The 50,042-nt window shown below is 67.4% G+C and carries 49 protein-coding genes and 2 tRNA genes (1 of these 51 only partly in view); 8 read left to right on the forward strand and 43 right to left on the reverse strand.

Translation table 11 applies throughout. The features are described from left to right. The 25 genes from nusA to rlmE form a co-directional block, all read right to left on the reverse strand. Positions 1 to 730, reverse strand: the 5' portion of a protein-coding gene (gene nusA / locus CKO33_RS04705; protein WP_200179809.1) for a transcription termination factor NusA. The gene continues 776 nt to the left of window position 1, outside the view; only the first 730 of its 1,506 coding nucleotides appear in the window; the start codon lies at positions 728 to 730; its stop codon lies off the left edge, out of view. Positions 731 to 821: 91 nt separating this feature from the next. Then, positions 822 to 1,268 carry a ribosome maturation factor RimP gene (gene rimP, locus CKO33_RS04710; protein WP_200179919.1) on the reverse strand — a complete coding sequence of 149 codons (447 nt, stop codon included), beginning with the start codon at positions 1,266 to 1,268 and terminating at the stop codon, positions 822 to 824. A 168-nt stretch (positions 1,269 to 1,436) separates the two neighbouring features. Next, positions 1,437 to 1,513, reverse strand: a tRNA-Met gene (locus tag CKO33_RS04715). Between the two features lie 38 nt (positions 1,514 to 1,551). Continuing rightward, positions 1,552 to 1,899, reverse strand: a complete 348-nt coding sequence (locus tag CKO33_RS04720; protein WP_200179811.1) for a DUF2818 family protein — start codon at positions 1,897 to 1,899, stop codon at positions 1,552 to 1,554. Between the two features lie 7 nt (positions 1,900 to 1,906). After that, positions 1,907 to 3,349, reverse strand: coding sequence for an NADH-quinone oxidoreductase subunit NuoN (nuoN, locus tag CKO33_RS04725; RefSeq protein WP_200179813.1), 1,443 nt, complete (start codon positions 3,347 to 3,349; stop codon positions 1,907 to 1,909). 18 nt (positions 3,350 to 3,367) lie between these two features. Further along, positions 3,368 to 4,882, reverse strand: a complete 1,515-nt coding sequence (locus tag CKO33_RS04730; protein ID WP_200179815.1) for an NADH-quinone oxidoreductase subunit M — start codon at positions 4,880 to 4,882, stop codon at positions 3,368 to 3,370. A gap of 54 nt (positions 4,883 to 4,936) precedes the next feature. Next, entirely contained in the window at positions 4,937 to 6,937 is a 2,001-nt protein-coding gene (gene nuoL / locus CKO33_RS04735) for an NADH-quinone oxidoreductase subunit L (RefSeq protein WP_200179817.1), read from the reverse strand. A 4-nt stretch (positions 6,938 to 6,941) separates the two neighbouring features. Next, on the reverse strand, positions 6,942 to 7,247 hold the full coding sequence (gene nuoK / locus CKO33_RS04740; protein ID WP_090483814.1) for an NADH-quinone oxidoreductase subunit NuoK: 306 nt from the start codon (positions 7,245 to 7,247) through the stop codon (positions 6,942 to 6,944). A gap of 150 nt (positions 7,248 to 7,397) precedes the next feature. Then, positions 7,398 to 7,991 (reverse strand): NADH-quinone oxidoreductase subunit J, encoded by a 594-nt coding sequence (locus CKO33_RS04745; protein WP_200179819.1) that lies wholly within the window; start codon positions 7,989 to 7,991, stop codon positions 7,398 to 7,400. Between the two features lie 16 nt (positions 7,992 to 8,007). Continuing rightward, positions 8,008 to 8,499 carry an NADH-quinone oxidoreductase subunit NuoI gene (gene nuoI / locus CKO33_RS04750; RefSeq protein ID WP_200179821.1) on the reverse strand — a complete coding sequence of 164 codons (492 nt, stop codon included), beginning with the start codon at positions 8,497 to 8,499 and terminating at the stop codon, positions 8,008 to 8,010. A gap of 14 nt (positions 8,500 to 8,513) precedes the next feature. Continuing rightward, positions 8,514 to 9,575 carry an NADH-quinone oxidoreductase subunit NuoH gene (gene nuoH / locus CKO33_RS04755; protein ID WP_200179823.1) on the reverse strand — a complete coding sequence of 354 codons (1,062 nt, stop codon included), beginning with the start codon at positions 9,573 to 9,575 and terminating at the stop codon, positions 8,514 to 8,516. A 15-nt stretch (positions 9,576 to 9,590) separates the two neighbouring features. Continuing rightward, on the reverse strand, positions 9,591 to 11,975 hold the full coding sequence (nuoG, locus tag CKO33_RS04760; protein ID WP_200179825.1) for an NADH-quinone oxidoreductase subunit NuoG: 2,385 nt from the start codon (positions 11,973 to 11,975) through the stop codon (positions 9,591 to 9,593). 32 nt (positions 11,976 to 12,007) lie between these two features. Then, a complete protein-coding gene (gene nuoF, locus CKO33_RS04765; protein ID WP_200179827.1) occupies positions 12,008 to 13,288 on the reverse strand; it encodes an NADH-quinone oxidoreductase subunit NuoF in 1,281 nt (426 codons plus the stop codon). Positions 13,289 to 13,292: 4 nt separating this feature from the next. Beyond that, on the reverse strand, positions 13,293 to 13,799 hold the full coding sequence (locus CKO33_RS04770; RefSeq protein WP_200179829.1) for an NADH-quinone oxidoreductase subunit NuoE family protein: 507 nt from the start codon (positions 13,797 to 13,799) through the stop codon (positions 13,293 to 13,295). Continuing rightward, positions 13,799 to 15,052, reverse strand: coding sequence for an NADH-quinone oxidoreductase subunit D (locus CKO33_RS04775; protein WP_200179831.1), 1,254 nt, complete (start codon positions 15,050 to 15,052; stop codon positions 13,799 to 13,801). The genes CKO33_RS04770 and CKO33_RS04775 overlap by 1 nt, the downstream gene beginning before the upstream one ends. Further along, positions 15,045 to 15,770 (reverse strand): NADH-quinone oxidoreductase subunit C, encoded by a 726-nt coding sequence (locus tag CKO33_RS04780; RefSeq protein ID WP_200179833.1) that lies wholly within the window; start codon positions 15,768 to 15,770, stop codon positions 15,045 to 15,047. Before CKO33_RS04780 ends, CKO33_RS04775 begins: the two co-directional genes overlap by 8 nt. Before the next feature lie 27 nt (positions 15,771 to 15,797). Continuing rightward, a complete protein-coding gene (locus tag CKO33_RS04785; RefSeq protein ID WP_200179835.1) occupies positions 15,798 to 16,274 on the reverse strand; it encodes a NuoB/complex I 20 kDa subunit family protein in 477 nt (158 codons plus the stop codon). After that, positions 16,265 to 16,621, reverse strand: coding sequence for an NADH-quinone oxidoreductase subunit A (locus CKO33_RS04790; protein WP_090483805.1), 357 nt, complete (start codon positions 16,619 to 16,621; stop codon positions 16,265 to 16,267). Before CKO33_RS04790 ends, CKO33_RS04785 begins: the two co-directional genes overlap by 10 nt. A 260-nt stretch (positions 16,622 to 16,881) precedes the next feature. Then, positions 16,882 to 16,966: transfer RNA gene (locus CKO33_RS04795), tRNA-Leu, on the reverse strand. A 41-nt stretch (positions 16,967 to 17,007) separates the two neighbouring features. Further along, positions 17,008 to 17,361, reverse strand: coding sequence for a preprotein translocase subunit SecG (secG, locus tag CKO33_RS04800; RefSeq protein ID WP_200179836.1), 354 nt, complete (start codon positions 17,359 to 17,361; stop codon positions 17,008 to 17,010). 3 nt (positions 17,362 to 17,364) lie between these two features. Beyond that, positions 17,365 to 18,120, reverse strand: coding sequence for a triose-phosphate isomerase (tpiA, locus tag CKO33_RS04805; RefSeq protein ID WP_200179838.1), 756 nt, complete (start codon positions 18,118 to 18,120; stop codon positions 17,365 to 17,367). An 84-nt stretch (positions 18,121 to 18,204) separates the two neighbouring features. Next, a complete protein-coding gene (gene glmM, locus CKO33_RS04810; protein WP_200179839.1) occupies positions 18,205 to 19,566 on the reverse strand; it encodes a phosphoglucosamine mutase in 1,362 nt (453 codons plus the stop codon). Positions 19,567 to 19,597: 31 nt separating this feature from the next. After that, positions 19,598 to 20,446, reverse strand: coding sequence for a dihydropteroate synthase (gene folP, locus CKO33_RS04815; RefSeq protein WP_200179841.1), 849 nt, complete (start codon positions 20,444 to 20,446; stop codon positions 19,598 to 19,600). A 111-nt stretch (positions 20,447 to 20,557) separates the two neighbouring features. Further along, entirely contained in the window at positions 20,558 to 22,471 is a 1,914-nt protein-coding gene (gene ftsH, locus CKO33_RS04820; RefSeq protein WP_200179844.1) for an ATP-dependent zinc metalloprotease FtsH, read from the reverse strand. Between the two features lie 44 nt (positions 22,472 to 22,515). Next, positions 22,516 to 23,139: a 23S rRNA (uridine(2552)-2'-O)-methyltransferase RlmE gene (gene rlmE, locus CKO33_RS04825; protein WP_200179846.1), complete on the reverse strand. Its 624-nt coding sequence runs from the start codon at positions 23,137 to 23,139 to the stop codon at positions 22,516 to 22,518. A gap of 97 nt (positions 23,140 to 23,236) precedes the next feature. Here rlmE and yhbY point away from each other — a divergent pair, with 97 nt between their 5' ends. Continuing rightward, positions 23,237 to 23,527 (forward strand): ribosome assembly RNA-binding protein YhbY, encoded by a 291-nt coding sequence (gene yhbY / locus CKO33_RS04830; protein ID WP_200179851.1) that lies wholly within the window; start codon positions 23,237 to 23,239, stop codon positions 23,525 to 23,527. A gap of 56 nt (positions 23,528 to 23,583) precedes the next feature. On the opposite strand, the gene greA is transcribed toward yhbY, so the two are convergent. From greA to hrcA, 8 genes are all read right to left on the reverse strand, one after another. After that, on the reverse strand, positions 23,584 to 24,060 hold the full coding sequence (gene greA / locus CKO33_RS04835) for a transcription elongation factor GreA (protein WP_200179853.1): 477 nt from the start codon (positions 24,058 to 24,060) through the stop codon (positions 23,584 to 23,586). Then, positions 24,057 to 27,290 (reverse strand): carbamoyl-phosphate synthase large subunit, encoded by a 3,234-nt coding sequence (carB, locus tag CKO33_RS04840; RefSeq protein WP_200179861.1) that lies wholly within the window; start codon positions 27,288 to 27,290, stop codon positions 24,057 to 24,059. The genes greA and carB overlap by 4 nt, the downstream gene beginning before the upstream one ends. A gap of 97 nt (positions 27,291 to 27,387) precedes the next feature. Beyond that, positions 27,388 to 28,521, reverse strand: a complete 1,134-nt coding sequence (carA, locus tag CKO33_RS04845; protein WP_200179867.1) for a glutamine-hydrolyzing carbamoyl-phosphate synthase small subunit — start codon at positions 28,519 to 28,521, stop codon at positions 27,388 to 27,390. 144 nt (positions 28,522 to 28,665) lie between these two features. Next, a complete protein-coding gene (gene dapB, locus CKO33_RS04850) occupies positions 28,666 to 29,475 on the reverse strand; it encodes a 4-hydroxy-tetrahydrodipicolinate reductase (RefSeq protein WP_200179868.1) in 810 nt (269 codons plus the stop codon). Beyond that, positions 29,472 to 30,623, reverse strand: coding sequence for a molecular chaperone DnaJ (dnaJ, locus tag CKO33_RS04855; protein ID WP_200179869.1), 1,152 nt, complete (start codon positions 30,621 to 30,623; stop codon positions 29,472 to 29,474). The genes dapB and dnaJ overlap by 4 nt, the downstream gene beginning before the upstream one ends. Positions 30,624 to 30,794: 171 nt before the next feature. Further along, entirely contained in the window at positions 30,795 to 32,735 is a 1,941-nt protein-coding gene (gene dnaK, locus CKO33_RS04860) for a molecular chaperone DnaK (RefSeq protein ID WP_200179873.1), read from the reverse strand. Positions 32,736 to 32,823: 88 nt separating this feature from the next. After that, on the reverse strand, positions 32,824 to 33,414 hold the full coding sequence (gene grpE / locus CKO33_RS04865) for a nucleotide exchange factor GrpE (protein ID WP_200179875.1): 591 nt from the start codon (positions 33,412 to 33,414) through the stop codon (positions 32,824 to 32,826). A gap of 93 nt (positions 33,415 to 33,507) precedes the next feature. Continuing rightward, complete coding sequence (gene hrcA / locus CKO33_RS04870) at positions 33,508 to 34,566, reverse strand: heat-inducible transcriptional repressor HrcA (RefSeq protein WP_200179877.1); 1,059 nt, start codon at positions 34,564 to 34,566, stop codon at positions 33,508 to 33,510. A gap of 127 nt (positions 34,567 to 34,693) precedes the next feature. On the opposite strand from hrcA, the gene CKO33_RS04875 reads away from it, so the two are divergent. From CKO33_RS04875 to recN, 3 genes are all read left to right on the forward strand, one after another. Next, a complete protein-coding gene (locus tag CKO33_RS04875; RefSeq protein ID WP_200179878.1) occupies positions 34,694 to 35,575 on the forward strand; it encodes an NAD(+) kinase in 882 nt (293 codons plus the stop codon). Positions 35,576 to 35,699: 124 nt separating this feature from the next. Beyond that, positions 35,700 to 36,833 carry a DNA polymerase IV gene (dinB, locus tag CKO33_RS04880; RefSeq protein ID WP_200179886.1) on the forward strand — a complete coding sequence of 378 codons (1,134 nt, stop codon included), beginning with the start codon at positions 35,700 to 35,702 and terminating at the stop codon, positions 36,831 to 36,833. An 86-nt stretch (positions 36,834 to 36,919) separates the two neighbouring features. Then, positions 36,920 to 38,629, forward strand: a complete 1,710-nt coding sequence (recN, locus tag CKO33_RS04885; RefSeq protein WP_200179888.1) for a DNA repair protein RecN — start codon at positions 36,920 to 36,922, stop codon at positions 38,627 to 38,629. Here the strand turns inward: recN and fur are convergent. After that, positions 38,596 to 39,039 (reverse strand): ferric iron uptake transcriptional regulator, encoded by a 444-nt coding sequence (gene fur / locus CKO33_RS04890; protein ID WP_200179890.1) that lies wholly within the window; start codon positions 39,037 to 39,039, stop codon positions 38,596 to 38,598. The two genes, recN and fur, sit on opposite strands and share 34 nt — an antisense overlap. Positions 39,040 to 39,152: 113 nt before the next feature. Here fur and CKO33_RS04895 point away from each other — a divergent pair, with 113 nt between their 5' ends. Then, on the forward strand, positions 39,153 to 39,479 hold the full coding sequence (locus CKO33_RS04895) for an outer membrane protein assembly factor BamE (RefSeq protein ID WP_200179892.1): 327 nt from the start codon (positions 39,153 to 39,155) through the stop codon (positions 39,477 to 39,479). A 19-nt stretch (positions 39,480 to 39,498) separates the two neighbouring features. Here CKO33_RS04895 and CKO33_RS04900 read toward each other — a convergent pair whose 3' ends face one another. The 3 genes from CKO33_RS04900 to CKO33_RS04910 are packed head-to-tail and all read right to left on the reverse strand — an operon-like array spanning position 39,499 to position 41,630. Beyond that, the gene (locus CKO33_RS04900; RefSeq protein ID WP_200179895.1) at positions 39,499 to 39,795 is read right to left on the reverse strand and encodes an RnfH family protein; all 297 of its coding nucleotides are present in this window, start codon (positions 39,793 to 39,795) and stop codon (positions 39,499 to 39,501) included. Beyond that, positions 39,785 to 40,222, reverse strand: coding sequence for a type II toxin-antitoxin system RatA family toxin (locus CKO33_RS04905; protein ID WP_200179896.1), 438 nt, complete (start codon positions 40,220 to 40,222; stop codon positions 39,785 to 39,787). Before CKO33_RS04905 ends, CKO33_RS04900 begins: the two co-directional genes overlap by 11 nt. Positions 40,223 to 40,235: 13 nt before the next feature. Next, positions 40,236 to 41,630, reverse strand: a complete 1,395-nt coding sequence (locus CKO33_RS04910; protein ID WP_200179898.1) for a sodium-dependent transporter — start codon at positions 41,628 to 41,630, stop codon at positions 40,236 to 40,238. Between the two features lie 127 nt (positions 41,631 to 41,757). Here CKO33_RS04910 and smpB point away from each other — a divergent pair, with 127 nt between their 5' ends. After that, positions 41,758 to 42,234, forward strand: coding sequence for an SsrA-binding protein SmpB (gene smpB, locus CKO33_RS04915; protein ID WP_200179904.1), 477 nt, complete (start codon positions 41,758 to 41,760; stop codon positions 42,232 to 42,234). A gap of 13 nt (positions 42,235 to 42,247) precedes the next feature. Here smpB and dnaQ read toward each other — a convergent pair whose 3' ends face one another. From dnaQ to CKO33_RS04930, 3 genes are all read right to left on the reverse strand, one after another. Continuing rightward, entirely contained in the window at positions 42,248 to 42,973 is a 726-nt protein-coding gene (dnaQ, locus tag CKO33_RS04920; RefSeq protein WP_200179906.1) for a DNA polymerase III subunit epsilon, read from the reverse strand. 74 nt (positions 42,974 to 43,047) lie between these two features. After that, positions 43,048 to 43,506, reverse strand: coding sequence for a ribonuclease HI (gene rnhA, locus CKO33_RS04925; RefSeq protein WP_200179908.1), 459 nt, complete (start codon positions 43,504 to 43,506; stop codon positions 43,048 to 43,050). After that, on the reverse strand, positions 43,499 to 44,260 hold the full coding sequence (locus CKO33_RS04930; protein ID WP_200179909.1) for a methyltransferase domain-containing protein: 762 nt from the start codon (positions 44,258 to 44,260) through the stop codon (positions 43,499 to 43,501). The genes rnhA and CKO33_RS04930 overlap by 8 nt, the downstream gene beginning before the upstream one ends. A 314-nt stretch (positions 44,261 to 44,574) precedes the next feature. On the opposite strand from CKO33_RS04930, the gene CKO33_RS04935 reads away from it, so the two are divergent. Together CKO33_RS04935 and CKO33_RS04940 are read left to right on the forward strand one after the other, a co-directional pair. Then, positions 44,575 to 45,726: a LysM peptidoglycan-binding domain-containing protein gene (locus CKO33_RS04935; RefSeq protein WP_242472469.1), complete on the forward strand. Its 1,152-nt coding sequence runs from the start codon at positions 44,575 to 44,577 to the stop codon at positions 45,724 to 45,726. 104 nt (positions 45,727 to 45,830) lie between these two features. Then, positions 45,831 to 46,634 carry a Stp1/IreP family PP2C-type Ser/Thr phosphatase gene (locus tag CKO33_RS04940; protein WP_200179911.1) on the forward strand — a complete coding sequence of 268 codons (804 nt, stop codon included), beginning with the start codon at positions 45,831 to 45,833 and terminating at the stop codon, positions 46,632 to 46,634. 10 nt (positions 46,635 to 46,644) lie between these two features. On the opposite strand, the gene CKO33_RS04945 is transcribed toward CKO33_RS04940, so the two are convergent. From CKO33_RS04945 to CKO33_RS04955, 3 genes are all read right to left on the reverse strand, one after another. Next, positions 46,645 to 48,312: an ABC transporter ATP-binding protein gene (locus CKO33_RS04945; protein ID WP_200179921.1), complete on the reverse strand. Its 1,668-nt coding sequence runs from the start codon at positions 48,310 to 48,312 to the stop codon at positions 46,645 to 46,647. Positions 48,313 to 48,318: 6 nt separating this feature from the next. After that, positions 48,319 to 49,518, reverse strand: a complete 1,200-nt coding sequence (locus tag CKO33_RS04950) for an ABC transporter permease (RefSeq protein WP_200179912.1) — start codon at positions 49,516 to 49,518, stop codon at positions 48,319 to 48,321. Then, on the reverse strand, positions 49,511 to 50,042 hold a 532-nt coding region (locus CKO33_RS04955), incomplete at its 5' end, for an ABC transporter permease (protein WP_200179913.1). The genes CKO33_RS04950 and CKO33_RS04955, both read right to left, overlap by 8 nt.

A 50,042-nucleotide genomic window follows, 5' to 3' on the forward strand; every position in this document is an offset into this window, starting at 1 on the left:
AGCGTACCGCGATCTTGGCGCGCATTCCCGGGTCCCGGGCCGCACCCATGATCTCGATCAGGCCCTGACCCACTTCGGGCACCTCCAGCTTGAACAGTTCCACCAGAAATTCCGGGGCGGTGCGGCTGATGAAGAGCTGCGGGCCCCGCTGTTCGGCGCGCACCTCCCGCAGATACCCGCGCAGGCGATCGTTGGGGCGCACCGTCTCCCGGGGGATCATCTCCTCCCGGGGGATGAAACCCTCGGCATTGCCCCCCAGGTCCAGGAAGACGCCGCTGCGCTCCGAGCGCTTCACCGTACCCATGAGCAGTTCGCCCACCCGGTCCTGGAACTCCTCCACCACCTTGGCCCGTTCCGCCTCGCGCACCTTCTGCACGATCACCTGCTTGGCGGTCTGGGCGGCGATGCGACCGAATTCCACCGACTCGATGGGGGTCTCGATGTAGTCGCCCACCTGCACCTCGGGATGGTCCTGGATGGCATAGGAATAGAGGATCTGCCGCTCGGGGGACTCGAATTCCGGGTCCTCATCATCCACCACGCGCCAGCGTCGGAAGGTCTCGTAATCCCCGGAGTCCCGGTGGATGCTCACACGCACGTCGATGTCACCACCGTGCTTCTTGCGCGTGGCCGAGGCCAGGGCGGATTCGATGGCCTCGAAGATCACGCCCTTGTCGACGCCCTTCTCGTTGGATACGGCATCCACCACCAGCAGGATTTCTTTGCTCATTACAAACGACTCCAAATCGCTATGCCCGGCCCGCCCCACTCTGGGGTCGCCCGGGTCGCCGTCATCTCAGATCGGGCCGCCGCGAGGGCCCTCATTGCCCCGGCCGCGGCACGAGGCGGGCCCGGGTCACGGCCTCCAGGGGCAGGCACACCCTGCGGCCGTCCACTTCCAGTTCCACGCTGTCCTCTCCCACGGACCGGATCACACCCCTGAAGTTGCGCTGCCCCTCCACCGGCCAGGCCGTACGCACACGCACCTCCTCGCCCTGATAACGCTCGTAATGCGCCGGTTCGAAGAGGAGGCGGTCCAATCCCGGGGAGGACACCTCCAGGCGATAGGGCACAGGGATGGGATCCTCCACATCCAGCACACCGCTCACCTGGTCGCTCACTGCGGCGCAGTCGTCCAGGGTCACCCCCTGGGGGGCGTCGATGAAGAGCCTGAGCAGGGCGCTGCGGCCCTGGACCCGGTACTCCAGGCCCCAGAGCGCATACCCCATGCCGGTGACCACCGGGCGCAGCAATCGATCCAGTTCCAGGGAATCCTGTCGCACACCGACCCCACAAACAAAAAATGGGCCCCAGGGCCCATTCATGAATACCGCCGGAGACGTTGCTTGTACCGTCCGCATCCCGGATCGGGATCCCGGGCGGACATGCATCGTCCGGCTAATAAAAAGGCCCCGGAAGGGGCCTTTCAAGGTACCTGGTAGCGGGGGCAGGATTCGAACCTGCGACCTTCGGGTTATGAGCCCGACGAGCTGCCAGACTGCTCCACCCCGCAACTGAGGATTTGAATGATAACCCCTTGCCCCGGGAATTTCAACCCCCCGTGGTCCTTTCCATCGGGGGGCGCCGTTTCAGATGACGGCGCAGGTCGTAATGATAAACGAACCCGGGAAAGGCGAACACCGCGAACAGCATCAGGGTGATGGCATAAAAGCCCCCACCCTGGGGGTGCAGGGTCCCGGTGAGATACCGCTCCAGCCCCATCCCCAGGCCCAGCATGAGACCGTACAGGAGGACCCATTCCAGTATCCGCCAGGCGGCACCCTTCTCCTCTCCCCGGGGGGGGAGGAGAAAGAGGATGCGCCGGGTGATCCACGGCAGGTTGGCCGCCAGGATCAGGACGGCGATGTAGCCCACGGCGGTCCACTGGATCGTGTTCATCGCTGCATTATCGCACGGCCGCCGTGAGGGACATCAAGACCCCGGGGAACAGCCCCAGGGCGATCATGGCCAGGCCGTTCAAGGACAGCACCACGCCGAAGTCCCCGCTGCGGGTCAGCGGGGCGTCGTCCACGGGCTTGTCGAAGTACATGAACTTGACCACCCGCAGGTAGTAGAAGGCCCCGATCACCGACATGATCACGGCGAAAAGCGCCAGCCAGATCAGGTCCGCCTGGATCACCGACTGCAGCACCGCCAGCTTGGCGTAGAACCCCACGGTGGGCGGAATGCCCGCCATGGAGAACATGAGCAGCAGCATGATGAAGGCGAACCAGGGGCTGCGGTCGTTCAACCCCTTGAAGTCCTCCACCTGATCCGCCTCGAACCCCTTGCGGGACAGGAGCACGATCATGCCAAAGCCCCCGGCGGACATGAGGGCGTAGACCAGGACATAGAACATGCCCGCGGCGTAGCCCTGCTCGTTACCCACCATCAGGCCCATGACCACGAAGCCGATATGGGCGATGGTGGAATAGGCGAACATGCGCTTGATGTTGGTCTGGGCGATGGCCACCACGTTGCCGATGGCCAGGGACAGCACCGCCAGCACCAGGAGCATGCCGCTCCAGCTCTCCTGCAGGGGGGCCAGGCCGTCCACCAACAGGCGGATGGCGATGGCGAAACCGGCGATCTTGGGGGCGGCGCTGATGAACAGGGCCACGGGGGTGGGGGCCCCGTGGTAGACATCCGGGACCCACATGTGGAAGGGCACCGCCCCCAGCTTGAAGCCGACCCCCACCACGACGAAGGCCAGGGCGAACACCAGGGCCAGGTTCAGGTCCGGGGAGGTGAGCCCGGCGACGATGCCCGCGGCCACCCCGGTGAGGTTCAGGCTGCCGGTGATGCCGTACAACAGGGACATACCGTAGAGCAGCATGCCCGAGGCGATGGATCCCAGCACGAAGTACTTCATGGCCGACTCCGAGGCCGCGGAGACGTCCCGGTTGAAGGCCACCAGGGCATAGAGGCTCAGGGCCAGCAGCTCCAGCCCCAGGTACAGGGTGAGCAGACTATGGGCGGAGATCATCACCATCATCCCCAGCACCCCGAACAGGCCCAGGACGTAGAACTCCCCCTTGTACAGATCCCGGGCCTGGAGATAGGGCCGGGCGTAGAGGAACACCACCGCCGAGACCAGGAGCACGGCGGACTTGAGCAGGTCCGAGAGGGGATCGGCCACGTAGCTGCCGCCGAAGGTGATGCGCGGGTCCGGTGTGGCCAGGACCAGGATCAGGGCGACGCCCCCCAGCAGGGTGAACTGCGTCAGGCCGTAGGTGATATGGCGCCGCTCCTGGGGCAGAAACAGATCGATCACCAGGATGGCGCAGGCCATGAGCATGACCGTCAGCTCGGGGAGGACGGGAGCGAAATCCGGCAGATGGAGGTTCATATCGGTATCCAGTCGCGCTTAGAGCTTGGAGACGGCGATGTGCCGCACCAGGTGGTCCACGGTTTCGTTCATCACGTCCAGCAGCGGCGCCGGCCACACCCCCAGCAGGAGCACGGCCACGGCCAGCACCCCCAGCACCCAGAACTCGCGGCGGTTCAGGTCCTGCAGCTGGGCCACCTGGTCGTTGGCCACCTCGCCATAGATCACCCGTTTCACCAGCCAGAGGGTGTAGGCCGCCGCCAGGATCAGGGTGGTGGCCGCCAGGAAGGCGATCCAGAAGTCCGCCCGGAAGCTGGCCAGGATCACCATGAACTCGCCCACGAATCCGGAGGTGCCCGGCAGGCCGGCGTTGGCCATGGCGAAGAGCACGAACAGGGCCCCGAACCAGGGCATGGTGTTGGCCACGCCGCCGTAATCGGCGATGCGGCGGCTGTGCATGCGGTCATAGAGCACCCCGATGCAGAGGAACAGGGCCGCCGAGACCAGGCCATGGGAGATCATCTGCACCATGCCGCCGCTGATGCCCAGGGCCGCCCCCTGCCAGTCGCCGGTGTTGGCGAAGACCATGAAGGGGATGAACAGCCCCAGGGTGACAAAGCCCATGTGGGCGATGGAGGAATAGGCGATGAGCTTCTTCATGTCCTGCTGCATCAGGGCCACCAGCCCCACGTACACCACGGCGATGAGGGACAGGGTGATCATCAGCCAGTCCAGGGCCATGCTGGCGTCCGGCAGGATGGGCAGGCTGAAGCGCAAAAAGCCGTAGGTGCCGATCTTGAGCATGATGGCCGCCAGGATCACGGAGCCGCCGGTGGGGGCCTCCACGTGGGCGTCCGGCAGCCAGGTGTGCACGGGGAACATGGGGATCTTCACCGCGAAGGCCAGCAGCATGGCCAAAAACAGCAGGATCTGGGCGGTCATGCCCAGGGGCACCTGATGCAGGTCCAGGATGGCGAAGCTGCCCGCCTGGACGTAGAGATAGATCAGGGAGATGAGCAGGAACACCGACCCGAAGAAGGTGTAGAGGAAGAACTTGAGGGTGGCGTAGATGCGGTTGGGCCCGCCCCAGATGCCGATCACCAGGAACATGGGGATGAGCATGGCCTCGAAGAAGACATAGAACAGCACCGCATCCAGGGCGGCGAAGACGCCGTGCATGAGCCCCTCGAGGATGAGGAAGGCGGCCATGTACTGGGAGACCCGGTACTGGATCACGTCCCAGGCGGCGATCACCACCAGCACCGTGGTGAAGGCGGTGAGCAGGATCAGCGGCATGGAGATCCCGTCCACCCCCAGGTGGTAATGGATATCGAAGACCTGGATCCAGGGCACCCACTCCTGGAACTGCATCTCATGGGTGCCGCGATCGAAGTACACGAACAGGGGGATGCTGATGAGGAAGGTGAGCACGGCGAAGGCCAGGGCCAGGCGCCGCGACGCCTCGGGCACCCGGTCCCCCAGGATCAGCACCATGAGCCCGCCGAGGATCGGCGTCCAGATGACAAGAGACAGCAGTGGCCAGTCAGCGAACATGAAATCGTCCCAATGGAAACCCGCGTTGAATCCGTTGTGGTGCCCGGTCCGGCCTCAGAGGGCAAAGGCCAGGATCAGCCCCAGCAACCCGATGATCATGGCGAAGGCGTAGTGGTAGAGGTAGCCGGTCTGGCCCAGCCGCAGCCGGCCCGCCGCCCAGCCCACCGCGCGCGAGCTGCCGTTCACCAGGAGCGTGTCGATGATCAGGGCATCCCCGAAACGCCAGAGGAACTGCCCCAGGCGGCGGGTGCCACCGGCGAACACCGCATCGTTGAAGGCGTCAAAGCCATAGCCCCGTTCCAGCGTCGCATGCAGCCAGGGGAGGCGCTCCCGGGCCACCCGGGCGATCCCCGGACGGCGCAGGTAGATGTACCAGGCGCTCACCAGCCCGGCCATGGCCAGCCAGAAGGGGGGCATCATCAGCCCGTGGGCGAGATAGCCCCAGACCCCGTGGTAGTGATGTCCCAGCTCCGCCAGCACATCCCGGGACGGGTCCACCTGCAGGACGCCATTGAAGAAATCCCCGAAGAGCAGCGGCCCGATGAGATAGCCGGCGAAGACCGAGGGGATGGCCAGCAGCACCAGGGGCAGGGTCACCACCCAGGGGGATTCCCTGGGTTCCCCCCCAGATCCATGATGGCCATGGTGGCCATGATCTTCGTCATGGCCATGCTCCGGCGGCGGGGCATGGCGGAAACGCTCCTCGCCGTGGAACACCATGAAGAACATGCGGAAGGTGTACAGGGCGGTGACAAAGACCCCCGCCAGCACCAGCACATAGGCGAAACCGGCGCCGGGAGTGGCGGACAGGTGCACCGCCTCGATGATGCCGTCCTTGGAGAAAAATCCGGAAAAACCCGGGAAGCCGATCAGGGCCAGGGCCCCGATCAGGGCGGTGACATAGGTCACCGGCATGTACTTGCCCAGCCCCCCCATGCGCCGCATGTCCTGCTCGTGGTGCATGGCGATGATCACCGAACCGGCCGCCAGGAACAGCAGCGCCTTGAAAAAGGCATGGGTCATGAGGTGGAAGATGCCCGCGGCATAGGCCGAGGCCCCCAGGGCCACGGTCATGTAGCCCAGCTGGGACAGGGTGGAATAGGCCACCACCCGCTTGATGTCGTTCTGCACCAGGCCGATGAGCCCCATGAAGAAGGCCGTGATGGCGCCGATCACCAGGATAAAGCCCAGGGCCGCCACGGAATGCTCGTACAGGGGCGACATGCGGGCCACCATGAAGATCCCGGCGGTCACCATGGTGGCGGCATGGATCAGGGCGGAGATGGGGGTGGGACCCTCCATGGAATCGGGCAGCCACACATGCAGCGGCACCTGGGCCGACTTGGCCATGGCGCCGATGAAAAGCAGGATGCAGGCCACGGAGAGCAGGGACCACTCGGTGCCCGGCAGCAGGCTCAGGGTGATGCCCGAGAGCTCGTCGGCCCGGGCAAACAGGGTGGCGTAGTCCAGGCTGGAGGTGTGCAGCACCAGGGCGGCGATGCCCAGGACGAAGGCCATGTCCCCCACGCGGTTGACGATGAAGGCCTTGAGGTTGGCGTAGATGGCCGAGGGCCGCCGGAACCAGAAGCCGATGAGCAGGTAGGACACCAGCCCCACCGCCTCCCAGCCGAAGAACAGCTGCAGGAAGTTGTTCGCCATCACCAGCATCAGCATGGAAAAGGTGAACAGGGAGATGAGGGCGAAGAAGCGCTGATAGCCCGGGTCATCCCGCATATAGCCGATGGTGTAGATGTGCACCATGAAGGAGACGAAGGTCACCACCAGCATCATCAGGGCCGTCAGCCGGTCCACCAGAAAGCCCACCTCGAAGCGGAAGCCATCCGAGACCAGCCAGGTGTAGACACTGTCGTTGTAGGGGGCCGCCCCGGCCACGGCGTGCTGCCAGAAGACATATGCCGACAGGAAAAAGGACACGGCCACCCCGGCGATGGTGACGCTGTGGGCCCCTGCCCGGCCCACCTGGCGTCCCAGGAGCCCGGCGACCGCGGCCCCCAGCAGCGGGGCCAGCACGATGGCGAGATAGATCGATTCCATGGTCTTACCCCTTCATCTCGTCCAGATCCTGGACGTTGATGGTCTCGCGGTTGCGGAACACCAGCACCAGGATGGCCAGGCCGATGGCCGCCTCGGCGGCCGCCACGGTGAGGATGAAGAACACGAACACCTGCCCCACCAGATCCCCCAGGTAATGGGAGAAGGCCACGAAGTTCATGTTCACCGCCAGCAGCATGAGCTCGACGCACATCAGCAGGATGATCAGGTTTTTCCGGTTCAGGAAGATCCCGGTCACGCTGAGCGCGAACAGGATCGCCCCGAGAACGAGGTAATGCGACAGAGGAATCATGGTTGGTCCCGTTGTTTGGCCCTGCGCAGGTCTCCCGACGCCGCCCGCCCAGGTGGTTTCAGCCCAGGACCGGCGGCGCGCAGGCCACCCCCGGAAGGCCCTTCGGCCTCCGGCAGTGGCCGGCTCCCCGGCCCGCGGTTGCGTTCCCCTTTATTGTTTTTCGCTGTGCATCTTCACCATGCGCACCCGTTCGTTGCGCCGCACCCGGGCCTGACGCCCCGGATCCAGGTGAAGGGTCCCCGGCCGCCGCCGCAGGGTCAGGGCGATGGCAGCGATGATCGCCACCAGCAGGATCACGGCCGCGATCTCGAAGGGATAGACGTACTCGGTATAGAGCAGATGCCCCAGGGCCGCGGTGTTGCTGTGATCCGCCGCGGCCCGCTCCGGCCCGGGGATGCGAAACACCCCGGCGCCCACCACCATGGCCATCAGCCCCATCATGCCCACGGCCACCACCAGCCCCACCGGCAGGAAACGGGCGAACCCCTCCCGCATGCGGGCGATGTTGATGTCCAGCATCATGACCACGAACAGGAACAGCACCATCACCGCCCCCACGTAGACCAGCACCAGGAGGATGCCCAGAAACTCCGCCTCCAGCATCACCCAGTGGAAAGCGGTGGCGAAGAAGGCCAGCACCAGGGCCAGGGCCGCGTGCACGGGGTTGCGCACCGTGATCACGGCCACCGCCGCAGCCACCAGCACGGTGGACATGGCATAGAACAGGATCTCTTCCACAGTCATGATCGGGGCCTCCTCCTCAACGATAGGGCGCGTCGGCGGCGCGGGCGGCCGCGATCTCGGCCTCGTACTTGTCCCCGATGGCCAGGAGCTTCTCCTTGGTCATGATCTGCTCGCCCCGGGTCTCGAAATGGTAGTGCTGGATATGGGTCTCCACGATGGAGTCCACCGGACAGGCCTCCTCGCAGAAGCCGCAGTAGATGCACTTGAACAGATCGATGTCATAGCGCGTTGTGCGCCGCGTGCCGTCCTCCCGCGGGGCCGATTCGATGGTGATGGCCAGGGCCGGACATACCGCCTCGCAGAGTTTGCAGGCGATGCAGCGCTCCTCCCCGTTGGGATAGCGGCGCAGGGCGTGCAGGCCGCGGAAGCGGGGGGAGATGGGGGTGTTCTCCTCCGGGAACTGGACCGTGATCTTGCGCCTGAACAGGTGCCGGCCGGTGAGCTTGAGCCCCACCAGCAGCTCCCACAGCATGAAGGTCTTGAAGAACTGCACAATCGCCGTGGCCATGATCATTCCCTCCTTCAAGCGAACCACGGGCCCAGGCCGAAGGCGACGGCCACACCCTCGAGGAAGAGCCAGACGATGGTCACGGGGATCAGCACCTTCCAGCCCAGGCGCATGATCTGGTCATAGCGGTAGCGGGGGAAGGTGGCGCGGAACCACAGGAACAGGAACAGGAAGAAGGCCGTCTTCGCCAGGAACCAGTGGATGCCGCCGTCCAGGACCCAGCCGATCACCGGCAGGGCAAAGGCCGCCTGCGGCAGGAGGCCCTCCAGGGGGGAGAGCCAGCCGCCCAAAAACAGCAGAGCCGTGAGGGCGGAGATGAGGATCATGTTGGCGTACTCCGCCAGGAAGAACACGGCGAAGGCCATACCGGAGTATTCCACATGGAAGCCGGCCACGATCTCCGACTCCCCCTCCGCCACGTCAAAGGGCGCCCGGTTGGTCTCCGCCACCCCCGAGATGAAGTACACCAGGAACAGGGGCAGCAGCGGCAGCAGGAACCAGTGGTACACGCTCCCCCGCTGTGCCTCGACGATCTCCCCCAGGTTCAGGCTGCCGGCGGCCATGATGACCCCCACCAGGGCAAAGCCCATGGCGATCTCGTAGGAGATGATCTGGGCCGCCGAACGCAGGGACCCCAGCAGGGCGTAGCGGGAGTTGGAGGCCCAGCCGGCGACGATGATGCCGTACACCCCCAGGGAGGTGAGGGCCAGGATGTACAACAGACCGGCGTTGATGTCGGCGATGGCCATGCCGTCGTCGAAGGGCACCACCGCCCAGGCCGCCAGGGACGGGGCGATGGCCAGCACCGGCGCCGTCAGGAACAGATAGCGGTTGGCATTGGTGGGGACGATCACCTCTTTGGTGAGCAGCTTGAGGGCATCGGCGATGGGCTGCAGGAAGCCCCGGGGCCCCACCCGGTTGGGCCCGATGCGGATCTGGATGTAGCCGATGATCTTGCGCTCGGCGAAGGTGGTGTAGGCCACGGCCAGGAGCAGCGGCGTCAGCAGCAGGGTGATCTTGGCCGAGATCTGCATGATCACCGGCAGTCCTTCCCAGTATTGAACGATGGCTTGCATGCTCGGACCCCGATCTCAGACCTTGTTCAGTTCCACCGCGCCGTGGCTGCGGCCCAGGTTCCGGGTGGCGGCCACGCCCACGGGGAGCCAGACACAACCCTCCGGGATGGCCTCATCCAGTGCCAGGGGCAGGCGCGCCGAGAGCCCGTCCTGACGCACCTCCACCTGCCCCCCCTCCTCCAGTCCCAGGGACCGGGCCTGGCGGGGATGGATCCGGGCCAGGGCATGGGCCCCGGCATCCTCCGTCGCCTGCAGGGGGGCCGCCCGCCGCACCAGGGAATCCACCGCATAGGGCCCCACGGCGCCGATGCGCTGTAATCCGCCGGTGGCCTGCGGGACCGCCAGGGGCGAACCGTCATGGCGGTGGATGGTGTCAAAGCCCTCCACCCCGGCGGCCTGGAACCGTGCCTTGAGGGCGTCGCGCACCTCTTCGGAGGAGAGGTACTCGAAATCCCCAAGGCCGCTCATATTCCCCAGCACCCGCAGCACCTTCCAGGCCGGCCGGGTCTCCCCCGGGGGCTGCGCGGCCCCGGCCACGCTCTGCCAGCGCCCCTCGGCGTTGACATAGGTGCCCGAGGTCTCGGCGAAGGGGGCCACCGGCAGCAGGACATGGGCCACGCGCTTGAGGGCCTCCCCGGCGAAGGGGGTCAGGGCGGCCACGAAGGCGGCCGAACCCAGGGCCTTCATGACCCGTGCCGGATCCTCGCAGTCCATGTCCGGCTCCACGTTCAGCAGCAGGCAACCCTTGAGGCCCGGCTGCAGCCATTGGTCCGATGTCTGCCCCGCCGCCTCCAGGGATTCACCCGCGGGGCCGCGGTGCGCCACGGCGCCGGCGAGCCAGGCCCCGGCGGTATTGCCGCCCTCCGGGAGATACCCCAGGGTGGCGCCGGTGGTCTCGCAGACCAGCCCCGCCAGGGCGCGCAGCAGGGCGAATTGGGGATGGGCATGGGCCTGCACCCCCAGGAGGACGCGGGCCCCCTCCCCTTCTGCCAGGGCCCGGGCCATGGCCTGGACGGGTTCGTCCGTCCGGGCCGCCTGCAGCAGCGCCTCGAACCCCTCGGGTGCATTGCGTCCGGCCCGCTCCAGGGCGGCCCGGGCCACCCCCGCCAGGGCCAGGACCATGCCCCGGGGATCGGCGCTCAGCGTCTCGGCGACGGGGAAGTTGAAGGGCACCTGACGGGGGTTGATGGCCATGATCCGGGCGCCGGCCAGGGCCGCCTTGCGCAGGCGGTGGCCCGCCAGAGGCTGGTCCTTGCGGATCTCCGAGCCCACCAGCAGGCAGGCGCGGGTCTGCTCCAGGGCCTCCAGGGTATCCCCCAGATAGGGGAACAGCGGGGCCCGGTCCTGATCGCTGAAATCGCTCTGGCGCAGGCGGTGGTCCAGGTTGCGGATGCCCAGGCCCCGCAGCCACTGCTGCGCCAGGTAGAGCTCCTCCACGCTGGCCTGGGGCGAGAGCAGGGCCCCACAGGATCCGGCCGGCTGCCCCCGCAGGCCTTCCACCACCCGCGCCAGGGCGGTCTCCCAGTCGGTGGTCACCCACTGGTCCCCCTCGCGGATCATGGGGGAGGTGAGCCGGTCGGGGGCCGCCAGACCGGTGTAGCTGAAACGGTCGCGGTCGGAGATCCAGGTCTCGTTCACCGCCTCGTTGTGACGGGGCACCACGCGCATGACCCGCCCGTTGTAGGTGTGCAGGTGAAGGTTGGAGCCCACACCGTCGTGGGGCGACACGCTGGCATGCTGCACCAGCTCCCAGGCACGGTAGGTGAAGCGGGAGGGTTTGGCGGTCAGGGCGCCCACGGGGCACAGATCGATGACATTGCCGGAGAGCTCGGAGGTGACCGATTTCTCCACGAAGGTGCCGATCTCCATGAACTCGCCGCGGCCGGTGGCCCCCAGTTCCCGCAGGCCGGCGATCTCCTCGCCGAAGCGCACACAGCGGGTGCAGTGGATGCAGCGGGTCATCTCCGTGGCGATGAGGGGACCGATGTCCTTGTCCTTCACCGCCCGCTTGGCCTCGCTGTAGCGGGAGACATCCTCGCCATAGCCCATGGACACGTCCTGGAGCTCGCACTCCCCGCCCTGGTCGCACACGGGGCAGTCCAGGGGGTGATTGATGAGCAGGAACTCCATGGTGGCCTTCTGCGCCGCCAGGGCCTTGGGCGAGCGGGTCCACACGCGCATGCCCTCGGCCACGGGGGTGGCGCAGGCGGGCATGGGTTTGGGGGCCTTCTCCACCTCCACCAGGCACATGCGGCAGTTGGCGGCCACCGACAGCTTGTCGTGGTAACAGAACCGGGGGATGCGGATCCCCGCCTCGTCCGTCACCCGGATCAGCATGGTCCCCTTCTTCGCCTTCAGGGGGATGCCGTCCACCTCGATGTTGACCAGATCCTCACTCATGCTCTGCTTCCCGTTGCACCCATCGGCAGGCGTCAGGCCGCGTCGGCCACCATGCTGCGGCCGTGCTCGATGTAGTATTGGAATTCGTGCCGGAAGTGCTTGACGAAACTGCGCACCGGCATCGCCGCGGCGTCCCCCAGGGCGCAGATGGTGCGCCCCTCGATCTTGCCCGCCACCTCGTCCAGGCGCTCCAGATCCTCCATGCGGCCGCGGCCCTCGACGATGCGGGTGACCATGCGGTAGAGCCAGCCCGTGCCCTCGCGGCAGGGGGTGCACTGGCCGCAGGACTCGGAGAAGTAGAAACGGGAGATGCGCTGCAGGACCTTGACCATGTCGGTGGTCTCGTCCATGACGATCACCGCCCCGGAGCCCAGCATGGAGCCGGCCCGGGCGATGCCGTCGTAATCCATGGTGGCCTCCAGCATGGTCTCGGCCGGCACCACGGGCACGGAGGAGCCACCCGGGATCACCGCCTTGAGGCGGCGGCCCTGCCACACCCCGCCGGCCATCTCCAGCAACTCCCGGAAGGGGATGCCCATGGGCACCTCGTAGTTGCCGGGGCGTTCCACGTGGCCGGAGACGGAGAAGAGCTTCTCGCCGCCACTGCGCTCCACCCCCAGGCCGGCAAACCACTCCCCGCCCTCGCGCAGGATGGCGGGCACCGAGGCCAGGGTCTCGGTGTTGTTGATGGTGGTGGGCCGGCCGTAGAGACCGACATTGGCCGGGAACGGCGGCTTGTAGCGCGGCTGGCCCTTCTTGCCCTCCAGGGATTCCAGCAGGGCCGTCTCCTCGCCACAGATATAGGCCCCGGCCCCCAGGGTGGGATAGAGATCGAAGTCCACCCCGGAGCCCAGGATGTCCCTGCCCAGCCAGCCGTGCTCGTAGGCCTCCCGCACCGCCTGGGCGAAACGCCGGTAGGGCTCGTCCAGGAACTCGCCGCGCATGTAGTTGTAGCCCACCGTGGCGTCCATGGCATAGCCGGCGATGGCCATCCCCTCCACCAGGGCATGGGGATTGAAGCGCAGGATGTCCCGGTCCTTGCAGGTCCCCGGCTCGGATTCGTCCGAGTTGCAGACCAGGTAGTTCTGTCCGCCCGTGCCCCTGGGCATGAAGCCCCACTTGATGCCCGCCGGGAAGCCGGCCCCGCCACGGCCGCGCAGGTTGGCCTTCTTCACCTCCTCGATGACCGCCTCGCGGCTCATCTTCTCCTTGAGAACCTTTTCCAGGGCCTTGTACCCGCCCACCTTGAGATAGTTCTCGTAGGTCCAGGGCTCGTCGAACCCGCGGGTGGTCATGCAGACGCGATTCACCATGGGGCTACTCCAGGGAGTCCAGGATCTCGTCCACCTTCTCGGGGGTGAGATGCTCGTAGTAGACGTGGTCCACCTGCATCATGGGTGCGCCACAGCAGGCCGCCAGGCACTCCTCCTCCCGCTTGAGGAAGAAGCGCCCGTCCGGGGTGGTCTCCCCCAGCCGGATGCCCAGACGTTTTTCCAGGTGGGCGAGGATGCGGTCGGCGCCCCGCAGCATGCAGGAGACATTGGTGCACACGGAGATGGTGTGCCGTCCCACCGGTTCCAGTTCGAACATGGAATAGAAACTGGCCACCTCGTAGACGGCGATCTCGGGCATGCCGATGTAGTCCGCCACCGCGTCCATGAGCTCGGTGGTCAGGTGGCCGTGCTCGTGCTGCACGGCCCGCAGCGCCCCCAGCACGGCGGACTGGCGTTGATCCTGCGGGTAGCGCGAGAGCCAGTCGTCGATCTCGGCGCGCACATGCGCGCTCAGGCGATCGGCATTGCGTTGGGTCGGATTCCCAGCCATCAGCGATCGATCTCCCCAAAGACGATATCCAGGCTGCCGATGAGGGTGACCACGTCGGCCAGCATGTGTCCGCGGCTCATCTCGTCCAGCGCCGCCAGGTGGGCGAACCCCGGGGCCCGCACCTTCACACGATACGGCTTGTTGGCCCCATCGGAGACCAGATAGACCCCGAACTCCCCCTTGGGATGCTCCACGGCGGCATAGGCCTCGCCCGCGGGCACACACATCCCCTCGGTGAACAGCTTGAAGTGATGGATGAGGGACTCCATGTCCGCCTTCATCTCCTCCCGTGGCGGCGGCGCGATCTTGCGATCGTCCACCATCACCGGACCCGGATTCGCCCGCAGCCAGTCCACGCACTGGCGGATGATGCGGTTGGACTGGCGCATCTCCTCCATGCGCACCAGGTAGCGGTCGTAGGAATCGCCGTTGGCACCCACGGGGATATCGAACTCCAGGCGGTCGTAGACCTCGTAGGGCTGCTTCCTGCGCAGGTCCCATTCCACGCCGGAGCCGCGCAGCATGGGACCGGTGAAGCCCAGTTGCAGGGCGCGCTCGGGACTCACCACGCCAACCCCCACGGTGCGCTGACGCCAGATTCGGTTCTCCGTCAGCAGGGTCTCATACTCGTCCACCCGCTGCGGGAACCGCTCGGTGAAGGCGTCGATAAAGTCCAGCAGCGAACCCTGGCGGTCGGCGTTGATGCGTTCCACCTCCGCCTCGCTCTTCCAGCGGGACGGCTTGTACTGGGGCATGGTCCCGGGCAGGTCCCGGTTCACGCCACCGGGGCGGTAATAGGTGGCGTGCATGCGCGAGCCGCTCACCGCCTCGTAGCAGTCCACCAGGTCCTCGCGCTCGCGCAGGCAGTAGAGGAACATGCTCATGGCGCCCACATCCAGGGCATGGGCCCCGAGCCAGAGCAGGTGGTTGAGCAGGCGGGTGATCTCGTCGTACATCACGCGGATGTACTGGGCCCGCAGGGGGGGCTGGATGCCCAGCAGACGTTCCAGGGCGAGCACGTAACCATGCTCGTTGCACATCATGGATACATAGTCCAGACGGTCCATGTAGCCGATGCTCTGGTTATAGGGCTTGTTCTCCGCCAGCTTCTCGGTGGCCCGGTGCAGCAGACCGATATGCGGATCGGCGCGCTCCACCACCTCGCCGTCCATCTCCAGCACCAGGCGCAGCACACCGTGGGCCGCCGGGTGCTGGGGACCGAAGTTGAGGGTGTAGTTGCGGATCTCAGGCATCGGTGGACCTCCCGTCGGCCGCCTCGTCCAGATAGCGGTGATCCTCCCGGATCACCCGGGGCACGAGCACCCGGGGCTGGATGCTCACCGGCTGATAGATCACCCGCTGCTGATCCGGGTCGTAGCGCATCTCCACGTGTCCCACCAGGGGGAAATCCTTGCGAAAGGGATGGCCCACGAAACCGTAGTCGGTGAGGATGCGGCGCAGATCCGGGTGCCCCTCGAAGACGATGCCGAACAGATCAAAGGCCTCGCGCTCGAACCAGTCGGCACTGCGCCAGATCTCCACCACCGAGGGAACGGCGGGGAAATCGTCCTCGGGACAGAACACCTTCAGACGCAGCCGGTGGTTGTGGCGCACGGAGAGCAGGTGATACACCACGGCGAAACGCGATCCATCCCAGGTGCCCCCGGCCGGGGCCTCGTCGAAGGTAAAGCGCCCGGAGGTGGCCTTCTCCACACCCCGGCTGTAGCCCTCGCCACTGGCGGATTCCGTGGCCCACTCGGCGACGCCGTAGGCCATGTAATCCACGCCGCAGACATCCATCAGCTGCTCGAAGGACAGCTCGGGGTCATCCCGCAGGGTGCGGGCCACCTCGGTCAGGTCTTTTGGCGCCATCTGCAGGGTGAGCTCGCCATGGGCGCGCTCAAGCCCCTGCAGCCGGCCCGCGAATCGTTGTTCCAGGCACGCGGCCAGTCTGTCGAGTTTCTCGCTCATCTTGAGATCCCGGCTGGGATCGCCCGCTCAGCGGGCGATGGTGTTGGTGCGTCGGATCTTGTTCTGCAGCTGCAAAATCCCGTAGAGGAGGGCCTCGGCCGTGGGCGGGCAACCGGGTACGTAGATGTCCACGGGGACGATGCGGTCGCACCCCCTCACCACCGAATAGGAATAGTGATAGTAGCCGCCACCGTTGGCACAGGAACCCATGGAGATGACCCAGCGGGGCTCGGCCATCTGGTCATAGACCTTGCGCAGGGCGGGCGCCATCTTGTTCACCAGGGTGCCGGCCACGATCATCACATCGGATTGACGCGGACTCGGCCGGAAGATGATCCCGAAACGGTCCAGGTCGTAGCGGGCGGCACCGGCATGCATCATCTCCACGGCGCAACAGGCCAGGCCGAAGGTCATGGGCCAGAGCGATCCCGTACGGGCCCAATTGATCAGTTTGTCTGCCGAGGTGGTGACGAACCCTTCTTCAAGGACGCCTTCTATTCCCATTCCAGGGCCCCCTTTTTCCACTCATAGATGAAACCGATCACCAGGATGCCCAGAAACAGGCCCATGGCGAGCAGCCCGTACAGGCCGATGGTGTCCAGCGCCACGGCCCAGGGAAAGAGAAACGCAATTTCCAGATCGAAGATGATAAAGAGGATGGCGATCAGGTAGAACCTGACGTCGAATTTCATGCGGGAGTCTTCGAAGGCCTCGAAGCCGCACTCATAAGGGGAATTCTTGGCGGCGTCCGGGCGGCGGGGCCCGATCACCATGCCGAGGGCGAGAGGCAGGATCCCCATGAGCAGGCCGATGCCCATGAACACCAGGATAGGCAGGTAGTTTTCGAGCATGGTCCTCTCCCCCCATCGCGCGCTGGCACACGGGATGGGCCTTGGTGATTCTTTTCGCGCATCCGTCCACCGCCCGGATGCCTCTTGTTTTAGTTATGCCGAGGCGCAATAAAGTGCCCCGTTGAAAAGCCCGAAGGAGTCTATGGCACCCCCGAAAAGGGTGTCAAGCATTAGAATAAAGTCATTCCCAAAAAGACAAAGGGGATATTGCGATGCCGCAGTTATAGGCCAGGGAAGACCGCATCGCAGAAGAGAAAAGATGGTGCAGATGGTCGGACTCGAACCGACACGGCTTTCGCCACCGCCCCCTCAAGACGGCGTGTCTACCAATTCCACCACATCTGCACGGAACAGACGATTCCGGGGAACCCTCCCCGGCAGGCCCGTCAGCCGGGCACGTCCTCCGGGACATCGGACGGCCCTTGTTCGGGGGCCGTCCGCGCCGGTGCCTCCTGCTCCACTGCCTCCGGGGCCTGGATGAGATCCGCGGCGCTGGGGGCCTCGGGCCGGTGGGCCGCCAGGTACGTCAGGATCAGACTGTTGACGATGAAGGCGGTGGCCGTCAAGGCCGTGGCCCGCGTGAGCAGGTTGGCTGAACCCCGGGCACCGAATACGGTGGCCGAGGCACCGCTGCCGAAGGCGGCACCGGCATCGGCCCCCTTGCCATGCTGCATCAGCACCAGGGCAATGAGACCGATTGAAAAGAATACCTGAAAAACCAGAAGAATGCTATAGAGCATGGATCATCCCGCCTGGTCCGCGGCCTTGCAGATGGCAAGGAAGTCCGCAGCCTTGAGTGAGGCCCCGCCGATCAGACCACCATCGATGTCCGGCCCGGCGAAGAGTTCGGCCGCGTTATCGGCCTTGACGCTGCCCCCGTAGAGGATGCGCGCCCGGGCCGCCACCGAGGCGTCCAGGGCTTCGAGACGCCCGCGGATGAAGGCATGCACCTCCTGGGCCTGTTCCGGAGTGGCCGTGCGACCGGTACCGATGGCCCAGACCGGCTCATAGGCGATGACCGCTTCGCCGAAGGCGGCCACCCTCTCCAGTTCCAGCACCGCATCCAGCTGACGGCCGATCACCGCCTCGGTGATCCCCCCTTCCCGCTCCTCCAGCTGCTCACCCACGCACAGGATGGGTACCAGGCCATGGCGGCGGGCGGCGGAAAACTTGCGCGCGGTGAAGGCATCGTCCTCACCATAGAGGGTGCGGCGCTCGGAGTGGCCGACGATCCCATAGCGGCAACCCAGATCCCGCAGCATGGCGCCGGAGACCTCACCGGTATAGGCGCCGGCATCCTGATCGGACAGGTCCTGGGCGCCCAGACCGATGGCAGCACCGGTCAGGCCGGCCACCTGTTCCAGGTAGACGAACGGCGGGCAGACCACCACCTCGGCGGACAGACCGTCCACCGCTTCCGCCAGGTCCCGCATCAGGGCCTGGTTGGCCTCGCGCGAGCCGTTCATCTTCCAGTTTCCAGCAACCAAGGGTGTGCGCATGGTTCCGCTCCGTGCAATGACCTCCACGAGGAAAGGGCCGCATGCTACCTTTGCCGTTCCGATAAATCAATTTCCCCGCCGGGGTCAGGCCACCGCCTCCGCCGCCCGGCGCACGGCATCGGCCAGATCCCGGGCCAGGCGTCCCACCAGGGCCATGTCCCCCCCCTCCACCATGACCCGCACCAAAGGCTCGGTCCCCGAGGGCCGCAGCAGCACCCGGCCGCGACCCGCCAGTGCGGATTCGGCCTCCTGTACCGCCTCCCGCACGACGCGTCCCTCCAGCAGGCCGCCGCGGGCGGCATCCGCGGTCACCGGGACGTTCACCAGCTTCTGCGGGTACTTCTCCATGGCGCGGTGCAGCTCCGACAGGGGACGCCCGCTATGGCTCATCACCTGCAGCACCTGCAGGGCGGAAACGATGCCGTCGCCGGTGGTGGTCCGGTCCAGGCAGATGATATGGCCGGAGGACTCCCCCCCCAACTGCCAGCCCTCCCGTTTCAGGCCCTCCATGACGTACCGGTCCCCCACCTTGACGCGGCGAAAGGGGATGCCGGCGGCCCCGAGGGCCTGTTCCAGGCCGAGATTGCTCATGAGGGTGCCCACCACGCCCCCCTGCAGGATGCCATCGTGGTGGCGGGCCAGGGCGATGATGCAAAGGGCCTGGTCCCCGTCCACGGTATCACCGCGCTCGTCCACCAGGATGAGGCGATCCCCGTCCCCGTCCAGGGCGATGCCCAGATCCGCGCGGTGCTCCAGGACCGCACGGCGCATGTGTTCGGGATGCAGGGATCCGCAGTCGTCATTGATATTGAACCCATCCGGCTCCACCCCCACCGGGATCACCTCGGCCCCCAGCTCCTCGAAGACATGGGGGGCCACCCCATAGGTGGCGCCGTGGGCGCAGTCCACCACCAGTTTCAGGCCGTGCAACGTGGTACCCGGCGGGATGGTGCCCTTGCAGAACTCGATGTAGCGACCCGGGGCATCCCCCACCCGCTCGGCCTTGCCCAGGTCCGCGGAATCCACCATGGCCATGGGCCGCTCCAGCATGGCCTCGATGGCCTCCTCCACGGCATCCGGCAGCTTGCTGCCGGTACTGGAGAAGAACTTAAAGCCGTTGTCGTAATAGGGATTGTGGGAGGCACTGATGACGATGCCCGCCGAGGCGCGGAAGGTGCGGGTGAGGTAGGCCACCGCGGGAGTGGGCATGGGGCCCAGCAGGCGGATATCCACCCCGGCGGAGGATAGCCCCGCCTCCAGGGCCGACTCGAACAGGTAGCCGGAGACGCGGGTATCCTTGCCGATGAGCACCGGTCCCCCGTCCCGGGAGCCCAGGACCCTGCCCGCCGCCCAGCCAAGGCGCAGGGCGAAATCCACCGTCATGGGGGGTTCCCCGACCCGGCCCCGGATACCATCGGTACCAAAATATCTGCGTTCCTGGGTCATCTCGTCTTCTCCTGATGCGGGGCCGTTGGGATCATGCCTCTTCCTGCGCCACCTGGCCAGTCTCCAGGGCCTTAAGCACCCGCAGGGCATCCCGGGTGGCGGCCACATCGTGCACCCGCAGGATGGCCGCCCCCCGCTGCGCCGCCCACAGGGCCGCAGCCACACTGCCATGGACACGGGCCTCAGGGGGGCGCCCGTCCCCCAGCATCTCCCCGATCATGCGCTTGCGGGACACCCCCACCAACAGCGGCAAGCCATCCACCGCCAGGTCTTCCAAGTGCCTCAACAGGGTGAGGTTGTGGCTCAGGGTTTTGCCAAAGCCAAACCCCGGATCCAGCAGCAGGCGGTCGTGGCCGATGCCCACGCGGCGGCAGGCGGCCACCCGCTCTGCCAGAAAGGCACGCACCTCGGCCACCACATCGTCGTAACGGGGATCGGCCTGCATGCTCCGGGGAGCCCCCTGCATGTGCATGAGACACACCGGAATCCCGCAGGCCGCCGCGGCCTCCAGGGCCCCGGGGGCACACAGGGCGCGCACGTCGTTGATCAGCGCGGCACCGGCACCACAGGCGGCGCGCATCACCTCGGGCTTGCTGGTATCCACGGACAGGGGCACGGGCAGTTCCCCGGCCAGGGCCTCGATCACCGGCAGGACCCGGCGCAACTCCTCCTCCACGGGCACCTCATCGGCCCCCGGGCGCGTGGACTCGCCGCCGATATCAATGAAATCGGCCCCCTCCGCCACCATGGCCCGGGCCCGCTCCACGGCGGCATCCAGATCCGCGTGGTGTCCACCATCGGAGAAGGAGTCGGGCGTGACGTTGAGGATGCCCATGACGCGCGGGCGGGACAGATCCACAAAGTGACGGGCGAACTGCATGAAGGCACCTCGGACAAAAGGCAAAGGCCGCCCGGTACGGACGGCCGTCTCGCAACGCATGAAGCCGCCCGGGGCGGCTTCATGGGAGGATGGGACCTGGGGGGTGGGCCCTCAGGTCTGACTGGCAGGTCCGCCGATGACCCCCTTGGTCTCTCCCTCATCCTCATCCCCGGTCCGGGATCCCCCCTCGGGTTCGTTACCGCTCCAGTCGTCGGGATCCCGGGGCTCGCGCCCGTCCATGATGTCGTTGATCTGGTCCAGATCGATGGTCTCGTACTTCATCAGGGCCCGGGCCATGGTGTGGAGCTTGTCCAGATGCTCGTTGAGGATGTTCCGCGCCCGCTCGTAACTGGAGTCGATGATGCGGCGGATCTCCTCGTCGATGGCGTGGGCCGTCTCGTCGGACATCTGCTTGTGCTGGGTCACCTGCCGGCCCAGGAAGACCTCCCCTTCGTCCTCGCCATAGGAAAGCGGTCCCAGGCGGTCGGAGAGCCCCCACTTGGTGACCATGTTACGGGCGATGGAGGTGGCCCGTTCGATGTCGTTGGAGGCGCCGGTGGTCACCTTGTCCGATCCGAAGATGATCTCCTCGGCGATGCGGCCGCCGAACAGGGAGCAGATCTGACTCTCCAGGCGGGTCTTGCTGTGGCTATAGCGATCCTCGTCCGGCAGGAACATGGTCACCCCCAGGGCCCGCCCGCGGGGGATGATGCTCACCTTGTACACCGGATCATGCTCCGGAACCATGCGGCCGACGATGGCGTGTCCGGCCTCGTGGTAGGCGGTGAGCTTCTTCTCGTCCTCGCTCATCACCATGGACTTGCGCTCGGCGCCCATCATGATCTTGTCCTTGGCGCGCTCGAAGTCGTTCATCTCCACCAGGCGCTTGTTGGCCCGGGCCGCGAACAGGGCCGCCTCGTTCACCAGGTTGGCCAGATCGGCCCCGGAGAAGCCCGGGGTGCCCCGGGCGATGAGATCGCTGCGCACATTCTCCGCCAGGGGCACCTTGCGCATGTGCACCTTGAGGATCTGCTCGCGACCGCGCACGTCCGGCAGCGGCACCACCACCTGGCGGTCGAAGCGACCGGGGCGCAGCAGCGCCGGGTCCAGCACGTCGGGCCGGTTGGTGGCGGCGATGACGATGATGCCCTCGCTGCCCTCGAAGCCGTCCATCTCCACCAGCAGCTGGTTCAGGGTCTGCTCCCGCTCGTCGTGGCCGCCGCCCAGGCCGGCACCGCGATGGCGCCCCACGGCGTCGATCTCGTCGATGAAGATGATGCAGGGGGCATGCTTCTTGGCCTGATCGAACATGTCCCGCACCCGGGAGGCCCCCACCCCCACGAACATCTCCACGAAATCGGAGCCGGAGATGCTGAAGAAGGGCACCTTGGCCTCGCCGGCGATGGCCTTGGCCAGCAGGGTCTTGCCCGTCCCCGGAGAGCCCACCATGAGCACCCCGCGGGGGATGGTGCCGCCCAGCTTCTGGAACTTGCTGGGATCCCGCAGGAAGTCCACCAGTTCGGACACCTCCTCCTTGGCCTCATCGCAGCCGGCCACGTCGCCGAAGGTGACCTTCACCTGGTCCTCGCTCATCATGCGGGCCTTGCTCTTGCCAAAGGACATGGCCCCGCGGCCGCCGGCACCGCCCTGCATCTGCCGCATGAAGTAGATCCACACGGCGATGAGCAACAGGAAGGGGAACCAGCTGATGAGGATTTCGGTGAGCAGGGAACGCTGGGCGGGCTCGTCCACCCGGATCTCCACGTTGTTGGCGAGCAGGTCCCCGATGAGCCCCGGGTCATTGGGGGCGTGGGTGGTGAACTGCTGGCCGTCGATGCCACGCCCCTCGATGGTCTTGCCCTCGATATAGACGCTATCCACCTGCCCGCGCTTCACCTCCTCGAGGAAGTGGGAGTAGGACCAGGAGCGGGCCTCGGGCTGGGTCGGCGTGAAGTTATTGAACACCGACATCAGCACGACGGCAATGACCGCCCAGATAATCAGGTTTTTCACCAGTTCGTTCAAGGGTCTACCTCGACTTGTCCGTCTTGTGCGCCATGCAATCGACCTTACACCAGTTTGAGGCCCTTCGCCAACGCATAGACCTCTCTGGAGCGGGCGCGCGAGGCCCCCGGTTTGCGCATCTGCACCTTGTCGAAACGGGTACGCAGCGTCTTCAGGTAGGCATCGAACCCCTCGCCCTGGAAGAGTTTGACCAGAAAGTCCCCCCCGGGTTTCAGCGTGCGTTCGGCGGTGTCCAGGGCCAGCTCTGCCAGATGCATGGAGCGGGGTTGGTCCACGGCGTCCACGCCACTGAAGTTGGGGGCCATGTCCGAGAGCACCACATCCGCGGGACGGTCCCCCAGGGCCTGGAGAACGGCCGCGAGCACCGCCTCCTCACGAAAGTCCCCCTGGATGAAGGTCACCCCCGCAAGCGGGTCCATGGCCAGCAGGTCCGAGGCCACCACGGCCCCTCCGTCCCCGACGCGGGAGACGGCATACTGACTCCAGCCACCTGGGGCCGCCCCCAGGTCCAGCACGTGCATGCCGGGACGCAGGAGGCGGTCGCGGGTATCGATCTCTTCGAGCTTGTACACGGCCCGGCAGCGCCAGCCCGATTCCTGGGCCTGCTGCACGTAACGGTCGCTGAAATGCTCTCTGAGCCAGCGCTTGCTGCTCTTGCTGCGAGACATGATGGGTTCATTCCCCTGTGATGGCGGAGGCTGTGGCCGCGGCGACGGCATGCTAGACTCGCGCCCCCTTCTGCACACCCATGGGACAACGCTTCACATGCTCAATGACCGACAGATCAAACACCTGCGCACCCTGGCCCACGCGCGCAAACCGGTGGTCATGCTGGGGCGCCACGGACTCACCGAGGCGGTCCTGGAGGAGATCCGGGGTGCCCTGGACCATCACGAGCTGATCAAGGTGAAGGTGGCGGCAGGAGATCGGGAGCAGCGGGATGCAGCGGTGGCCCGCATCTGCGAGGAGACGGGGGCCCTGCTGGTGCAGCGGGTGGGCCATGTGGCCACCCTCTTCCGGCGCAACCCGGAGAAACCCAGGGTGGATCTCCCCTGAGGGAATCCTGCCGGGGGGGCGGCCGGGGCGGGTCCCCCCGCCCCGGCGATGGGCGATCAGATGTACTTCACCGCCACGATCTCGTAGTGCTTCTCCCCCCCGGGGGCGTTGAAGGTGATCTCATCCCCCTCCTCCTTGCCGATGAGGGCCCGGGCGATGGGGGAATTGACGGAGATCAGTCCCGACTTGATGTCCGCCTCGTCGTCCCCCACGATCTGGTAGCCCACCTCCTTGTCGGTATCCAGGTCCAGCAATTCCACCGTGGCGCCGAAGACCACCTTGCCACCGGCATTGAGGGTCTTCACGTCGATGATCTGGGCGTTGGCCAGCTTGTTCTCCAGTTCCTGGATGCGCCCCTCGATGAAGCCCTGTTGCTCCCGGGCGGCATGGTATTCCGCGTTTTCCTTCAGGTCGCCGTGCTCACGGGCCTCGGCGATGGCGGCGATGACCCGCGGCCGATCCTCGCTCTTGAGACGCTGCAGTTCGGCCTTGATGAGTTCGGCCCCACGGACCGTCAGTGGCGTCTTGCTCATGCCAGATGCTCCAGGTTTTCCTTATGCATGGCCTGCAGACAATACACATTCTCGTCGGTGAGGTAGTCCAGGGCCGCCACCGTGGCATGGGCACCGGCCAGGGTGGTGGTATAGGTCACCTTGTGCTGCAGGGCCTCGCGGCGGATGGTGTAGGAATCGGCGATGGCCTGGCGCCCCTCCGTGGTGTTGATGATGAGGTCGATCTCGTCGTTCTTGATGCGGTCCACGATATGGGGACGCCCCTCGGTCACCTTGTTGATGCGCTCGCAATCGATCCCCGCCGCCTCTAGCGCCTGGGCCGTACCCTTGGTGGCGATGAGCCGGAAGCCCTTCTCGCTCAGGGCCTGGGCCATGGGCACCACCCCCTCCTTGTCCACATCGCGCACGCTGATGAAGGCGGTTCCGGACCCGGGCAGGGTGACACCCGCCCCCAGCTGGCTCTTGGCGAAGGCCTCGGGGAAGCTGCGGCCCACCCCCATGACCTCGCCGGTGGACTTCATCTCCGGCCCCAGGATGGGGTCCACGCCGGGGAACTTGATGAACGGGAACACCGCCTCCTTGACGCAGTAGTACTGCGGCCGGATGGCCCGCGTCACCCCCTGCTCCGCCAGGCTGCGCCCGGCCATGCAGCGGGCGGCGATCTTGGCCAGGGGCATGCCGATGGACTTGGAGACGAAGGGCACGGTGCGCGAGGCGCGGGGGTTCACCTCCAGCACGAAGATGCGGTCCCCCCCCTGCACGGCGAACTGGGTGTTCATCAGGCCCACCACGTTCAGGCCCAGGGCCATCTTGCGCACCTGCTCGGCGATCTGCTCCTGCAGCTCCATGCTCAGGCTGTAGGGGGGCAGGGAGCAGGCGGAGTCGCCGGAGTGCACCCCGGCCTGCTCGATATGCTGCATGATGCCGCCGATCACCACGTCCTTGCCGTCGCAGACGGCATCCACATCCACCTCCACGGCGTCGTCCAGGAAGCGGTCCAGTAGCACCGGGGCGTCGTTGGACACCTGCACGGCATCGCGCATGTAGCGGCGCAGATCGGTCTCGTTGTAGACGATCTCCATGGCCCGACCCCCCAGGACGTAGGAGGGACGCACCACCACGGGGAAGCCGATGGCCTCGGCATGGCGCACGGCCTCCTCCACGCTGCGGGCCGTGCGGTTGGGCGGCTGGATCAGGTCCAGGTCGTGGATCAGGTTCTGGAAGCGCTCCCGGTCCTCCGCCAGGTCGATGCTGTCGGGGGTGGTGCCGATCACCGGGGCGCCGGCGGCCTCCAGGTCCCGGGCCAGTTTCAGGGGGGTCTGCCCGCCGAACTGGATGATGATCCCCCTGGGCTGTTCCAGGTGCACGATCTCCAGCACATCCTCCAGGGTCAGCGGCTCGAAGAACAGCCGGTCGGAGGTGTCGTAGTCGGTGGAGACGGTCTCCGGATTGCAGTTGACCATGAGGGTCTCGTAGCCGTCCTCGCGCATGGCCAGGGCGGCGTGCACGCAGCAGTAGTCGAACTCGATCCCCTGCCCGATGCGGTTGGGACCGCCCCCGAGGACCATGATCTTGTCCCGGCTGGAGGGCTCCGCCTCGCACTCCTCCTCGTAGGTGGAGTACATGTAGGCGGTGGTGGCGGCGAATTCGGCGGCGCAGGTGTCCACACGCTTGTACACGGGGTGCAACTTCAGGCCGTGGCGGTACTCGCGCACGGTGCGCTCGGTCTCGTCCAGGAGGGTGGCCAGGCGGCGGTCGGAGAAGCCCCGCTGCTTGAGCCGGAACAGGGTCCCGGCATCCAGGTCCTTGAGGGCGCGCCCCTTGAGGGATTGCTCCATCTCCACCAGCTCCTGGATCTGGGCCAGGAACCAGGGATCGATCCAGGTCAGTTCGAAGACCTGCTCCAGGGAGTAGCCCAGGCGGAAGGCATCGGCCACATACCAGATGCGCTCGGGGCCCGGGTCCGCGAGGCGGCTGCGCACCAGGGCCTCCGCCTCCTCGCTGCCCGGATCCACCTTCTCGTTGAGGCCGTCATTGCCCGTCTCCAGACTGCGCAGGGCCTTCTGGAAGGATTCCTGGAAGGTGCGGCCGATGGCCATGGCCTCGCCCACGGACTTCATCTGGGTGGTCAGCCGCGCCTCGGCACTGGGGAACTTCTCGAAGGTGAAGCGCGGGATCTTGGTGACCACGTAGTCGATGGACGGCTCGAAGGAGGCCGGGGTGACGCCGCCGGTGATCTCGTTGCGCAACTCGTCCAGGGTGAAGCCCACCGCCAGCTTGGCCGCCACCTTGGCGATGGGGAAGCCGGTGGCCTTGGAGGCCAGGGCGGAGGAGCGGGAGACCCGGGGGTTCATCTCGATGACCACCAGGCGGCCGTTGTCCGGATTCACCGCGAACTGCACGTTGGAGCCGCCGGTATCCACGCCGATCTTGCGCAGCACCGCCAGGGAGGCGTCGCGCATGATCTGGTATTCCTTGTCGGTGAGGGTCTGGGCCGGGGCCACAGTGATGGAATCCCCCGTGTGCACCCCCATGGGGTCCAGGTTCTCGATGGAGCAGATGATGATGCAGTTGTCCGCGCGGTCCCGCACCACCTCCATCTCGAATTCCTTCCAGCCCAGGATGGACTCCTCCACCTGCACCTCGTTCACCGGGGAGAGGTCCAGGCCGCGCTTGACGATGTCCTCGTATTCCTCCCGGTTGTAGGCGATGCCGCCACCGCTGCCCCCCATGGTGAAGGAGGGGCGGATGATCACCGGGAAGCCGATCTGCGGCTGCACCCGCTGGGCCTCCTCCCAGCTGTTCACCATGTAGGCCACGGGGCATTCCAGGCCGATCTCCGCCATGGCCTCGCGGAAGCGTTCCCGGTCCTCGGCCATGTCGATGGCGTCCTCGCTGGCGCCGATGAGTTCCACCCCGTGCTTCTCCAGCACCCCGTGCCGGGCCAGGTCCAGGGCGCAGTTCAGGGCCGTCTGCCCCCCCATGGTGGGGAGCACGGCATCGGGCTTCTCGCGCTCGATGATGCGGGCCACCACCTTCCAGTCCACCGGCTCGATGTAGACGGCGTCGGCCATCTCCGGGTCGGTCATGATGGTGGCGGGGTTGGAGTTCACCAGGATGACCCGGTAGCCCTCCTCGCGCAGGGCCTTGCAGGCCTGGGCGCCGGAATAGTCGAACTCGCAGGCCTGGCCGATGACGATGGGGCCGGCGCCGAGGATCAGGATGCTCTGAAGGTCGGTTCTCTTGGGCATGGAAGTCTTCTTACCGTGGACGACGCGGCGCGTTGCGATGCGCCGGTGGGCGGACGGGACCGGATCCGGGGTCCCGTACGGGCGGCGACCGGCGTGGCTAGGCGCCCCGGGCCCGCATCATGTCGATGAACCGGTCGAACTGCGAGAGCACGTCGCCGGGACCGGGACTGGCCTCCGGGTGGCCCTGGAAGCTCAGTGCCGGGCGGTCCGTCAGGGCAATGCCCTGCAGGGTGCCGTCGAAAAGCGACCGGAAGGTGGGCCGCACATACTCCGGCAGGGTGCCCTCGTCCAGGGCGAAGCCGTGGTTCTGGCTGGAGATCATCACCCGCCCGCTGTCCAGGTCCTGCACCGGGTGATTGGCGCCGTGGTGACCGAACTTCATCTTCACGGAGCGGGCACCGGTGGCCAGGCCCAGCAGCTGGTGGCCAAGACAGATGCCGAACACCGGCACCCGCGCCTCCAGCAGTTCGCGGATGGCCTGGATGGCGTAGTCACAGGGCTCCGGGTCACCGGGGCCGTTGGAGAGCAGGACCCCGTCGGGCTCCAGGGCCATCACCTCCGCGGCCGGGGTGCGGGCCGGTACCACCGTGACCCGGCACCCCCGGTCCACCAGCAGGCGCAGCATGTTGCGCTTGGTACCAAAGTCATAGGCCACCACGTGATAGGGACGGGATTCGGGGGCCGGACGATGCCCCTGCCCCAGGGCCCAGGTGCCCTCGTCCCATGCATAGGGCTGTGCCGTGGTGGCCTGGGAGGCCAGATCCATGCCCTTGAGCCCGGCGAAGCCGCGGGCCGCTGCCAGGGCCCGCTCCGCGTCCACCTCACCGGCCAGGATGCAGCCGTTCTGCGCCCCCTTCTCCCGCAGCAGGCGGGTGAGGCGACGGGTGTCCACGCCGGCGATGGCCACCACGCCGTGGCGCTGCAGGTACTCGGGCAGGCTCTCGGTGGCCCGCCAGCTGGAGATCCGCGGCGGGACGTCCCGCACCACCAGACCCGCCGCCTGCGGTGCCGGGGACTCCTCGTCCTCCGGATTGACGCCGGTGTTGCCGATATGGGGATAGGTGAGGGTCACCAGCTGACCCGAGTAGGAGGGATCGGTCAGGATCTCCTGGTATCCGGTCATGGCGGTGTTGAACACCACCTCGCCGACGGAGAGCCCTTGGACCCCCACTGCAATGCCATGAAACAGACTGCCATCTTCCAGAGCCAACAGGGCGGGTGTGGTATTCAAGGGACCTCCGGCGGGCATGCAAACGGGGCGGGCCGGAGGCGCCCGGCCAGCCCATGATGCGTGTCTAGGGAACGTCAATGGGACGGATGGTAGCCGATTCCACGGGCCACTGTCCACGCCGCCCCGTTGCAGGCGGGAGGACCTTCAGCGCAGGCCGAGCACGTCCTGCATGTCGTAGAGCCCGGCGGACCGGCCCTGCAGCCAGCGGGCGGCCCGCACCGCGCCCCGGGCGAAGGTCATGCGGCTGGAGGCCTTGTGACTGAGTTCCACCCGCTCCCCCGGACCGGCGAACATCACCGTGTGCTCGCCCACGATGTCCCCGGCGCGGATGGTCTCGAAACCGATGCTGCGCCGGTCCCGCTCGCCGGTGACCCCCTCGCGGCCATAGACGGCGCATTCCTTCAGATCCCGGCCCAGGGCCGAGGCCACCACCTCGCCCATGCGCAGGGCCGTGCCGGAGGGGGCATCCACCTTGTGGCGGTGATGGGCCTCCACGATCTCCACGTCCACCTCGTCCCCCAGGATGCGGGCGGCGGTATCCAGAAGCTTCAGGCAGAGATTGACCCCCACGCTCATGTTGGGGGCGAACACCACCGGGATCTCCCGGGCGGCCTGCTCGATGGCGGCCTTCTGCGCCTCATCGAAGCCGGTGGTCCCCAGCACCATGGCCCGGCCGTGGCGGCGGCAGACCTCCAGGTGCGCCAGGCTGCCCTCGGGGCGGGTGAAGTCGATGACGGTGTCAAAGCGCTCCACCGCCCCCTCCAGGTCCGGCTCCAGGGTCACCCCCAGGGGGCCGACCCCGGCCATGGTCCCGGCATCGGTCCCCAGCAGACCGCTTTCCGGGCGCTCGGTGGCCACCCCCAGTTCCAGTTCCGGGGTCTCCTGCACGGCCTCGATGAGGACCCGCCCCATGCGGCCCCCGGCGCCGACGATGGCGATGCGGCTTGCGCTCATGTCTTTCTCCAGAACTTGAGGTCTTCAAAGAAGTGCTTGACACCGTCCAGCCAGCCCTCCTGCTGCGGGCTGTGCTTCTTGCCCCCGGCCTGCATGCTGGCCTCCAGTTGCTGCAGCAAGTCCTTCTGCTCCTTGGTCAGGTTGACGGGGGTCTCCACCTGGATGCTGCAGAGCATGTCCCCCTCGCCGCCCCCGTGGACGGAGCGTACCCCCTTGCCCCGCAACCGGAACACGCGCCCGGTCTGGGTCTCGGCAGGGATCTTCAGGGCCACGCGGCCCTTGAGGGTGGGGATCTCCAGCTCCCCGCCCAGGGCGGCGGTGGCGAAGCTGATGGGGACCTCGCAGTAGAGATCGTTGCCCTTGCGGGTGAAGATCTTGTGGGGCTTGACGTGGATCTGCACGTACAGGTCCCCGGCGGGGCCGCCGTGCACCCCCGCCTCGCCCTCGCCGGAGAGGCGGATGCGGTCGCCGCTGTCCACCCCCGGGGGCACGGTCACCGTCAGGGTACGCCGCTCCTCCACCCGGCCCTGGCCGCGGCAGGTGGGGCAGGGCTTGGGAATGATCTTGCCGGTGCCCCGGCAGTGGGGACAGGTCTGCTGCACGGAGAAGAACCCCTGCTGCATGCGCACGCGCCCCACCCCGCCGCAGGTCTCGCAGGTCTCGGGGCTGGTGCCCGGGGCGGCCCCGCTGCCGCCGCAGCTCTCGCAGACCACCAGCGTGGGCACGCGGATCTTCACGTCCGTGCCAAAGACCGCCTCCTCCAGGGACAGCTCCAGGTTGTACTGCAGGTCAGACCCACGGAAGGCACCGCTGCCGCCGCGACCCGCGGCACCACCGAAGATGTCGCCGAAGATGTCCTCGAAGATGTCGCTGAAGCTGGCCCCGCCGGCACCGCCGGCCCCGGCCCCGCCACGTGCCCCTGCGTCCACTCCGGCATGGCCGAACTGATCGTAGGCGGCGCGCTTGCGGGGATCGGAAAGGACATCGTAGGCCTCGCGGGCCTCCTTGAAACGGTCCTCCGCCTCCTTGTCCCCGGGATTGCGGTCCGGGTGGTATTTCATGGCCAATCTGCGGAAGGCCTTCTTGAGCGCGTCCTCGCTGGCGTTCTTCGCCACCCCCAGGACTTCGTAGTAATCGCGTTTTGCCATGGTCTGCGTGGCTCACTCAGAAACGGTAAAGCCCGCGGGCCGGCGGCGCCCCATCAGGGGCACCGCCGGCCAACGGACCTCGGTTCACGGCTGCAGGCGGTCCCGTGGGGTCCGCCTGCCCGATGCGGCCCATAGCACGGGGACCGGCATCGTCCGGCCCCCGTCCCGGGCTCACTTCTTCTTGTCGTCCACTTCCTCGAACTCCGCGTCCACCACATCGTCCTGCGCGGACTGCTGCTGGCCGCCGGAGGCCTGGTCACCGGTCTCGCCGCCGGAAGCGGCACCCTCGGCGCCCTGCTGGGCATACATGCGCTCGGCCAGTTTACCCGAGGCCTCGGTCAGCTTCTGGGTCTTGGCCTCGATATCCGCCTTGTCGCTGCCCTTCATGGCCTCACGCAGCTCGCCGATGGCCGACTCGATGGCGCTCTTCTCCGAGGCCTCCACCTGATCGCCCATCTCGCCCAGGGTCTTTTCCACGGAATGGATCAGGTTGTCCGCCTGGTTGCGCGCCGCCACCAGTTCCTGGAAGCGCTTGTCCTCCTCGGCATGGGCCTCCGCGTCCTTCACCATCTGTTCGATCTCCTCCTCGTTCAAGCCCGAGGAGGCCTTGATAACGATCTTGTTCTCCTTTCCGGTGGCCTTGTCCTTGGCGGAGACATTGAGGATGCCGTTGGCGTCGATATCGAAGGTGACCTCGATCTGCGGCACGCCCCGGGGTGCCGGGGGGATGTCCGACAGGTCGAAACGGCCCAGGGACTTGTTGGCGCTGGCCTGTTCCCGTTCCCCCTGCAGTACGTGCACCGTCACCGCCGTCTGGTTGTCCTCCGCCGTGGAGAACACCTGGTTGGCCTTGGTGGGGATGGTGGTGTTCTTCTCGATGAGCTTGGTCATGACACCGCCCAGGGTCTCGATGCCCAAAGACAGCGGGGTCACATCCAGGAGCAGCACGTCCTTGACATCGCCGCCCAGCACACCGGCCTGGATGGCGGCACCGATGGCCACGGCCTCGTCGGGGTTCACATCGCGGCGCGGGTCCTTGCCGAAGAAGTCCTTCACCCCCTCCTGCACCTTGGGCATGCGGGTCTGACCGCCCACCAGGATCACGTCATCCACCTGGGACACGGACAGGCCGGCATCCTTCAGGGCCACCTTGCAGGGCTCGATGGTGCGCTTGATCAGCTCCTCCACCAGGGCCTCCAGCTTGGCCCGGGAGACCTTGAGATTCAGGTGCTTGGGCCCGGTGTTGTCGGCCGTGATATAGGGCAGGTTCACCTCCGTCTGCTGGCTGGAGGAGAGCTCGATCTTCGCCTTCTCGGCGGCCTCCTTGAGGCGCTGCATGGCCAGGGGATCGCCCTTGAGGTCGATGCCCTGCTCCTTCTTGAACTCGGAGGCCAGGTAGTCGATCAGGCGGGTGTCGAAGTCCTCGCCCCCCAGGAAGGTGTCCCCGTTGGTGGCCAGCACCTCGAACTGGTGCTCACCGTCCACCTCGGCGATCTCGATGATGGAGATGTCGAAGGTGCCGCCACCCAGGTCATAGACCGCCACCTTGCGGTCCCCGCGCTTCTTGTCCAGACCATAGGCCAGGGCCGCCGCGGTGGGTTCGTTGATGATGCGCTTCACCTCCAGACCGGCGATCTTGCCCGCGTCCTTGGTGGCCTGGCGCTGGGAGTCGTTGAAGTAGGCGGGCACGGTGATCACCGCCTCGGTGACCTCTTCGCCCAGGTAGTCCTCGGCGGTCTTCTTCATCTTCTGCAGCACGCGGGCGGAGATCTCCGGCGGGGCCATCTTCTTGTCGCGCACCTCCACCCAGGCGTCGCCGTTGTCCGCCTTGATGATCTTGTAGGGCACCATGTCGATGTCCTTCTGCACCTCCGGCTCCTCGAAGCGGCGGCCGATGAGGCGCTTGACGGCGAACAGGGTGTTCTCGGGGTTGGTGACCGCCTGGCGCTTGGCGGACTGCCCCACCAGCACCTCGCCGTCCTCACTAAAGGCCACGATGGAGGGGGTGGTGCGGGCGCCCTCGGCGTTCTCCAGGACCTTGGGGGACCCCCCCTCCATGACGGCAACGCAGGAGTTGGTGGTGCCCAGGTCGATACCGATCGTCTTACCCATGGTGATTCTCCAGAACTTGCGTGAATTTCAAATCAATGACGGAATGCTTCCGGACCTGTCGCAGAGGTGGGGGGCGAAGCGGTGGTTTTCAACCCCCCTGCCCCTCCCCGCCCGCCTGGCCGTCCCCCGACGGGGCGCGGCTGACGATCACCATGGCGGGGCGCAGCAGGCGGTCGTTGAGCAGATAACCCTTCTGCAGCACGGTCATGACCGTGTTGGGCTCCAGCTCGGCATTCTCCTGCATGGACATGGCCTGGTGGCGCTCCGGATCGAAGCGTTCCCCCTCGGGCATCACCTCCTGGATCCCCTGCTTCTCCATCACCTGCGTGAGCATCTTCAGGGTCAGTTCCGTGCCCTCGCGGATCTTCTCCACATCGGTTTCCCCCTGGGCGGCGTCCACGCCCATCTCCAGGCTGTCGCGCACAGGCAGGAGCTCATTGGCGAATTTCTCCAGCGCATACTTGTGGGCGTGCTCCACGTCCTTCTTCATGCGCTTGCGCAGGTTCTCCAGCTCCGCCTGGGCGCGCACCAGCTTGTCCCAGTGCTCCCGGGCCTCGTTCTGGGCCTCCTCCAGCTGCTTGAGCAGGGTGGCGGGATTGAATTCCGCCTGCTGCGGCTCCTGGCCGTCCTCGGGGGCCTCCGGGGCCGGATTGCGTTCGGTCTGTTCCTCGTTCGCCATGGAAAACTCCGATCGGCTGTGCGTGAATCATGCGGCAAAGGGCCGGCGTCCGGCGCGGTCCGCCGGCCTGCCCCGATACCCCCTATGTGGGATTCAATTCCTGGAATTCAAGGCCGCGCCCAGGAGCTTGGCGGTGACATCCACCACGGGGATGACGCGCTCATAGGCCATGCGCGTGGGGCCGATCACCCCCAGCACCCCCAGTACCTGGCCATCCACCTGGTAAGGAGCGGTAACGACGCTGCAGTCGTCCAGCACCTCGTGGCCCGATTCCTGGCCGATGAAGATCTGCACCCCCTGGGCATGGATGCAGTTGTCCAGCAGGCCGAGCAGGTCCCGCTTCTGGTTGAAGGCCTCGAAGAGGTTGCGCAGCTTGTCCACGCTGGAGAGTTCGGCGTAGCCCATGAGATGGGTCTGGCCGGTGAACACCACCTGTTCTTCCCGGTCCTCGTCGCTGAAGGCCCGCTCCCCCAGTTGGATGGCGGCGAGCATGAGGGTGTTCATGTGCTCGCGCACCGCCTTCATCTCCCGCAGGATCTGCTCCCGCGCCTGGCGCAGGTCCAGTCCCGCCAGATGCTCGTTGAGGTAGTTGGCCATCTGCTGCAGCTCGCTGTGGGTATAGTCCCGGTCCAGCTGCAGGATGCGGTTCTGCACCTCGTTCTTGTTCATCACCAGGATGGCCAGTACCTGGCGCCCGGAGAGCTTGAGGAACTCGATCTGACACAGGGCGGCATGATCCCGCTTGGGCACCCGCACCATGCCCGCCATCTGGGTCACCGCCGAGAGCAGGTCCGAGGCGGACTCCACCAGGGTGCGGGTATCCATGTCCGGACTCAGGCGCTCCTTGAGCAGGCGCACCTCGTGACTGTCCAGGGGTTTGACCTCCAGCAGCGAATCCACGAAGAGGCGGTACCCCCGGGGGGTGGGCACCCGCCCTGCCGAGGTGTGGGGGGAGCTCACCAGCCCCATCTCCTCCAGGTCCGACATGACGTTGCGGATGGAGGCGGGGCTCAGGTCCAGCCCGCAGGTGCGCGCCAGGGTGCGCGACCCCACCGGCTGCCCGTCCTGGACATAGTTCTCCACCAGCGCCCGCAGCAACCGGCGGGCGCGGTCGTTGAGGGGCGTTTCATTGGTGCGTTGGGATCGACTCATGGTGCCACCTTGGCACTCTCGGGCGTGGAGTGCCAGTCGTGCATGGTACACAGCACCCATAAACTGTCAAGAAAGTCCCGGCTCCGCTGCCATACACTCGACGACAGGTTTACACCATAATCCCCCCATGGCAGAGCATTTCGACACCATCGGCATCATCGCCAAGACGACGGACACCCGCCTGGCGGACATCCTGCGCACCCTCATCGCCCACCTGCGCCACCACCGGCGGCGGCTCCTCCTGGACCGCACCACGGTGGAGCAGATCCGGGGCATCCCGGACGGCGAGGCGGCAGAGCGGCAGGACATCGCCCGGGAGGCGGACCTGGCCATCGTGGTGGGGGGGGACGGCACCTTCCTCGCCGCCGCCCGCACCCTGGTGGACCACGGCGTCCCCCTCCTGGGGATCAACGCCGGCAGGCTGGGCTTCCTCGTGGATGTCTCCCCCCAGGAGATGCTGGGCCGGCTGGACGAGATCCTCTCGGGGCACTACATGGAGGACCACCGCCGCATGCTCCACGCCCGGGTGATGCGGGGGGAACACGAAGTGGCCCGTGGGGATGCCCTCAACGACGTGGTCCTGCATATCCGCGACGTGGTGCGCATGATCGAATTCGACACCTGGATCGACGGGCGTTTTGTCCACACCCAGCGGGCCGACGGCATGGTGGTGGCCACCCCCACCGGCTCCACGGCCTACGCCCTCTCCGGCGGCGGCCCCATCCTGACCCCGGACCTGGACGCGGTGGTGCTGGTGCCCATCTGCCCCCACGGCCTCAGCCACCGCCCCCTGGTGGTCCCCGCCGGCAGCCGCGTGGAGATCGCCGTGAACGAGAACAGCCGCACCCGGGCACAGGCGGCCCTGGACGGGCAGGACACCATCGACATGGAGCCCCTGGACCGCATCGTCATCCGCAGCAAGCCGCACAAGCTGCGCCTGATCCATCCCCCGGGGTACGACTACCTGCAGATCCTGCGGGTGAAACTGGGCTGGGGGGAACAGCCCTGAGGCCGGCCGCGGACCCGGCACTGGACACGAAGGAACGGATTACTGAAAATAAAAACAGTTCATCGACCCGCAGTGCGCCGCACCTTCAACGGCGCCACCCGCGGGAGGATCGGAGCCTGAACGCATGCACCCGCCGCAGCGCCGCATCGCCCACCTGGACATGGACGCCTTCTATGCCTCCGTGGAACGGCTGCATCGTCCGGAGCTGGCGGGTCTGCCGCTGGTGATCGGCGGGCGCGCCCCGGCGGGCGAGTTGCGCCGTCTGGGGGCATACACCGGGCGCGGCGTGGTCACCACCGCCACCTACGAGGCCCGCGCCCTGGGGGTGACCTCGGGCATGGGGCTCATGCAGGCGGCGCGGCGGGCCCCCGACGCCTTGCTGCTGGCGCCGGATTTCGAGGCCTACCGGGCCGTCTCCCGGCGCTTCAAGGCCGCCGTCGCCGGCATCGCCCCCTGCATCGAGGACCGGGGCATCGACGAGATCTTCATCGACCTCAGCGCCGTCCCCGGAGCGTCTGCGGATCTGGCGCAGCGCATCAAGGCGGCGGTATGGCAGGCCACCGGGCTCACCTGCTCCATCGGCATCGCCCCCAACCGGCTGCTGGCCAAGCTGTGCTCGGACCTGGACAAGCCCGACGGGCTGACGCTGCTGACGGCCCGGGAGATCCCCGATCGCATCCACCCCCTGCCGGTGGGCAAGGTCAACGGCATCGGCCCCAAGGCCACCCAGCGCCTGGCGCAGCTGGGGGTGCATACCCTGGGGGAGCTGGCCGCCTGTGCGCCACAGTGGCTGCATCGGCACTTCGGCACCCGCTACGGGGATTTCCTGCGGCGCGCCGCCCACGGCATCGACGACACCCCGGTGCTGACCCGCACGGACCCCCGCTCCGTGAGCCGGGAGACCACCTTCGAGCGGGACCTGCACCCGTGTCACGACCGCCAACAACTGAACCGCACCTTCGCCCACCTGTGCCGGCGCGTGGCGGTGGACCTGGAACGCAAGGGGGTCTGGGGCCGGACCATCGGGGTGAAGCTGCGTTACCCGGACTTTCGCACCCTCACCCGCGACCTCACCCTCCCGGAGCCCACCCGCGACCCGCAGCGGATCCGCCGTGCCGCCGGTGAATGTCTGCGCCGCGCCGCCCCGGGGGAGCGGCTGCGGCTGCTGGGGGTTCGGGTCTCGGGACTGACCCGTACGCCCCGGACCGGCCCCCGCCAGCTGGAACTGGACTGGACCCCCTCCGGGGAGGCAGCATGACCGTCCGCAGCCGGCACAGGGGGCCGGGCCTCGTCCCGCACGGCAGCCATCCCTACCCGGACCCATGAGAGCGAGCCCACAGCGCCATGCTCACCCACATCCACATCCGCGATTTCGCCATCATCGATGAGCTCTCCCTGGAGCTTGCCCCCGGCATGACCGTCCTCACCGGCGAGACCGGGGCTGGCAAGTCCATCCTCGTGGACGCCCTGGGGCTGGTGCTGGGGGACCGGGCGGACCCGTCGGTGGTGCGCCCCGGGGCCGGGCGCGCCGAGGTGAGCGTGCAGATGGACATCACCGGCGAGGCGGCGGCCGCACACTGGCTGCGGGAACAGGGGATGGACGACCAGGAATGCCTGCTGCGCCGGGTGGTGGGCCGGGACGGCCGCAGCCGGGCCTGGATCAACGGCTCCCCCACCACCCTGCAATCCCTGCGCACCCTGGGGGAGATGCTGGTGGACATCCACGGCCAGCATGCCCACCAGTCCCTCATGCGCCGGGAGGTGCAGCGACGCATCCTGGATGACTACGCCGATCACCCGGACCGGGTACAGGCCATGGCCGGGACCCACGCCCACTGGCAACACCTCCACAGGCGACTGGAAGACCTGAGCGGCGAACAGGAGGCCCGGGAGGCCCGCCAGGAACTGCTCCGCTTCCAGGTGGAGGAACTGGACAGCCTGGATCCCGCCCCGGGGGAATGGCAGCAACTGGAGGAGGAGCACCACCGCCTGGCCCACACCGGCCGCCTCCTGGAGGTGGCGGAGACCGCCTACCAGGCCCTGTATGCGGCGGATGGCAGCGTCGAATCCAGCCTGGGGCACACCTGCAGCGAACTGGAACAACTGCAGGGGCTGGATCACCGCCTGGACGAACCCCGCCAACTGCTCACCAGCGCCCAGATCCAGATCCGCGAGGCCTGCGACAGTTTACGCCGCTATGCCGATGGCCTGGAGGCGGACCCGGCGCGGCTGCACTACGTGGAAGGGCGCATGGCCGCATTCCAGGACCTGGCCCGCAAACACCGGGTGGAACCGGAGGCACTGCCACAGGTGCGGGAGACCCTGACCGCTGAGCTGGAGACCCTGGAGGGGGACACCGGGGACCTGGCCTCCCTGGAACAGGAAACGGCCAAGGCCCTGGAGGCCTGCCGCGAGGCGGCCGATGCCCTCAGCCAGTCCCGGCGCACCGCCGCCGGAACCTTCTCCGAGGCGGTCACCCGGGCGATGCAGGCCCTGGGCATGGAGGGGGGGCGATTCGAATGCACCGTGGAACCGACGCAGGAGGCCCGCCTCACCCCCCAGGGGACGGACGAGATCACCTTCCGCATCAGCGCCAACCCCGGGCAGCCCCTGCAGCCCCTGGCCCGGGTGGCCTCCGGGGGGGAACTCTCGCGCATCAGCCTGGCCATCCAGATGATCGCCGCCCGCGCCCTGCCCACCGCCACCCTGATCTTCGACGAGGTGGACACGGGCATCGGCGGTGGTGTCGCCGAGGTGGTGGGGCGCCAGCTACGCGCCCTGGGGGGCCACCGCCAGGTCCTGTGCGTCACCCACCTGCCCCAGGTGGCCGCCCAGGGGCATCATCACCTGCAGGTCAGCAAGGAGAAGGGTCGGGACCATACCGAGACCCACATCCGCCCCCTGGAACGGGAGCAGAGGGTGGAGGAACTGGCACGCATGCTGGGCGGATTGCAGATCACCCGCCAGACCCTGGCCCATGCCCGGGAGATGATGGAACGGGCCGTGGAGGGCGACGGGGGTCAGTCGTCGTCCTCCCCCGCCTCCGTATCGTAGGGGCAGGCCTCGTCCTTGCATTCGCCGTAGATGATCAGGGCATGGTCCTTGATGTGAAAGCCCCGCTCCTCGGCGATGGCCCGCTGGCGTTCCTCGATCACCGGGTCCACGAACTCCTCCACCCGGCCGCACTTGACGCAGACGATGTGATCGTGATGCCCTCCCCGCTCCAGTTCGAAGACCGCCTGATTGCCTTCGAAGTGGTGCCGGTTCACCAGGCCCGCCCCCTCGAACTGGGTCAACACCCGGTAGACGGTGGCCAGCCCGATCTCCTCTCCGGCCTCCAGCAACTGCCGGTAGATCATCTCCGCGCTGAGGTGATGATCCTCTGCCCGCTCCAGGATCTCCAGGATCTTCACCCGCGGCAGGGTCACCTTGAGTCCGGCCTTTTTCAGTTCTTGGGTTTCCATGGAAATGCAGACTCCAGGCGGGATCCCACCGCTCCCTAGTGTAGAATCGCCCGCGACAGAATGTGTGGCTGATCACCCATCTTGCAACTCACCGCCGCTTTTCGGACGCAATCATGGCAAGACTCATTCTTTATTCTACTCTCGTTTTCGGCCTGCTGCATGGATGCGGATCAAACCTGCTGACCGTACACCGCCTGGACATCCAGCAGGGCAATGCCCTGGAGCAGGAGCGGGTGGATCAGTTGCGCCGCGGGATGACACCGGGACAGGTGCGCTTCCTCCTGGGGGAACCCCTGCTGCAGGACCCCTTCCACGGCGGCGAGCGCTGGGACTATGTGTACTACCTGAAACGGGGGGACGGCCAGACAGAACGCCGCCGGGTGACGGTGCACTTCCAGGACGGCCGCGTGGAGGCCATCCGCAGGCGGGAACAGGGATAAGGGGAAGGCCGGGGCCGGTTCAGGCGCTGCCCGCGGCCCGGCGGCGCCGGGCCGCCCGGGGATCGGCGATCAGGGGGCGATAGATCTCCACCCGGTCCCGGTCCCGCAACGGGGCATCGAGCCGGGTGAGCTTCCCATAGATCCCCACCTTGTTGGTGGACAGATCGATCTCCGGGAAGCGCTCCAGGATCCCCGAGGCGCGGATGGCCTCCTCCACCGTGGCCCCGGCGGGCAGCGTCACCTCCAGCACCGCCTGATCGTCGGGCTTGGCGTAGGCCACCTCTATCTGCAGATCGTTTTCCTGGTCACCGGACACCGTAGACCTCCCGTGCACGCCGGACGAAGGCGTCCACCAGGCTGTTGGCCACCTGATGGAACACCGGACCCACCACCGCACGTACCAGACGGCTGGAGAACTCGAAATCCAGATCCAGGGCGACCCGGGTGCGGCCGTCCTCCAGGGTATCGAAGCGCCAGAATCCCTCCAGTTGCCGGAAGGGGCCCTCCACCAGCCGCATCTCGATCATCTTGTGCCGTTGCAGCCGGTTACGGGTGGTGAAGGACTTGCGCACCGCCCCCTTGGCCAGTTCCACGCTGGCCTTGACCTCGTCGTCGCCGCGCTCCAGCACCGCGGCGGAACGGCACCCCGGCAGGAAGCGGGGGTAGGACTCGACATCGTTCACCAGATCGAACATCTCCTGCGGGGTGTAGGGCACCACCGCCTGACGACTGATGGAGGACATGGCTGGCCCCGGGCTAGATGAGATTCACGGCGTTGAGGAACACCAGCAGGATGCCCACCGGCGCCACGAATCGCAAGACGGCATACCAACCGCGGAACAGCAGGCCCGTGCCCGCCCCCAGCTCGTCCTGGACCGAACGGCGCGTCATGCGCCAGCCCACGAACAGGGCGATGAACAGCCCGCCCAGGGGCAGCAGGACGTTGGAGGTGAGGTAATCCATCATGGAGAAGATGGTGCCGCCGATGAAGACCGGCTCCTCACCCCCCAGGTCCAGCTGGAAACCGATGGGCGAGGACCAGAGATTAAAGGACAGCACCGTGCCGATGCCCAGGATCCAGGCCACGAGGCCAACGATGACCGAGGCCCTGACCCGTTCCATGTCCCGGTTCTCCACCAGCCAGGCCACCGCCGGCTCCATGAGGGAGATGGAGGAGGTCCAGGCGGCCATCACCAGGAGCAGGAAGAACAGGGTGCCGAAGATCACCCCCCCGGGCATCCCGGAGAAGGCCATGGGCAGGGTGACGAAGATCAGGCCGGGCCCCTCGTCCGGCTGCAGACCGCTGGCGAAGACGATGGGAAAGATGGCCACCCCGGCGAGGATGGCCACCAGGGTATCCGCCGAGACCACGGTGGCCGAGGTGCGCATGATGGAGGCCCGGGAGCTGAGATAGGAGCCATAGATCATGATGGCCCCCATGCCCAGGCTCAGGGTGAAGAAGGCCTGGCCCATGGCCATAAGCACCACCTCGCCGCTGATCTTGCTGAAGTCCGGAGCAAAGAGGAAGCGCATGCCCTCGCCGAAGTGGCCGATGGAGACGGCATAGACCACCAGCACCAGCAGCAGCCCCAGCAGGGCCGGCATAAGGAATTTCACCGCCTGCTCCAGACCCGAACGCACACCCCGGGACACAACCAGCACGTTCATCACCATGAACACGGTATGCCAGGCCAGCAGACGTTCCGGATCCGAAACCAGCCCCTCGAAGACCCCACGCACACCCTCCACATCCAGGCCCGAGAAGACCCCGGCGGCGGTGCGAAAGACATAGGACAGGGACCAGCCGGCGATGACGCTGTAGAAGGAGAGGATCATGAAGGCCGCCGCCACGCCGAGCCAGCCGATCATCCCCCAGGCGCGGCTCAGCCCCTCCTCGTGGGACAGGCTGGCCATGGTATTGATGGGGCTCTGGCGGCCGCGCCGGCCCAGGAGGATCTCCCCGATCATCACCGGCAGGCCGATGAGCAGGATGCACAGCAGGTAGACCAGTACAAAGGCCCCGCCGCCGTTCTCGCCGGTGATATAAGGGAAGCGCCAGATGTTCCCCAGGCCCACCGCAGACCCGGTGGCCGCCAGCACGAAGGCCAGTTTCGACGACCACTGGCCATGGATCGAGGTTTCTTTTCTCATGGGCATCCTCCGAATGACCGCGACATTCTGAGGAAATTCCGCCCCGGTCTCAACGCCTGAACGCCCCGCCCCCCGTTGCCCCCTTTGCGGATGGCTTTGCTTTCAGGGTCCAAAGTACAATGGCCCCATGAGCAAGAAAGCGAAGAATACGGGCGGCGGCAGCACCATCGCCCTCAACAAGAAGGCACGCCACGATTACTTCATCGAGGATCGCTACGAGGCCGGTCTGTCCCTGGAGGGCTGGGAGGTCAAGAGCCTGCGGGCGGGCCGTGCCCAGTTGAGCGAGAGCTACGTCCTCATCAAGAAGGGGGAGGCCTGGCTGCTGGGGGCCCATATCACCCCGCTGCCCACGGCCTCCACCCACATTTCCCCGGACCCCACGCGCACCCGCAAGCTCCTGCTCCATGGCGAGGAACTGAGCAAGCTCATCGGGCTGGTGGAGCGCCGCGGCTACACCCTGGTGCCCCTGGCCCTCTACTGGAAGCGGGGCCGGGCCAAGCTGGAGGTGGGTCTGGCCAAGGGCAAGAAGGCCCACGACAAGCGGGCCGTGGAGAAGGAACGGGACTGGCAGCGGGAGAAGGCCCGCACCCTCAAGACCCACTGAAGGCGGGTGCCTCTCACCAGGGCTCGGCGCAGCCCAGGCGCTCCAGCACCCGGGTGTGGGCGGCCCTCTCCCCCTCATCGGCGCGGATCACCGCCAGCCGCGGCCGGTCCGCCGGCAGGCGACGGATCCCCTCCGCACCGGACTGGGCGCTGCTCGTCTCCCCGTCGCCCCCCAGGGCGAGGGTCTTCTGTCCCCCGGTCATGGCCAGATAGACATCCGCCAGGATGCGGGCGTCCAGCAGCGCCCCGTGCAGATCGCGCCCGGAGTTGTCGATGTCGTAGCGCTTGCACAGGGCGTCCAGGCTGTTGCGCTGCCCCGGATGCATCTGCCGCGCCAGGGCCAGGGAATCGGTGACCCGGCAATGATCCTCCAGCCGCCCCCAGTCCCCTTCCAGCCGGGCCAGTTCGTGGTTGATGAAACCCACGTCGAAGGGGGCGTTGTGGATGATCAGCTCCGCCCCGCGGACGAATTCCAGGAAGGTGGCCGCCACGTCCGGGAAACGGGGCTTGTCCGCCAGGAACTCGTTGGTGATGCCATGCACCTCCACGGCCCCGGCATCCACCTCCCGGTCCGGCTGCAGGTATTGGTGATAATGCCGGCGCGTGGGCCGGCGGCGCACCAGTTCCACACAGCCGATCTCGATGATGCGGTGGCCCTGGGTGGGCTCCAGGCCCGTGGTTTCCGTATCCAGGACCACCTGGCGGACGGGGATATCGTCTTCTGGGGTATCGATCGTCATGGTCTGGGGGGATGGTTCCGGTATTCGGCGCAAAGGGCTCTTCAGATCAGGGGCTCCGGGGAGGCCACGCCCCCTCACCCGCTGGACCCGGCCTGCAGGGCATCGATGGCCTGGTTGGCCAGCTGGTCCGCCTGTTCGTTCTGCGGGTGGCCCGAATGGCCGCGCACCCAGTGCCAGGACACCTGATGGCGCGAGGCCGCCGCGTCCAGACGCTGCCACAGGTCCTGATTCTTCACCGGCTGCCCGGCGGCCGTGCGCCACCCCCGGCGCTTCCAGTTGGCCATCCATTGGTTCACGCCGTTTTTCACATACTGGGAATCGGTGGTCAGATCCACGCGGCAGGGGCGCTTGAGGGTCTCCAGGGCCTGGATGGCCGCCATCAGTTCCATGCGGTTGTTGGTGGTCTCCGCCTCGCCCCCGCTGAGGTGCTTCTCCTGCCCGCGATAGCGCAGCACCGCCCCCCAGCCGCCGGGTCCGGGGTTGCCGCGGCAGGCCCCGTCGGTATAGATCTCAACATCTTGCGTCTCAGTCACGTTCTCTTCTCCTGCACACGGGGCGCACGAAACCACCCGGCACCCAGGGGCGCGCGGCCCGCCAGCGGGGGCGCACCGGCGTGAGGGTGGAGACCCGCTTGCGGGCCAGGATCATGTAGACCGACCCCACGTAGGGCAGACGCCGGCCACCCAGCCCCTGGATCATCTGCAGCCGCCCCCGCAGGCCCGATCCCCCCTCCGGCGCCCGCACCCCGGCATGGGCCAGGGCCATGATGTCGAATCCCAAAAGGGACAGCCATTCCCGCACCCGGCGGGTGCTGTAACAGGCCCCGGACCAGGGGCTCTCACCGCGGCGTGGCGGCACCCGTTGCCATAACCCCACCGGGCTCAGGGGATTGAGCCCGAGGATGATGACATGCCCCTCCGGACGCAGGCTGCGTTCCACCTCCCGCAGGACCTGGTGGGGGTCCAGGGCCCCATCCAGGGTATGGGCCAGCAGGATCAGGTCCAGGCTGTCTGCGGCCACCGGCAGGGCCTCGGGCAGGGCGCTCAGATGCGCCCCCGGGCCGGGGCGGGCCTCCATGAGGAAACGGCGACCGATACGGCTCCCCTCCAGCAGATCCACCCCGTTGCCCAGGTGACCGATCTGCAGGGCGTAGTAGCCGAAGATCTGGGGCACGAACCGGTTCAGGTGAGCGCGCATGGCCGCAAGCATCACCCGCCCCGCCGGGACCGCATACCATGCCCGCAGATGCTGCTGGCGCTGCACGATCGGATGCGTGGGGGATGACATGGAGCGGGGCGCGACCTCTTGCAGGGGGATCGACGGTCAAGGTTGAGCAGCCACACGGGCCCCGCTATCCTACCGTGCCCATGCCAAAGAGGAAAACGCTCGTCACCGGGGCGGCCTGCACGGGGGTGTATCTACTCCTGGCCGGGTGCGCCATCCCCCCCTTTGCACCGGAGGATGGCGGTACCCCGGTGGCGCGCCCCGCCGAGCCCCCTGCGGAACCGGTGTCGGAACCCCTGCGCGTGGATCCTTCCCCCGCGCCGGCAAAGATCCACGCGGCCCCGCCCCGGGACCTTTGGGAGCGGATGCGGCGGCACATGACCCTGCCGCGGGAGGAGGACCGGGCGCGGGTGACCCGGTACATCCACTGGTACGGCAGACACCCCACCCACCTCAGGCGGGTCCTGGTCCGGGCGGAACCCTTCCTGTACCACATCCTCGACGAGATCGAGCGCCGGGGACTGCCTGCCGAACTGCTGTTGCTGCCGGTGGTGGAAAGCGGCTACCGGACCCAGGTCCTGTCCCATGGGCATGCCGCCGGGATCTGGCAGTTCATCCCCTCCACGGGGGCCCATTTCGGCCTAAAGCAGAACTGGTGGTATGACGGGCGCCGGGACGTCCATGCCGCCACGTTGGCAGCCCTCACCTACCTGGAACAACTGCACCGGCGCTTCGACGGGGACTGGTTCCTCGCCCTGGCCGCCTACAACGCCGGCCAGGGCACCGTGGCCCGGGCCATCCGCCACAACCGTGCACGCGGCCGGCCCAGCGACTACTGGCAACTGGACCTGCCCCGGGAGACGCGGCACTACGTGCCGCGCCTGCTGGCCCTTGCCACGCTGCTGGCCGACCCGAAGGCCCACGGACTGTCGCTGCCGCCCGTTCCCGACCGTCCCCAGGTCACCCTGGTGCGCACCGGCGGCCAGATCGAACTGGCGGTGGCGGCGCGCCTGGCGGGGATCGACCTGGAGACCCTGCGGACCCTGAATCCCGGGCTGGACCGCTGGGCGACGCCGCCCAAAGGGCCGCATCACCTGCTGGTGCCAGCAGACCGGGCCCCGGCCCTGCGGGCCGGGCTGGCGGAACTGGACCCGGGGCAACGCGTCACCTGGCGCCGCCACCGGGTGCGCCGCGGGGAATACCTGGGAGGCATCGCCGCCCGTTACGATCTGCCTGTGGAGGCCCTGCGGCGGGTCAACGGCATCCAGGGGGACCTGATCCGGGCCGGCGAACACCTGCTCATCCCCGGCGGAGGGGACGCGAGGGCCCCTGACCCCATGCAGGCGGCCCGGAGCGGCGAAGACCGCATCGTGCATCATGACGTCCGCCCCGGCGACACCCTCTGGGCCCTGGCCCGTCACTACGGGGTCAGCGTACGGGACCTGGCCCGCTGGAACGATCTGGAGCAGGAAGAGACCCTTCACCCCGGACAGACCCTGATCATCCGCCGCGGTTCCGGGGCCGCCTGAGCCCCGCTTCACCCCGCAGGCGTACCCTTCGGTCCGTTCCCCGTGGTGTCCCCCTTCCGCCGGGGCTATGCTGATGGCCGACCACTGCAACCCGTCCGCCCCCCATGCCCCTGCGCCCCCCCAGGCTCCAGACCGCCGCCGGCACCGATACCGGACGCATCCGCCGGCACAACGAGGACCACATCGGAGAGGACGGCCACCTGGGATTGCTGGTACTGGCGGATGGCATGGGCGGACATGCCGGTGGGGAGGTGGCCAGCCGCATGGCCGTGGAGACGATGCTGCAGACCCTGAAGGAGACGCTCCCGCACACGGGCGGCGGCCGCCATGACACCCTGGAGGCCCTGCGCGGGGCGGTGATCCGGGCCAACCGGGGCATCCACGAGGCGGCGGGGCGGGACGCCGCCTGCGCCGGCATGGGCACGACCCTGGCCGTCGTCCTGTTTCGCAAGGGGCGGGTCTTCCTCGCCCACGTGGGCGACTCACGCATCTACCGCTTCCGGAACGATCGCCTGCAACGCCTCACCAGCGACCACACCCTGGTTCAGGAACTGGTGGACCGGGGGCTGTGCCCCCCCGAACAGGCCCGCACCGCCGCCGGGGGCAACCTGCTCACCCGGGCCCTGGGGATCGAGCCCCGCGTGCAGGTGGACACCCGCGAGGAACGGCTGCAGCCGGGGGATCTGTACCTGCTTTGCTCCGATGGCCTCAGCGACATGGTGGACGATGACGCCATCGAGGCCCTGATCCGCCAACATCGCAACACTCCGGACACCCTCGCCGCCCGGCTCATCGCCCGGGCCAACGACTGCGGCGGACGGGACAACATCTCCGTGATGATCGCTGCCGAGCCTGCACACCGGACCTGGTATCACCGGCTCCTGTCAGGGGCTCGCCGCCGCCCCTGAAGCGCAGCCCTCAGCCGCGGACGATGGCCCCGTCACCGATGCGCGGCACCGCCTCCAGCAGCTGCACGGTGTAAGGATGCCGGGGCGTGCGACACACCGCCTGCACCGGCCCCTGCTCCACCACCTTGCCGTCCTGCATCACCGCCATGACATCCCCCAGGTATTCCACCACGCCGATGTCGTGGGTGATGAACAGCAGCGTCAGTCCCCGCACCCGGGTCAGTTCCAGCAGGATGCCCAGGACCTCGGCCTGAACCGACACGTCCAGGGCACTGGTCACCTCGTCACAGACGATGAACTCCGGATCCAGCACCAGGGCGCGGGCGATGCCGATGCGCTGGCGCTGGCCGCCGGAGAACTCGTGGGGGTAGCGCCACAGGGCCTCTTGCGGCAGCTGCACCTGGGCCAGGACCTCGGCGGCCCGGGCCAGGCGCGCCTCCCGGTCCGCGCCGATGCCGTGCACCGCCATGGGCTCGGTCAGGGCGGCGGCGACGGTCAGGCGCGGGTTCAGGGACGAGGCCGGATCCTGGAAGACGATCTGCATACGCCGCCGGAAGGGGCGCAGGCCGGAAGCGGGCAACCGGCCGATGGCATGGCCATCGAACAGGATCTCCCCGCCGGTGGGGTCCACCAGGCGCAGGATGGCCCGCCCCAGGGTGGTCTTGCCACAACCCGACTCCCCCACCAGGGCCATGATCCGGCCCCGGGGGATCTCCAGATCCACGCCGTCCACGGCGCGCACCCGATCCACCACCCGGCGCATAAGCCCCTTGCGCACCGGATAGTGCACCTGCAGCCCCTGCAGCCGCAGCAACGGCGCCTCCCCCGGTCCCGATGCCCGGGGCGGCGGCGGTGGCCGGTGCCGCACCAGGTTCTCCGGCAGGGCGTCGATGAGCTGACGGGTATAGGGATGCTCCGGGCGCGCCAGGACCCGGGCCACCGGACCCTCCTCCACCAGCCGGCCCTGGCGCATCACCCCCAGACGGTGGCCCATCTGGGCCACCACGCCGAAATCGTGGCTGATGAAGAGCATGGCCATGCCGTTGCGGGCCTGCAGGTCCTGCATCAGCCGCAGGATCTGGGCCTGTACCGTCACATCCAGGGCGGTGGTGGGCTCATCGGCGATGAGCAGATCCGGCTCGCAGACCATGGCCATGGCGATCATCACCCGCTGGCGCTGGCCGCCGGAGAGGCGGTGGGGGTATTCCCGCGCCCGCTGTGCCGGCTGCGGGATGCCCACCTGATCCAGGGCCGCCAGCGCCCGCTCCCGGACCTCGGCAGTGTCCAGCTCCGGGCGGTGGACCCGCAGCACCTCCTGGATCTGTTCCCCCACGGGGAACACCGGGTTCAGGGAGGTCATGGGCTCCTGGAAGATCATGCCCATGCACGATCCCCGCAGGCGGCGCCGGTCCGGCTCCGGCAGGGTGAGCAGGTCCACCATCCCCTCCCCTTGCCCCCCCTGGTGGCAATGAAGGCGCACCTTTCCCGCCGGATGGCGGGCGATCCCGGGGGGCAGCAGCTGCATGACCGACAGGGCGGTCACCGACTTGCCACTGCCGGACTCCCCCACCAGGCAATAGGTCTCCCCCCGGTCGATGGCAAAGCTCACCCCCTGCACCGCGCGTACCACGTGGTCGCCGCTCCTCAGGTGGGTATGCAGATCCTGCACTTGCAGCAACACGGCTCAGGCCTTCCTGTCCAGATAGGGGTCCAGGGCATCCCGCAACGACTCCCCCACCAGGTTGTAGGCGAACACCGTGAGGAAGATGGCCCCGCCCGGGAACAGGGCCATCCACCAGTTGAAGGTGGAGGACTGCACCGCCTGATTGAGCATCTGCCCCCAGGAGGGATCGTCCACCAGCCCCAGGCCCAGGAAGCTCAGCGTGGCCTCCGCCAGGATGGCCGAGGCCACGCCGAAGCTGGCGGCCACCAGGATGGGGGCGACGCCGTTGGGGAGCATGTGGCGAAAGAGGATGGAGCGCAGGGGCAGACCGCAGGCCACCGCCGCCTGTACGTAGTCCTGCTGACGCAGCTTGAGGAACTCCGCGCGCACATAGCGGGCATAGCCCGACCAGGAGGTGAGCCCGATGATGACCATCATCATGTAGAGGTTGCGGCCGAAGAAGGCCACGAAGGTAAGCAGCAGAAACAGGGTGGGGATGGCCTCGAAGATCTCCACGATGCGCATCCCGATCATATCCACCACTCCGGAGAAATACCCCATGAGTCCCCCCACCACCACACCGATGGCCAGGGCGATCCCCGTGGCGACAAAACCGATGCCCAGGGCGATGCGCGTGGCGTGGATCATGCGCGAGAGGACATCGGCCCCGTTCACGTCCGTGCCCAGCCAGTGGGGATGGGCCGGATCCGCCAGGGGCGGTTGCAGCCCCGTATCCCCCCGGTCCCGCAGGTAGTCCTTGGGGGAATAGGGTACCGGGGCGCGGAGCACCCAGTCGTAGGCCCCCCGGGCCTCGGCCTCGCGATACTGGGCATGGATCACCAGATCCGGGGGCGACAGGAACAGCGCGCCGCCTCCCCCCCCCAGGAGCAGGGCCGCCAGGACCACCGCCAGGCGCCTGCTCCAGGTGTGGCGCACGAAGGCCATGACCACCGCCGCAGCAAACCCCGCCAGCAGGGCCAGGTCCGCCGCCCCCAGGTGGGCCAGCACCGGACTGGAAAGACGTCCCTCCTGCACCACCAGCCACGGATGGCTGGAGGCCAGGAAGGGGGCGAAGACGGCCACCAGCACCAGCAGCCCGATCCAGGCCAGCCCCAGCCGGGCCCCCCAGCGGGCCAGGACCTCCCGCGCCACCTGGGCGGCATAGCTGCGGCGTTCCGCGGGCGGACGCGGGATACCGCCGGAGGGAAGGGGTTCAGTCATAGCTCACCCTCGGATCCGCGATGGCATAGCCGATGTCCGCCAGCAGATACCCGGCCAGGGTCAACAGACCGCTGATCAGGGTCACCGACAGCACCAGCTCCCGGTCCCGGGTCTGCACCGCCTCCACCGCCAGCTTGCCCATGCCGTCGATGGAGAAGATGCTCTCGACGATGACCGACCCGGCCAGCAGGCTGGGCAGGAGGGTGGCGGAGACGGTGATCAGGGGCAGCAGGGAGTTGCGCAGGACATGGCGCCAGAGGATATCGTGCTCCTCCACCCCCTTGGCCCGGGCGGTACGGGCATAATCCGAGAGCAGGTTCTCCAGCACCGAGGAGCGGGTGAGCTTGGCCAGGAAGGCGAAGCCGCCGTAGGCCAGGCAGATCACCGGCAGGATCAGATGCCAGATGCGGTCCAGCAGGAATCCCGGCACGAAACCGTCCCCGCCCAGGATCAGCGCCAGTCCCATGCCCATGCCCTTCATGCCCCACTGGCCCCGGATGACGGACCTGTTGCTGCTCCTGGTC

This window comes from Ectothiorhodospira mobilis, from assembly GCF_016584115.1.
Lineage (GTDB): Bacteria > Pseudomonadota > Gammaproteobacteria > Ectothiorhodospirales > Ectothiorhodospiraceae > Ectothiorhodospira > Ectothiorhodospira mobilis.

Coding starts and splice junctions, on each gene's coding strand:
- CKO33_RS04720 (WP_200179811.1), bottom strand. CDS start 1,899: ATGAACACGATCCAGTGGACCGCCGTGGGCTACATCGCCGTCCTGATC.
- nuoN (WP_200179813.1), bottom strand. CDS start 3,349: ATGAACCTCCATCTGCCGGATTTCGCTCCCGTCCTCCCCGAGCTGACG.
- CKO33_RS04730 (WP_200179815.1), bottom strand. CDS start 4,882: ATGTTCGCTGACTGGCCACTGCTGTCTCTTGTCATCTGGACGCCGATC.
- nuoL (WP_200179817.1), bottom strand. CDS start 6,937: ATGGAATCGATCTATCTCGCCATCGTGCTGGCCCCGCTGCTGGGGGCC.
- nuoK (WP_090483814.1), bottom strand. CDS start 7,247: ATGATTCCTCTGTCGCATTACCTCGTTCTCGGGGCGATCCTGTTCGCG.
- CKO33_RS04745 (WP_200179819.1), bottom strand. CDS start 7,991: ATGACTGTGGAAGAGATCCTGTTCTATGCCATGTCCACCGTGCTGGTG.
- nuoI (WP_200179821.1), bottom strand. CDS start 8,499: ATGGCCACGGCGATTGTGCAGTTCTTCAAGACCTTCATGCTGTGGGAG.
- nuoH (WP_200179823.1), bottom strand. CDS start 9,575: ATGCAAGCCATCGTTCAATACTGGGAAGGACTGCCGGTGATCATGCAG.
- nuoG (WP_200179825.1), bottom strand. CDS start 11,975: ATGAGTGAGGATCTGGTCAACATCGAGGTGGACGGCATCCCCCTGAAG.
- nuoF (WP_200179827.1), bottom strand. CDS start 13,288: ATGGTGAATCGCGTCTGCATGACCACCCGCGGGTTCGACGAGCCCTGG.
- CKO33_RS04770 (WP_200179829.1), bottom strand. CDS start 13,799: ATGGCTGGGAATCCGACCCAACGCAATGCCGATCGCCTGAGCGCGCAT.
- CKO33_RS04775 (WP_200179831.1), bottom strand. CDS start 15,052: ATGCCTGAGATCCGCAACTACACCCTCAACTTCGGTCCCCAGCACCCG.
- CKO33_RS04780 (WP_200179833.1), bottom strand. CDS start 15,770: ATGAGCGAGAAACTCGACAGACTGGCCGCGTGCCTGGAACAACGATTC.
- CKO33_RS04785 (WP_200179835.1), bottom strand. CDS start 16,274: ATGGGAATAGAAGGCGTCCTTGAAGAAGGGTTCGTCACCACCTCGGCA.
- CKO33_RS04790 (WP_090483805.1), bottom strand. CDS start 16,621: ATGCTCGAAAACTACCTGCCTATCCTGGTGTTCATGGGCATCGGCCTG.
- secG (WP_200179836.1), bottom strand. CDS start 17,361: ATGCTCTATAGCATTCTTCTGGTTTTTCAGGTATTCTTTTCAATCGGT.
- tpiA (WP_200179838.1), bottom strand. CDS start 18,120: ATGCGCACACCCTTGGTTGCTGGAAACTGGAAGATGAACGGCTCGCGC.
- glmM (WP_200179839.1), bottom strand. CDS start 19,566: ATGACCCAGGAACGCAGATATTTTGGTACCGATGGTATCCGGGGCCGG.
- folP (WP_200179841.1), bottom strand. CDS start 20,446: ATGCAGTTCGCCCGTCACTTTGTGGATCTGTCCCGCCCGCGCGTCATG.
- rlmE (WP_200179846.1), bottom strand. CDS start 23,139: ATGTCTCGCAGCAAGAGCAGCAAGCGCTGGCTCAGAGAGCATTTCAGC.
- yhbY (WP_200179851.1), top strand. CDS start 23,237: ATGCTCAATGACCGACAGATCAAACACCTGCGCACCCTGGCCCACGCG.
- greA (WP_200179853.1), bottom strand. CDS start 24,060: ATGAGCAAGACGCCACTGACGGTCCGTGGGGCCGAACTCATCAAGGCC.
- carB (WP_200179861.1), bottom strand. CDS start 27,290: ATGCCCAAGAGAACCGACCTTCAGAGCATCCTGATCCTCGGCGCCGGC.
- dapB (WP_200179868.1), bottom strand. CDS start 29,475: ATGAGCGCAAGCCGCATCGCCATCGTCGGCGCCGGGGGCCGCATGGGG.
- dnaJ (WP_200179869.1), bottom strand. CDS start 30,623: ATGGCAAAACGCGATTACTACGAAGTCCTGGGGGTGGCGAAGAACGCC.
- dnaK (WP_200179873.1), bottom strand. CDS start 32,735: ATGGGTAAGACGATCGGTATCGACCTGGGCACCACCAACTCCTGCGTT.
- grpE (WP_200179875.1), bottom strand. CDS start 33,414: ATGGCGAACGAGGAACAGACCGAACGCAATCCGGCCCCGGAGGCCCCC.
- hrcA (WP_200179877.1), bottom strand. CDS start 34,566: ATGAGTCGATCCCAACGCACCAATGAAACGCCCCTCAACGACCGCGCC.
- CKO33_RS04875 (WP_200179878.1), top strand. CDS start 34,694: ATGGCAGAGCATTTCGACACCATCGGCATCATCGCCAAGACGACGGAC.
- dinB (WP_200179886.1), top strand. CDS start 35,700: ATGCACCCGCCGCAGCGCCGCATCGCCCACCTGGACATGGACGCCTTC.
- recN (WP_200179888.1), top strand. CDS start 36,920: ATGCTCACCCACATCCACATCCGCGATTTCGCCATCATCGATGAGCTC.
- fur (WP_200179890.1), bottom strand. CDS start 39,039: ATGGAAACCCAAGAACTGAAAAAGGCCGGACTCAAGGTGACCCTGCCG.
- CKO33_RS04895 (WP_200179892.1), top strand. CDS start 39,153: ATGGCAAGACTCATTCTTTATTCTACTCTCGTTTTCGGCCTGCTGCAT.
- CKO33_RS04905 (WP_200179896.1), bottom strand. CDS start 40,222: ATGTCCTCCATCAGTCGTCAGGCGGTGGTGCCCTACACCCCGCAGGAG.
- CKO33_RS04910 (WP_200179898.1), bottom strand. CDS start 41,630: ATGAGAAAAGAAACCTCGATCCATGGCCAGTGGTCGTCGAAACTGGCC.
- smpB (WP_200179904.1), top strand. CDS start 41,758: ATGAGCAAGAAAGCGAAGAATACGGGCGGCGGCAGCACCATCGCCCTC.
- dnaQ (WP_200179906.1), bottom strand. CDS start 42,973: ATGACGATCGATACCCCAGAAGACGATATCCCCGTCCGCCAGGTGGTC.
- CKO33_RS04930 (WP_200179909.1), bottom strand. CDS start 44,260: ATGTCATCCCCCACGCATCCGATCGTGCAGCGCCAGCAGCATCTGCGG.
- CKO33_RS04935 (WP_242472469.1), top strand. CDS start 44,575: ATGACCCTGCCGCGGGAGGAGGACCGGGCGCGGGTGACCCGGTACATC.
- CKO33_RS04940 (WP_200179911.1), top strand. CDS start 45,831: ATGCCCCTGCGCCCCCCCAGGCTCCAGACCGCCGCCGGCACCGATACC.
- CKO33_RS04950 (WP_200179912.1), bottom strand. CDS start 49,518: ATGACTGAACCCCTTCCCTCCGGCGGTATCCCGCGTCCGCCCGCGGAA.